This window comes from Pseudomonas alkylphenolica (assembly GCF_004025535.1).
Taxonomy (GTDB): domain Bacteria; phylum Pseudomonadota; class Gammaproteobacteria; order Pseudomonadales; family Pseudomonadaceae; genus Aquipseudomonas; species Aquipseudomonas alkylphenolica_A.
Map to the genome: position 1 here is coordinate 1 of NZ_QJRG01000036.1, position 53,793 is coordinate 53,793.

Annotated in this window: 50 protein-coding genes, 1 tRNA gene and 2 rRNA genes; 37 read left to right on the forward strand and 16 right to left on the reverse strand. The window is 60.6% G+C overall.

The features are described from left to right. Positions 1–1,228: retention module-containing protein (locus DM813_RS08165; RefSeq protein ID WP_128322921.1), on the reverse strand; the 1,228-nt coding region annotated here is incomplete at its 3' end. 349 nt (positions 1,229–1,577) lie between these two features. On the opposite strand from DM813_RS08165, the gene DM813_RS08170 reads away from it, so the two are divergent. From DM813_RS08170 to DM813_RS08200, 7 genes are all read left to right on the forward strand, one after another. Then, on the forward strand, positions 1,578–2,915 hold the full coding sequence (locus DM813_RS08170) for a TolC family outer membrane protein (RefSeq protein WP_128322922.1): 1,338 nt from the start codon (positions 1,578–1,580) through the stop codon (positions 2,913–2,915). A 42-nt stretch (positions 2,916–2,957) separates the two neighbouring features. After that, positions 2,958–5,114, forward strand: a complete 2,157-nt coding sequence (locus DM813_RS08175) for a type I secretion system permease/ATPase (RefSeq protein WP_128322923.1) — start codon at positions 2,958–2,960, stop codon at positions 5,112–5,114. A gap of 7 nt (positions 5,115–5,121) precedes the next feature. Continuing rightward, positions 5,122–6,477 (forward strand): HlyD family type I secretion periplasmic adaptor subunit, encoded by a 1,356-nt coding sequence (locus tag DM813_RS08180; protein ID WP_206617368.1) that lies wholly within the window; start codon positions 5,122–5,124, stop codon positions 6,475–6,477. Positions 6,478–6,721: 244 nt separating this feature from the next. After that, on the forward strand, positions 6,722–7,621 hold the full coding sequence (locus DM813_RS08185) for a TauD/TfdA dioxygenase family protein (RefSeq protein WP_128322925.1): 900 nt from the start codon (positions 6,722–6,724) through the stop codon (positions 7,619–7,621). A 20-nt stretch (positions 7,622–7,641) separates the two neighbouring features. Continuing rightward, positions 7,642–8,661 (forward strand): ABC transporter substrate-binding protein, encoded by a 1,020-nt coding sequence (locus DM813_RS08190; protein ID WP_128322926.1) that lies wholly within the window; start codon positions 7,642–7,644, stop codon positions 8,659–8,661. 5 nt (positions 8,662–8,666) lie between these two features. Then, positions 8,667–9,530, forward strand: a complete 864-nt coding sequence (locus DM813_RS08195; RefSeq protein ID WP_128322927.1) for an ABC transporter ATP-binding protein — start codon at positions 8,667–8,669, stop codon at positions 9,528–9,530. Between the two features lie 14 nt (positions 9,531–9,544). Beyond that, positions 9,545–10,411, forward strand: a complete 867-nt coding sequence (locus DM813_RS08200) for an ABC transporter permease (RefSeq protein ID WP_128322928.1) — start codon at positions 9,545–9,547, stop codon at positions 10,409–10,411. Here the strand turns inward: DM813_RS08200 and DM813_RS08205 are convergent. Then, positions 10,408–11,001 carry a WYL domain-containing protein gene (locus DM813_RS08205; RefSeq protein WP_128322929.1) on the reverse strand — a complete coding sequence of 198 codons (594 nt, stop codon included), beginning with the start codon at positions 10,999–11,001 and terminating at the stop codon, positions 10,408–10,410. The two genes, DM813_RS08200 and DM813_RS08205, sit on opposite strands and share 4 nt — an antisense overlap. Before the next feature lie 206 nt (positions 11,002–11,207). Between DM813_RS08205 and DM813_RS08210 the strand changes: the two genes are divergently transcribed. From DM813_RS08210 to DM813_RS08235, 6 genes are all read left to right on the forward strand, one after another. Beyond that, the gene (locus tag DM813_RS08210; protein WP_128322930.1) at positions 11,208–12,026 is read left to right on the forward strand and encodes a tetratricopeptide repeat protein; all 819 of its coding nucleotides are present in this window, start codon (positions 11,208–11,210) and stop codon (positions 12,024–12,026) included. Positions 12,027–12,120: 94 nt separating this feature from the next. Then, positions 12,121–12,573: a MarR family winged helix-turn-helix transcriptional regulator gene (locus DM813_RS08215; RefSeq protein ID WP_128322931.1), complete on the forward strand. Its 453-nt coding sequence runs from the start codon at positions 12,121–12,123 to the stop codon at positions 12,571–12,573. Beyond that, positions 12,570–14,660, forward strand: coding sequence for an FUSC family protein (locus tag DM813_RS08220; RefSeq protein ID WP_128322932.1), 2,091 nt, complete (start codon positions 12,570–12,572; stop codon positions 14,658–14,660). Before DM813_RS08215 ends, DM813_RS08220 begins: the two co-directional genes overlap by 4 nt. Next, positions 14,657–14,869 (forward strand): DUF1656 domain-containing protein, encoded by a 213-nt coding sequence (locus tag DM813_RS08225; protein WP_128322933.1) that lies wholly within the window; start codon positions 14,657–14,659, stop codon positions 14,867–14,869. Before DM813_RS08220 ends, DM813_RS08225 begins: the two co-directional genes overlap by 4 nt. Next, the gene (locus tag DM813_RS08230) at positions 14,866–15,741 is read left to right on the forward strand and encodes an efflux RND transporter periplasmic adaptor subunit (RefSeq protein WP_128322934.1); all 876 of its coding nucleotides are present in this window, start codon (positions 14,866–14,868) and stop codon (positions 15,739–15,741) included. Before DM813_RS08225 ends, DM813_RS08230 begins: the two co-directional genes overlap by 4 nt. Further along, a complete protein-coding gene (locus DM813_RS08235) occupies positions 15,738–17,138 on the forward strand; it encodes an efflux transporter outer membrane subunit (protein ID WP_128322935.1) in 1,401 nt (466 codons plus the stop codon). The genes DM813_RS08230 and DM813_RS08235 overlap by 4 nt, the downstream gene beginning before the upstream one ends. A 9-nt stretch (positions 17,139–17,147) precedes the next feature. Here DM813_RS08235 and DM813_RS08240 read toward each other — a convergent pair whose 3' ends face one another. Both DM813_RS08240 and DM813_RS08245 read right to left on the reverse strand, forming a co-directional pair. After that, entirely contained in the window at positions 17,148–17,894 is a 747-nt protein-coding gene (locus tag DM813_RS08240) for a slipin family protein (RefSeq protein WP_128322936.1), read from the reverse strand. Positions 17,895–17,896: 2 nt separating this feature from the next. Continuing rightward, a complete protein-coding gene (locus DM813_RS08245) occupies positions 17,897–19,282 on the reverse strand; it encodes an NfeD family protein (protein WP_128322937.1) in 1,386 nt (461 codons plus the stop codon). A gap of 98 nt (positions 19,283–19,380) precedes the next feature. On the opposite strand from DM813_RS08245, the gene DM813_RS08250 reads away from it, so the two are divergent. The 3 genes from DM813_RS08250 (at position 19,381) to DM813_RS08260 (ending at position 20,853) form a co-directional block, all read left to right on the forward strand. Next, positions 19,381–19,839 carry an aminoacyl-tRNA deacylase gene (locus tag DM813_RS08250; RefSeq protein ID WP_128322938.1) on the forward strand — a complete coding sequence of 153 codons (459 nt, stop codon included), beginning with the start codon at positions 19,381–19,383 and terminating at the stop codon, positions 19,837–19,839. Positions 19,840–19,899: 60 nt separating this feature from the next. Then, positions 19,900–20,148: a DUF2789 domain-containing protein gene (locus DM813_RS08255; RefSeq protein WP_128322939.1), complete on the forward strand. Its 249-nt coding sequence runs from the start codon at positions 19,900–19,902 to the stop codon at positions 20,146–20,148. Between the two features lie 63 nt (positions 20,149–20,211). After that, positions 20,212–20,853, forward strand: a complete 642-nt coding sequence (locus tag DM813_RS08260; RefSeq protein WP_128322940.1) for an NADH:ubiquinone oxidoreductase subunit N — start codon at positions 20,212–20,214, stop codon at positions 20,851–20,853. A gap of 18 nt (positions 20,854–20,871) precedes the next feature. Here the strand turns inward: DM813_RS08260 and DM813_RS08265 are convergent, their stop codons facing one another. Then, entirely contained in the window at positions 20,872–21,312 is a 441-nt protein-coding gene (locus DM813_RS08265) for a CBS domain-containing protein (protein ID WP_128322941.1), read from the reverse strand. Between the two features lie 378 nt (positions 21,313–21,690). Here DM813_RS08265 and DM813_RS08270 point away from each other — a divergent pair, with 378 nt between their 5' ends. From DM813_RS08270 to DM813_RS08280, 3 genes are read left to right on the forward strand one after another with little or no spacing between them, the layout of a single operon-like run. Beyond that, positions 21,691–23,271, forward strand: coding sequence for a CHASE2 domain-containing protein (locus tag DM813_RS08270; RefSeq protein ID WP_128322942.1), 1,581 nt, complete (start codon positions 21,691–21,693; stop codon positions 23,269–23,271). Next, positions 23,243–23,611, forward strand: a complete 369-nt coding sequence (locus tag DM813_RS08275; protein WP_128322943.1) for a hypothetical protein — start codon at positions 23,243–23,245, stop codon at positions 23,609–23,611. The genes DM813_RS08270 and DM813_RS08275 overlap by 29 nt, the downstream gene beginning before the upstream one ends. A gap of 53 nt (positions 23,612–23,664) precedes the next feature. Beyond that, entirely contained in the window at positions 23,665–25,077 is a 1,413-nt protein-coding gene (locus DM813_RS08280; RefSeq protein ID WP_277750102.1) for a M48 family metallopeptidase, read from the forward strand. Positions 25,078–25,148: 71 nt separating this feature from the next. Here DM813_RS08280 and DM813_RS08285 read toward each other — a convergent pair whose 3' ends face one another. The 5 genes from DM813_RS08285 to DM813_RS08305 form a co-directional block, all read right to left on the reverse strand. Next, positions 25,149–25,649 (reverse strand): DUF5384 family protein, encoded by a 501-nt coding sequence (locus DM813_RS08285; protein ID WP_241653153.1) that lies wholly within the window; start codon positions 25,647–25,649, stop codon positions 25,149–25,151. 41 nt (positions 25,650–25,690) lie between these two features. Further along, positions 25,691–26,200, reverse strand: a complete 510-nt coding sequence (locus DM813_RS08290; RefSeq protein ID WP_128322946.1) for a hypothetical protein — start codon at positions 26,198–26,200, stop codon at positions 25,691–25,693. A gap of 216 nt (positions 26,201–26,416) precedes the next feature. Further along, complete coding sequence (locus tag DM813_RS08295; protein ID WP_128322947.1) at positions 26,417–26,740, reverse strand: hypothetical protein; 324 nt, start codon at positions 26,738–26,740, stop codon at positions 26,417–26,419. A 56-nt stretch (positions 26,741–26,796) separates the two neighbouring features. Then, positions 26,797–27,327: a DUF5384 family protein gene (locus tag DM813_RS08300; protein WP_128322948.1), complete on the reverse strand. Its 531-nt coding sequence runs from the start codon at positions 27,325–27,327 to the stop codon at positions 26,797–26,799. A gap of 11 nt (positions 27,328–27,338) precedes the next feature. Further along, complete coding sequence (locus DM813_RS08305) at positions 27,339–27,842, reverse strand: hypothetical protein (RefSeq protein ID WP_241653154.1); 504 nt, start codon at positions 27,840–27,842, stop codon at positions 27,339–27,341. Positions 27,843–28,066: 224 nt separating this feature from the next. Between DM813_RS08305 and DM813_RS08310 the strand changes: the two genes are divergently transcribed. Continuing rightward, positions 28,067–28,600 carry an AAA family ATPase gene (locus DM813_RS08310; RefSeq protein WP_128322950.1) on the forward strand — a complete coding sequence of 178 codons (534 nt, stop codon included), beginning with the start codon at positions 28,067–28,069 and terminating at the stop codon, positions 28,598–28,600. 85 nt (positions 28,601–28,685) lie between these two features. Then, positions 28,686–30,188 carry a lytic transglycosylase F gene (locus tag DM813_RS08315; RefSeq protein ID WP_128322951.1) on the forward strand — a complete coding sequence of 501 codons (1,503 nt, stop codon included), beginning with the start codon at positions 28,686–28,688 and terminating at the stop codon, positions 30,186–30,188. Positions 30,189–30,295: 107 nt separating this feature from the next. Here the strand turns inward: DM813_RS08315 and DM813_RS08320 are convergent. Further along, positions 30,296–30,372: transfer RNA gene (locus DM813_RS08320), tRNA-Arg, on the reverse strand. Positions 30,373–30,633: 261 nt separating this feature from the next. On the opposite strand from DM813_RS08320, the gene gabD reads away from it, so the two are divergent. From gabD to DM813_RS08335, 3 genes are all read left to right on the forward strand, one after another. Then, complete coding sequence (gene gabD / locus DM813_RS08325; protein WP_128322952.1) at positions 30,634–32,076, forward strand: NADP-dependent succinate-semialdehyde dehydrogenase; 1,443 nt, start codon at positions 30,634–30,636, stop codon at positions 32,074–32,076. A gap of 182 nt (positions 32,077–32,258) precedes the next feature. After that, complete coding sequence (gene gabT, locus DM813_RS08330; RefSeq protein WP_128322953.1) at positions 32,259–33,539, forward strand: 4-aminobutyrate--2-oxoglutarate transaminase; 1,281 nt, start codon at positions 32,259–32,261, stop codon at positions 33,537–33,539. Positions 33,540–33,678: 139 nt separating this feature from the next. Continuing rightward, on the forward strand, positions 33,679–34,887 hold the full coding sequence (locus tag DM813_RS08335) for a response regulator (RefSeq protein WP_128322954.1): 1,209 nt from the start codon (positions 33,679–33,681) through the stop codon (positions 34,885–34,887). A gap of 83 nt (positions 34,888–34,970) precedes the next feature. Here DM813_RS08335 and DM813_RS08340 read toward each other — a convergent pair whose 3' ends face one another. Both DM813_RS08340 and desA read right to left on the reverse strand, forming a co-directional pair. Beyond that, positions 34,971–35,960 carry a GGDEF domain-containing protein gene (locus tag DM813_RS08340; RefSeq protein WP_128322955.1) on the reverse strand — a complete coding sequence of 330 codons (990 nt, stop codon included), beginning with the start codon at positions 35,958–35,960 and terminating at the stop codon, positions 34,971–34,973. A gap of 135 nt (positions 35,961–36,095) precedes the next feature. Further along, a complete protein-coding gene (gene desA, locus DM813_RS08345; RefSeq protein ID WP_128322956.1) occupies positions 36,096–37,280 on the reverse strand; it encodes a delta-9 fatty acid desaturase DesA in 1,185 nt (394 codons plus the stop codon). A gap of 149 nt (positions 37,281–37,429) precedes the next feature. Here desA and dibA point away from each other — a divergent pair, with 149 nt between their 5' ends. From dibA to DM813_RS08375, 6 genes are all read left to right on the forward strand, one after another. Then, positions 37,430–39,325 (forward strand): phosphodiesterase DibA, encoded by a 1,896-nt coding sequence (gene dibA / locus DM813_RS08350; RefSeq protein ID WP_128322957.1) that lies wholly within the window; start codon positions 37,430–37,432, stop codon positions 39,323–39,325. A 218-nt stretch (positions 39,326–39,543) separates the two neighbouring features. After that, positions 39,544–39,726: a sulfur starvation response protein OscA gene (gene oscA, locus DM813_RS08355; protein ID WP_128322958.1), complete on the forward strand. Its 183-nt coding sequence runs from the start codon at positions 39,544–39,546 to the stop codon at positions 39,724–39,726. Between the two features lie 72 nt (positions 39,727–39,798). After that, a complete protein-coding gene (locus tag DM813_RS08360; protein ID WP_128322959.1) occupies positions 39,799–40,806 on the forward strand; it encodes a sulfate ABC transporter substrate-binding protein in 1,008 nt (335 codons plus the stop codon). Between the two features lie 87 nt (positions 40,807–40,893). Then, positions 40,894–41,712, forward strand: a complete 819-nt coding sequence (gene cysT / locus DM813_RS08365; RefSeq protein WP_128322960.1) for a sulfate ABC transporter permease subunit CysT — start codon at positions 40,894–40,896, stop codon at positions 41,710–41,712. Between the two features lie 14 nt (positions 41,713–41,726). Further along, entirely contained in the window at positions 41,727–42,599 is an 873-nt protein-coding gene (gene cysW, locus DM813_RS08370; RefSeq protein ID WP_128322961.1) for a sulfate ABC transporter permease subunit CysW, read from the forward strand. A gap of 3 nt (positions 42,600–42,602) precedes the next feature. Then, positions 42,603–43,592 (forward strand): sulfate/molybdate ABC transporter ATP-binding protein, encoded by a 990-nt coding sequence (locus DM813_RS08375; protein ID WP_128322962.1) that lies wholly within the window; start codon positions 42,603–42,605, stop codon positions 43,590–43,592. Positions 43,593–43,638: 46 nt separating this feature from the next. Here the strand turns inward: DM813_RS08375 and DM813_RS08380 are convergent, their stop codons facing one another. Further along, on the reverse strand, positions 43,639–44,589 hold the full coding sequence (locus DM813_RS08380) for a LysR family transcriptional regulator (protein ID WP_128322963.1): 951 nt from the start codon (positions 44,587–44,589) through the stop codon (positions 43,639–43,641). A 143-nt stretch (positions 44,590–44,732) separates the two neighbouring features. Between DM813_RS08380 and DM813_RS08385 the strand changes: the two genes are divergently transcribed. The 7 genes from DM813_RS08385 (at position 44,733) to DM813_RS08415 (ending at position 53,357) form a co-directional block, all read left to right on the forward strand. Then, positions 44,733–47,075 (forward strand): TonB-dependent receptor, encoded by a 2,343-nt coding sequence (locus DM813_RS08385; RefSeq protein ID WP_128322964.1) that lies wholly within the window; start codon positions 44,733–44,735, stop codon positions 47,073–47,075. Between the two features lie 58 nt (positions 47,076–47,133). Next, the gene (locus tag DM813_RS08390; protein WP_128322965.1) at positions 47,134–47,940 is read left to right on the forward strand and encodes an energy transducer TonB; all 807 of its coding nucleotides are present in this window, start codon (positions 47,134–47,136) and stop codon (positions 47,938–47,940) included. A 27-nt stretch (positions 47,941–47,967) separates the two neighbouring features. Beyond that, a complete protein-coding gene (locus DM813_RS08395) occupies positions 47,968–48,690 on the forward strand; it encodes a MotA/TolQ/ExbB proton channel family protein (protein ID WP_128322966.1) in 723 nt (240 codons plus the stop codon). 1 nt (position 48,691) lies between these two features. Next, positions 48,692–49,093: an ExbD/TolR family protein gene (locus DM813_RS08400; RefSeq protein ID WP_128322967.1), complete on the forward strand. Its 402-nt coding sequence runs from the start codon at positions 48,692–48,694 to the stop codon at positions 49,091–49,093. 176 nt (positions 49,094–49,269) lie between these two features. Further along, the gene (locus tag DM813_RS08405; protein ID WP_128322968.1) at positions 49,270–49,773 is read left to right on the forward strand and encodes a sigma-70 family RNA polymerase sigma factor; all 504 of its coding nucleotides are present in this window, start codon (positions 49,270–49,272) and stop codon (positions 49,771–49,773) included. A gap of 5 nt (positions 49,774–49,778) precedes the next feature. Next, positions 49,779–50,747, forward strand: a complete 969-nt coding sequence (locus DM813_RS08410) for a FecR domain-containing protein (RefSeq protein WP_128322969.1) — start codon at positions 49,779–49,781, stop codon at positions 50,745–50,747. A 171-nt stretch (positions 50,748–50,918) separates the two neighbouring features. Beyond that, the gene (locus DM813_RS08415) at positions 50,919–53,357 is read left to right on the forward strand and encodes a TonB-dependent siderophore receptor (protein ID WP_128322970.1); all 2,439 of its coding nucleotides are present in this window, start codon (positions 50,919–50,921) and stop codon (positions 53,355–53,357) included. Positions 53,358–53,489: 132 nt separating this feature from the next. Here the strand turns inward: DM813_RS08415 and rrf (DM813_RS08420) are convergent. Together rrf (DM813_RS08420) and rrf (DM813_RS28980) are read right to left on the reverse strand one after the other, a co-directional pair. Then, positions 53,490–53,605: ribosomal RNA gene (gene rrf, locus DM813_RS08420) — 5S ribosomal RNA — on the reverse strand. A gap of 110 nt (positions 53,606–53,715) precedes the next feature. After that, positions 53,716–53,793: ribosomal RNA gene (rrf, locus tag DM813_RS28980) — 5S ribosomal RNA — on the reverse strand; the annotation flags it as partial.

Sequence of the window (53,793 nt, forward strand, 5' to 3'; positions counted from 1 at the left end):
TCGTGCCTTGTGGCGGGTTGCTCAGCTGGAAGTTGAAGGTGACGTTTGCATCGCCTTCTTTAGCTGGATTAGCGGTCACCGCCACGGTGGTTGTGTCGATGGTGTCTTCAACATCGGCAGTTGCAGTCGCGCCGGTCAGGTTGGTGGCTTCGTAGTTGCCGCCATTCACCCCAGTGACAGTTGCAGTCAGGGTGCTGCCATCTTTATAGGCGTCTTCACCGTTGGTGTTCGGAACAACCAAAGTGCCTTTACCGCTGGCATCAACGTTCACGGTGTAAGTAGTTTCACCGACTTTAACGGTGAGGGTGGTCGTGCCTTGTGGCGGGTTGCTCAGCTGGAAGTTGAAGGTGACGTTTGCATCGCCTTCTTTAGCTGGGTTTGCCGTCACTGACACGGTAGTGATGTCGATGGTGTCAGTGATTTGTGTCACGGCCGGAGTTGGGTCTGGATTGACGACCAAACCACCACCACCGCTGGTACCGGTGATGGTTACAGAAATTTCGCCCGGATCGAGATACACCGTGTCATTCGGCGGGATGGTCACGCTGACGCTACCGGTGGTCTGCCCGGCACTGATGACAATGACCTGCCCGTTGGACAGCGTCACCGTCAGGTCAGTCAGAGGAGGTTGACCGAGTGTTGCGGTATAGGTGATCACGCCACCGGTTTCGGTAATCGAAGGCGTAGCCGTCAGGGCAAGCCCTGTTTCAGCGTCGGGAGCCGTGGTCAAGGCCGTGTTGGTGGTAACGTCGCCCAGCTCTTCACGGTTGTCGGCGATGGCGAAGTCGATCGGGGCCGTCGGAAAACCAATGGTCGGGTCCACCGACCCTGCGGTGGCATCGAGCATCACGAAACTGTGGCCACCACCGACGGCGCCACCCGATCCACCCGCAGACGGGCCGGCAGCCGTGGCTTCCAGTTCAGTCGTCGGGTCAGCACCAGCGGCGATAGCCTGCTGCAGTTCTTCGACCGAGGGCGCGGCCTGGGCGGTGGCTGCCGCCAGGTCGGTACTGCTGTCGGGCGTATCGGCGCTCCATTGCGTATCGCGGCCCAGATCCAGGGTGCGGCCATCAGCCAGCTCCAGGGTAACGGCACCTGCCAGACCCGTCAGGACCTGCTCGCCTGCAAACAGACGGTCACCCTCGATGAGAACCCGGCGGGCCCCTTCCGGGGATACGGCGATAACTTGACCAACAATGCTTTTGACGATGGCAACAACACTGCTCATTGGACGCTCCGATCTACCCGATCTGTTTGGCTTCCATGCCCTGGCGGCGCTCAATTGCCGCTATTGATGGAATTTGAATGTTGGTTATGCAGACGCTTTTGGCGTCAATTTTATGTCAATAACAATTGGCTATTTAGTTTATGCCAAAGTATTGACCTTCTTCTTGCCATCCTAAACAATCAGCCCTGTAATGTCACATTGATATTTAAGCGGCTGCCAAGCTTCCTGCGTACGTCCTTGTACCTCTTCGCAAGTTCCCGACTTTACGTCTTCCCGGTTGCCATTTTCGGATGCAGCAACGGTCTTTTGCTGTGATTTGGGACATGGTGTCCCCAGGAAAAAAGTAAAAATGCGCGCTTCATTGTTCACTGTTCTTCCTTTCGCCCTTGCAGCCAGTTTCGTACAAGCACAAAGCCTGCCCGAAGCGATGCAAAAAGCCCTCGATGTACACCCGGAGATCCAGGCCGGGGTCAACAGCCGCATCGCTGCCGACTATCAGCTGCGAGCCGCCAAGGGTGGCTACCTGCCGAAGGTCGATGTGCTGGCCGGCTATGGCCGTGAAGGAACCGACAGCCCGAGCACTGGCAACCGCTGGGAAACCCTCAACCGTGGCGAGTCCAGCCTGCGCCTGCGGCAGATGGTGTTTGACGGCTTTGCGACCTCCAGTGAGGTCGGCCGCCAACAAGCCACCGTCAACGCCCGCGCCTATTCCTTGCTGGGCACTTCCGAGCGCACTGCCCTGACCGTTGCCCAGGTTTACCTGGATGTCCTGACCCGCCGTGAAATGGTGCGTCTGGCAGAAGACAACCTGCGCAGCCACGAACGCATTTACGACCAGATCAAGCTGCGCACGTCCCGTGGCGTGGGCCGCCTGGCCGACCTTGACCAGGCCGAAGCACGCCTGGCCCAGGCCCGTAACAACCTGATCACCGAGCAAACCAACCTGGCGGACGCCAAGACCAACTACCTGAGCGTGGTCGGGCAAATGCCCGACGAGCTGAGCGCGCCTGCACCGTTTGTCGACCTGCTGCCGGCCAACCTCGACGAGGCCCGCCAGCAAATGGTCGAAAGCAGCCCGATCTTGCGCTCGGCAGAATCCGATATCGCAGCGGCCGAGAAGCAATATGACGCGGCGAAGTCTACTTTCTATCCAAGATTCGATGCAGAACTCGGACGGACGGCAGATAACGATATCGACGGCCTGAACGGCCACAACAACGAATGGCAGGCTATGCTGCGTATGAGCTTCAACTTGTACTCCGGCGGCAGCAACAAGGCTGACCTGGAATCCAAGTCGTATCTGACCAATCAGGCGCTGGACATTCGTAACAATGCCTTGCGCCAGCTCAATGAAGAATTAGGCCTGGCATGGAATGCTCTGGAAAACGCCAACGCGCAATTGCCTATTGCCCAGCAATATGTCGACCACAGCAATAACGTACGTACCGCCTACCAGAAGCAGTTCAGCCTGGGCGAACGCACGTTGCTCGACTTGCTCGACAGCGAAAACGAACTCTTCACTGCACAGCGTCGTCTGACTGAAGTGAAGAACATTCAGCTGTTTACTCAGTACCGAATCAAGGCGACCATTGGCCAGCTGCTCAAGAGCCAGGGTGTTGTCGCACCGATGGCCACTGTTGTGCAGAACGATATGAAGCCCCGTGTGAGCCTGCCAGGCATGAACTGAGGCTCGCCTTAAACGCCAACCGCAAACATCAAGAGAAGCCGCGTGGAATCAGAAGTCAGTCGAGTCCAACTCAGCCATGATCCACGCAGCCAGCACGATGATCCGTTGCTGGACAGCCTGCTGTCACTCTGTGTGCTGCACCAGAAGCCGGCCAGCCGGGCGATGTTGACCACCGGCCTGCCGTTGCCGGAACAGCGCCTGACCCCCGAGTTGCTGCCACGCGCCGCTGCCCGCGCAGGCCTGCAGGGGCGCTTGTTGCAGCGCAAGCTTGAACAGATCCCGGCCATCGCCATGCCGGCCATGTTGCTGCTCAAAGATGGCCGTAGCACGGTTCTGCTCGGCTGGGAGAACGACGACACCGCGCGACTGCTGCTCAGCGAGAGCGATGGCGGCGAAGTGCATGTCAGCCGCGAAGCCCTGCAAAGCGATTACAGCGGGCGCGTATTCTTTGCGCAACCGCAGCACAAGTTCGACGTCAATCACGGCAACCTCATCCCGCGCGCCCGCTCCTGGTTCCGCGACACGCTCAAGCGCAGCCGCTGGCTGTATATCGACGCCATCGCCGCCAGCCTGGTGATCAACCTGATCGCCCTGGCCGCGCCGCTGTTCGTGATGAACGTGTACGACCGCGTGGTGCCCAACCAGGCCACCTCCACCCTGTGGGTGCTGGCTGTCGGGATTACCGGCGCCTATCTGTTCGACCTGATCCTCAAGGGCCTGCGCAGTCTGTGCCTGGACCTTGCCGGGAAGAAAACCGACCTGATCATTTCGGCCACGCTGTTCGAACGCATCGTTGGCATGTCGATGAAGTACCGGCCGGCGCGGGTCGGCAGCTTTGCCCAGAACATCCACGAGTTCCAGGGGCTGCGCGACTTTCTCGCCTCGCTGACCCTGACCAGCTTGATCGACCTGCCATTCACCCTGTTGATTCTGCTAGTGATCGCCATCATCGGCGGCCACCTGGTGTGGATTCCGATCATTGCCTTCCCGCTGGCACTGGGCATTGGCTATGCCTTGCAAAAACCGCTGGTCGCCACCCTGGAGCGGACCATGGCCCTGGCCTCCGAGCGCCAGTCGAGCCTGATCGAAACCCTCGCCGGGCTCGATGCGGTCAAGGTCAACAACGCCGAGAGCGAACGCCAGTACATGTGGGAGCAGACCATCGGCACCCTCAGCCGACTGGAACTGCGGGTCAAGGTGCTGTCGGGCCTGGCCATGAACATCACCCTGCTGATCCAGCAACTGGCCGGTGTCGCGCTGATTTGTGCCGGTGTGTACCAGATCATGGCTGGCAACCTCAGCATGGGCGGCCTGATTGCCTGCTACATGCTCAGTGGCCGCGCACTGGGCCCGCTGGCCCAACTGTCCGGGTTGCTGACCCGCTACCAGCAGGCGAAAGTCACCATGGTCTCCACCGACCAGATGATGGAGCTGCCACAAGAGCGCAACTTTGAAGAACGGCCGCTGAGCCGTCAGGTGCTGCAGGGTGCCATCGAGTTCCGCGGCGTTGACTTCACCTACCCGAACCAGCAGAACCCTGCCCTCAAGGGCATTTCCCTGACCATTCGCCCTGGCGAGAAAATCGGCATCATCGGCCGCAGCGGCTCAGGCAAAAGCTCGCTGGCCAAGCTGATTGTCGGCCTGTACGAAGCCGACAACGGCTCTTTGCTGGTCGATGGCGTGGACATCCGCCAGATCGACGTCAGCGAGCTGCGCCACAACATCGGTTACGTGCCGCAGGATATCCAGCTGCTGGCAGGTACGCTGCGCGACAACCTGGTCAGCGGCGCGCGCTATGTCGACGACGAAATGGTCCTGCAGGCCGCCGAGCTCAGCGGTGTGCACGAGTTCGCCCGTTTGCACCCGCAAGGCTACGAGCTGCAGGTGGGTGAGCGCGGCCAGAACCTTTCCGGCGGCCAGCGCCAGAACGTCGCCCTGGGCCGGGCACTGTTGCTAAACCCGCAGATCCTGTTGCTCGACGAACCCACCAGTTCCATGGACAACACCGGCGAAGAACGCCTCAAGCAACGCTTGCAAGCGGTCATCGAAAGCAAGACCGTGGTGCTGGTTACCCACCGGGCTTCGTTGTTGTCACTGGTCGATCGCCTGATCGTCGTTGACCGCGGGCAGATTGTTGCGGATGGCCCGAAAGCCGCCGTTATGGACGCGCTGAAAAAGGGGCAGATCAGTGTTGCTTAAGGTGGATATGGGCCAGATCAAAGACAGCCTGCGCAAGTACTTCAAAGGTTCGGAGTCGCTCAGCGGCCAGCCGCTGCCCGAGGTCAACAAGGCCCTGATCGAGGATGCTCCGCGCATCGTGCGCCTGACCATCTGGGGCGTGATCGCCTTCTTCCTGTTCCTGGGGCTGTGGGCCAATTTCGCGATTATCGACGAAGTCACCCGTGGTGAAGGCAAGGCAATTCCATCGTCCAAACTGCAGAAGATCCAGAACCTGGAAGGCGGAATCGTTGCGCAGATCTACGCCAAAGAAGGCGAGATTGTCGAAGTGGGCGCGCCGCTACTGCGCCTGGACGACACCCGTTTTGTGTCCAACGTCGGCGAAACCGAAGCCGACCGCCTGGCCATGGCCCTGCGTGTTGAGCGCCTGAGCGCTGAAGTCGAAGACCGGCCGCTGAAGATCGACGAAGAGATCCGCAAGGCCGCGCCAAGCCAGGCCACCAACGAAGAGTCCCTGTACCAGAGCCGTCGCCAACAGTTGCAGGATGAAATTGGCGGCCTGCAGGAGCAACTGGTGCAGCGCCAGCAGGAGCTGCGCGAATTCAGCTCCAAACAGGCCCAGTACCGCAACAGCCTGCAGTTGCTGCGTCAGGAAATTCAGATGTCTGAGCCGTTGGTGGCCCAGGGCGCCATTTCTCAGGTTGAGGTGCTGCGCCTCAAGCGTGCCGAAGTCGAGAACCGTGGCCAGCTGGATGCCACCTCGCTGGCAATTCCTCGCGCGGAATCGGCGATCAAGGAAGTGGAACGCAAGATCGACGAAACACGCGGTAAATTCCGCAGTGAAGCCCTCACTCAGCTCAACGAAGCCCGCACCGACCTGAGCAAGGCGCAAGCCACCGGCAAGGCCTTGGACGACCGGGTCAGCCGGACCCTGGTTACCTCGCCGGTGCGCGGTATCGTCAAGCAGCTGCTGGTCAACACTGTCGGCGGGGTGATCCAGCCGGGCAGCGACCTTGTTGAAATCGTCCCGCTGGATGACACCCTGCTGGTCGAAGCGCGTGTCCGCCCACAGGATATTGCCTTCCTGCACCCGGGCCAGGAAGCCATGGTCAAGTTCACCGCCTATGACTTCACCATTTATGGCGGCCTGAAAGCCAAGCTGGAACAGATCGGCGCCGACACCATCACCGACGAAGACAAGAACACCTTCTACGTGATCAAGCTGCGCACCGAGCGCAGCCATCTGGGCAGTGACGACAAGCCGCTGCTGATCATCCCGGGCATGGTCGCCTCGGTGGACATCATCACCGGCAAGAAAAGCGTGCTGAGCTACCTGCTCAAGCCGATCATCCGCGCCCGCGCCGAGGCATTGCGCGAGCGTTGAGCCGCCCCGGTGAATCCGTCCCTACAGGATTACCCTGCCCCTGTAGGAGTGGATTTATCTGCGATGATTGCGACGATATGCTTATGCATTAAAGATATTTAAAATATATCTCTTATGACTTTATAGTCACTCCCCTGCGTACCTGCCGACCAATCGGCGCGCCGCACGACCGAACCAACACGGAACCCCGTGAGTTTCTGATCGATGCGCGCACCCTTGGGCGCGCTCTGCGTGGGAGTGAATCATGTCAGTGGCCTCTATCGCCTTGTCGTCCAACGACAGCGCACAGCAGCAAGCCTTCGAAATCCTGCCGTTCAGCGGTGCCGTCGGCGCCGAGATCATCGGCCTGGACCTGTCCTTACCCGTCAGCACCGACGATTTTTCCCGAATTCATCGGGCACACCTCGACCACCATGTCCTGGTTTTTCGCGACCAGCGCATCACTCCAGAGCAACAGATCGCCTTCAGCCGCCGCTTCGGCGTGCTACAGATCCACGTGCTCAAGCAGTTTTTGTTAACGGGCCACCCGGAAATCCTCATCGTCTCCAACATCGTCGAAAACGGGCAGAACATTGGCCTGGGCGATGCCGGCAAGTTCTGGCACTCGGACCTCTCCTATAAAGAACTGCCGAGCCTGGGGTCGATGCTGCATGCCCAGGAGCTCCCCAGCGAAGGCGGCGACACCCTGTTCGCCGACATGCACAAAGCCTGGGACGGTTTGCCTGACGCCCTGCGCAAGGCCGTAGAAGGCCGCGACGCGGCGCACTCCTATACCGCCCGTTATAGCGAAACCAAATTCGAAGGCAACTGGCGCCCTACCCTGACAGCCGAGCAACTGGCCCAGGTTCAGGAAGTGGTCCACCCGATCGTGCGTACTCACCCTGAAAACGGGCGCAAAGCCTTGTTCGTCAGCGAGGGGTTCACTACCCGCATCGTAGGCCTGCCGGACGACGAAAGCCGGCAGATCCTAGCCGAACTGTATGCCCACAGCGTGCTGGAGCAGAACATCTACCGCCATCAATGGCAGCCCCACGACCTGGTGTTCTGGGACAACCGTTCGCTCATTCACCTGGCCGCAGGCTGCCCCGCACACCTGCGCCGCAAGCTGTACCGCACCACCATCCAGGGCGACGCCCCGTTCTGATACGACTCAAGGAGTACAGCATGCACAAGTCAATCAGCCGCCTGGCGGCCAGTATCGGTCTGGGTGTCAGCCTGCTTGCCGGCAGCCTCGTCGCCCCGGCTACGGCTCAGGCCGAAGGTGAAATCCGCATCGCCGAACAGTTCGGCATTGTCTATTTATTGCTCAACGTGGTGCGTGACCAGAACCTGATCGAGAAACACGGCAAGGAACAGGGCATCGACATCAAGGTTGACTGGACCCAGCTTTCCGGCGGAGCCGCGATCAACGACGCGCTGCTGTCCGGCTCGATCGACATTGCCGGTGCCGGCGTCGGCCCCTTGCTGACCATCTGGGATCGCACCCAGGGCAGGCAGAACGTCAAGGCCGTCGCCTCGTTGGGCAACTTCCCCTACTACCTGGTCAGCAATAACCCCAAGGTCAAGAGCATTGCCGACTTCACCGAGAAAGACCGCATCGCCCTGCCCGCCGTGGGCGTCTCGGTGCAATCGCGCTTTCTGCAGTACGCGGCGGCCAAGCAATGGGGCGACAAGGAATACGCCCGTCTGGACAAGTACACCCTCGCAGTACCGCACCCTGACGCCACCGCCGCCCTGCTGGCTGGCGGCACCGAGCTGAACGCGCACTTCTCCAACCCGCCGTTCCAGGACCAGGTGCTGGCCAACAAGGACGTGCACGTGGTGCTCAACACCTACGACCTGCTCGGGCCCAACTCACCGACGGTGCTGTTCGCCACCGAAAAATTCCGCAACGACAACCCCAAGACTTACAAAGCCTTCGTTGATGCCCTGGCCGAAGCTGCCGACTTTGCCCAGAACAACAAGGCCGCTGCCGCCGACACCTACATTCGCGTGACCAAGGCCAAGATCGATCGCGACGCCCTGCTCAAGATCATCGACAACCCTCAGTACGAGTTCAGCGTGACGCCGAAAAACACCTACCCGCTGGCCGAGTTCCTGTACCGCGTAGGCGCGATAAAGCACAAACCCGAATCCTGGAAAGACTACTTCTTCCAGGATGAAAAACCGCTGCAAGGGAGCTGAACCGGATGAACACCCCATTGCAAGGCCACACGGTCAGCAAGTTGAGCAGCGTCGCCACGCCGCCGCTGCTGCAGGTGGATAACGTCAGCCTGGAATACCGCACCGCGCAACGCGTGGTGCGTGCCACGCACCAGGTCAGCTTCGAAGTGGACAAGGCCGACCGCTTTGTTCTACTCGGCCCCTCCGGCTGCGGAAAGTCGACCCTGCTCAAGGCGGTCGCAGGCTTCATCGAACCGCAGGAAGGCCAGATACGCCTGCAGGGCCAGGCGGTACGCGGCCCGGGGCCAGATCGCATCGTGGTGTTCCAGGAATTCGACCAGCTGCCACCGTGGAAAACCGTCAAACAGAATGTAATGTTCCCGTTGCTGGCCTCCGGCACGCTCAAGCGCAAAGAGGCTGAGGCACGGGCGCTGCACTACCTGGAAAAAGTCGGCCTGGGCGGTTTTGCCGACGCTTATCCCCATACCTTGTCAGGCGGCATGAAAGCCCGGGTAGCCATTGCCCGCGCCCTGGCCATGCAGCCGAAAATCCTGTTGATGGACGAGCCCTTCGCCGCCCTCGACGCCCTGACTCGACGCAAGATGCAGGAAGAATTACTCCTGCTGTGGGAAGAGGTGCGCTTCACCCTGTTGTTCGTGACGCACTCCATTGAAGAAGCCCTGGTGGTGGGCAATCGCATCCTCCTGCTGTCGCCGCATCCGGGGCGGGTGCGCGCCGAAGTCCACAGCCACCAGTACGACCTGCAGAGCCTTGGCGCCAGCGACTTCCAGGCCTCGGCACGACGCATCCATCGCCTGCTGTTCGACGATGCCGCCCAGGTCGAGCATGACCCGACGCTGGGTTTCGCCGACATTCGTATTGCCTACTGACCGGGAGTTTTGCCATGACCACCTCCACGACACCGCGTCAGGAGTACGAAATTGTTCTCGAGCCGCTGCTCAGCGTGCCCATCGAGCGCGATCTACCGCTTGGCCAGCGCTTGTGGCAACAAGGCTGGCTGCGCAAAGGGTTGATACTGGTGTTGCTGGCACTCGCCTGGGAAGCCGTCGCCCGTTACCAGGGCAACGACCTGCTGCTGCCCAGCTTCCTGCAGACGGCGGCAGCGCTGTATGACGGCTTGCTCAGCGGTGAGTTGCCGGCCAAGGTCGGTGTCTCGCTGGTGGTGCTGCTCAAAGGCTACCTGCTGGGTATCGTCCTGGCCTTCGGCCTGACCAGCCTGGCCGTATCGACCCAGTTCGGCCGCGACCTGCTGAGCACGCTTACCTCAATGTTCAACCCCTTGCCGGCCATCGCCCTGCTGCCGCTGGCCCTGCTGTGGTTCGGACTGGGCGACAACAGCCTGATATTTGTCCTGGTGCATTCGGTGCTCTGGGCCTTGGCGCTGAACACCTATGCCGGCTTTCTAGGGGTCTCGGAAACCTTGCGCATGGCCGGGCGTAACTACGGCCTGCGGGGCCTGCGCCTGGTGTTGCACATTCTGATCCCGGCCGCACTGCCGTCGATTCTCTCCGGCCTGAAAATCGGCTGGGCGTTTGCCTGGCGTACGCTCATCGCCGCCGAACTGGTGTTCGGCGCTACCAGCGGCAAGGGCGGCCTGGGCTGGTACATTTTCCAGAACCGCAACGAGCTTTATACCGATAAGGTTTTCGCCGGTTTGGCGGTGGTGATTTTGATCGGCCTGCTGGTAGAAAGCCTGGTGTTCAACAGCCTGGAACGCATCACCGTGCGCCGCTGGGGCATGCAGCGCTAGTCGCTGTACTGCGCTGCCGCAGTGCTCAGGGTGTCGGCGATCTGCTGACGCAGGGTCAAGGGCTGCTCGACGATCAGGCTGTCGCCCTGGCTCAGCAGCCACCAGCGCAACTGCCAGCTATTGCTGACCATCGCCCGCAGCCGCTGGCCACGCTCCAGCTGAGTGAGCTGCATGTCTGCCGAAAGCGGCGCATCGCGCACCTGGCGCGCCAGGCTGTCGCTTATCCACAGCTGCAACTCGATCCTGTCGGTCTCACCCGGGTGCAGGGCATCACTGAGTAAACACGCCTGCAGATCAACGTCACGCACCCCGTCATGGCGAAAGCGATGTACCGCCAGCTGACGCATGTCGCTATTGGCAGATGCCGCCCAGTGCCAGCCGAACGGGATGCTCTTGTCATTACGCTCCAGCGGAAAAATCAGCGACAGCTCGTTCAGGTCGCGCTCGATACTGCGCTTGCTGATGGGAAAGCCTGCATCTCGTAAGCGAGCAACCATTTCAGCACTGGTAATGCCGGGTGAACGACTGGGCAACTGGCGCAGCAGCTCCCATTGACGGCTGAGGGTGGCGCGGGTGGTAGCAGAGGGCAAAAGGCGGCGTCCTTGTCTAGGCTTGCGGTTGTAGCATGGTCCTAGTGGAAAGATATGGCAATTGGCCATTTATCTATCAGCTCAAGGATGAAGCAATTGATTTGCCTCAACCCAATCGTTCGCGACAGGTTTTGTCGTGACGCTGCGCAGAATCACGCCTCATCAAATCCGCCATCTGTTCGGCGGACGGTTCAATGAGGATGAACATGTCAGCTGCCAGCAACATCTACCCCCTGCTCGAGCGTCTTCTGCCCGAGCGTGTCATTCCTGTGCCCGGTCGCGCGGGCCAGCTTGAGCGGTTGTATGCCGGGGTAGGTATGCCCAGTCAGCGTGCGGCGCTGGGTGAAAGCTTCGTGCTGATCAGTCGCCTGGAAGAAACCACCGACCTGCAAGCGCTGTACGCCGACCTGCGCGCCCAGGCCCTCGACGGCAGCGTCACGGCACTCAACGATCTGGGCTGGATCTGGCTCAACGGCAAGTACTGGCGGGCCGATCCGACTCTGGCCAGCCACCTGTTGCGCATGGCCGCGCTGCAAGGCAGTGCCGCCGCCTGGTTCAACCTGGGCCAGCAGTATTATTTCGGCAAAGGTGTGGACGTCTGTTACGCCAGCGCGAGCGAAAACTACCAGCAAGCCTTCGAACGCGGCCTGGACCAGGCGGCTGCGGCACTGGGCGACCTGTATGAAGAAGAAATCTGCGACAGCGACGTGCAGGAATGGAGCGTTGACCTGCAACTGGCTTATCGCTGGTTCCTGCGCGGCGCACAACGCGGCGAAGCACGTTGCCGGTTTGAAGTGGGCTACCGGCTGCTGTACGGGCAAAACGTTGCTGCCGACGAGAAGGCCGGCGTGTACTGGCTCGAGTTGGCCGCCGTGGCAGGTGTGGTGCAGGCCGCCGAAGAGCTGACGGTGCATTTCAGCGCCTGTCAGAACGCATTGCGCTACCTGTTCTGGCGCGATCAGGCTATCGCCATGGGCAGCACGCTGGCGTTGACCATGAAGCTGGACGATCAACTACAGTCCTGAGGGTACCTCCTGTCCTGCCTGCTTGACGGCGGAGGCGCGGATCGAAGAAAATTGATAGTTAGCAAACTATGAATATAGCGATGATTCTCCCCTCATGACTCTCGACGCCCTGCAAATGAACGTCAGCAGCGCAATGGTGGTGGCCGGCCGGCACTGGCGGCGCATCTGCCAGGCGGCCGTGGCCGGTTACGGTATTTCCGAAGCCTGCGCCATGCCGCTGCTGATGATCGAACGCCTGGGCGACGGTGTGCATCAGGTGGCCGTTGCCCAGGCTGCGGGCCTGGAAAGCCCCTCGCTGGTACGTCTGCTCGATCAACTGTGCCACGCAGGCTTCGTGTGCCGCACCGAAGACCCTGTGGATCGTCGCGCCAAAGCCTTGAGCCTGACCCCCAGTGGCCGCGCGCTGGCCGAAGCGATTGAGGCTGAACTGGTGCGTTTGCGCCGCGAGGTGCTGCACAACATCGACGAAGCCGACCTGCTGGCCACCCTGCGTGTGCTACGTGCCTTCGAGGCTGCCACGCAAGGCACGGCGAGCGTGCCATCGTGAAGGGCTTTTTCAGCACCCTGCCCCCGGCACGCGACTGGTTTTACGGCGTACGTACGTTCGCGGCCTCGATGATTGCCCTGTACATCGCCCTGCAACTGCAACTGCCACGCCCCTACTGGGCGATGGCCACGGTCTACATCGTCTCCAGCCCGTTTGTCGGCCCCACCAGTTCCAAGGCTCTGTATCGCGCCCTGGGCACACTGCTCGGCGCGGCCGGCGCGGTGTTCATGGTGCCGCTGCTGGTGCAGGCGCCGGTGTTGCTGACGGTGGCAATAGCCTTGTGGACAGGCACCTTGCTTTACCTTTCGCTACACCTGCGCACTGCCAATAGCTACGCCCTGATGCTGGCCGGCTACACCTTGCCGATGATTGCCCTGCCGGTGGTCGACAACCCGCTGATGGTGTTCGACGTGGCCTCCTCCCGGGCCCAGGAAATCTGCCTGGGTATCGTCTGTGCCGCAGTAGTCGGGGCCATTTTCTGGCCGCGCCGCCTGACCCCGGTGCTGGTCGGCGCCACCGGCAACTGGTTCACCGAAGCCATGCGCTACAGCGACAACTTTCTCGCCCGCCAGGCGACGGCGGAAAATGTCGGCCCGTCGCGGGCGGCGATGGTCGCCACGTTCAACTCGCTGGAAACCATGATTGGTCAGCTGTCCCACGAAGGCGCGCGCCCGCAGACGGTAAAGAATGCCCGCGAACTGCGTGGCCGCATGATCCACCTGCTACCGGTGGTCGACGGACTGGATGATGCCTTGCTCGCGCTCGAAGCCCGCGCACCGGCACAGGCCGAACAGCTGCAACCCTTGCTCGAACATGCCCGTGACTGGTTGAAAGGCACCGCCACCGATGCCTCGCCAAGCCGCTGGTCAACCCTGCGCGCCGAGCTTGAGCACCTGCAACCCAGCGCCGCGGCCCTGGACGAGCGCGCCTCGCTGCTGCTGTCCAATGCCTTGTACCGTCTGGCCGAATGGGTCGACCTGTGGCAAGACTGCTGCAGCCTGCAGCACGCCATCAAAAACGAAGACCTGTCGCCCTGGCGTGCGGTGTACCGGCACTGGCGCCTGGGCCGGCTGACGCCGTTCTTCGACCGCGGGCTGATGCTGTATTCGGTGTTCTCCACCGTCACTGCCATCATCGCCGCGACAACCTTGTGGATCCTACTGGGCTGGAATGATGGCGCCAGTGCGGTGATTCTCGCCGCCGTGGCCTGCAGCTTCTTCGCCGCCATGGACGACCCGGCACCGCAGATCTATCGGTTCTTCTTCTGGACCGCGGTGTCGGTGGTGTTTGCCAGCCTCTACCTGTTCCTGGTGCTGCCCAACCTGCACGACTTCCCGATGCTGGTGCTGGCCTTCGCTGTGCCGTTCATTTGCGTCGGCACGCTAACCGTGCAGCCGCAGTTTTACCTCGGCACCTTGCTGACCATCGTCAACACCGCCTCGTTCATCAGCATCCAGGGTGCCTACGACGCCAACTTCTTCACCTTCATCAACGCCAACCTTGCCGGGCCTGTAGGGCTGCTGTTCGCCTTTATCTGGACCCTGGTGATGCGCCCCTTCGGCGTCGAGCTGGCAGCCAAACGCCTGACCCGCTTCAGCTGGCGCGACATTGTCGGCATGACCCAACCGGCAACCCTGGCCGAGCACCGCCGCCTCGGCGTGCAGATGCTGGACCGGCTGATGCAGCACCTGCCACGCCTGACCCAGACCGGTCAGGACACCGGCACCGCCCTGCGCGATCTGCGCGTCGGCCTGTGCCTGCTCGATCTGCTGGCCTACATGCCGAGGGTCGGCGCCGAGCCGCGGCAGTTGCTCGAACGTGTGGTGGCGGAAGTCGGGGAGCATTTTCAGGCCTGCCTGGATGCCCACCAGCGCCTGCACGCGCCACAGGCGTTGTTGCAAAACATGGAGCGCGCGCGTCGCGCCTTGAACCTTGAAGACCTGGCCGGCAATGCCGAAGCCCGTGTCCAGCTGCTGCACGCCTTGAGCGGATTGCGCCTGGCGCTGTTGCCGGGTGTGGAAGTGGTGCTCGACCCCTCCCATGACCAGCCGCAACTGCCCTATGGCATCGATGGAGCCCCCTTGTGATTGGTGAACTGGATATCAGCGGGGTATTTCTGCCGACGCTGCTGGTGATGATGGTCCTCACCTACCTGCTGTTTCTCGGGGTGCATGCCGTGCTCACCCGACTTCATTTCTACCGCCTGGTCTGGCACCGGGCGCTGTTCAACGTTGCGCTCTACGCCGTGCTGCTTGGCACCGTCGACCACTTTTGCCGAAGCCTGATGCTGCCATGAAAAAACCTTTATTGACCTTGGGCCGTGTGGTCCTGACCCTGCTGGTAGTGACGCTGGCGACCGTACTGGTCTGGCAGATGGTCCTCTACTACATGTATGCACCCTGGACCCGTGACGGCCACATCCGCGCCGACGTGATCCAGATCGCCCCGGACGTGTCCGGCCTGGTGCAGGAGGTATCGGTACGCGACAACCAGGTGGTCAAGCGCGGCGACGTACTGTTCACTATCGACCAGGACCGCTACCGCCTGGCCTTGCGCCACGCCCAGGCCACCCAGGCGGAACGCAAGGAAACCCTGGCCCAGGCCCAACGTGAATCACGACGCAATCGCGGGCTGGGCAACCTGGTCGCCCAGGAACAACTGGAAGAAAGCCAGTCGCGCGAAGCACGGGCCCAGTCGGCGCTGGCCGAAGCCCAGGTGGCTGTGGATGCCGCCCAGCTCAACCTGGACCGTTCGGTAGTACGCAGCCCGGTCGATGGCTACCTCAACGACCGCGCCCCCCGCGCCCACGAATTCGTCAGCGCCGGCAAACCGGTGCTCTCGGTAGTCGACAGCAACTCCTACCATGTCGATGGCTACTTCGAAGAAACCAAGCTGGGCGGTATCCATATCGGCCAGGCCGTGGATATTCGTGTGCTCGGCGACAACACCCGCCTGCGCGGTCGCGTGCAGAGCATTGCTGCGGGCATTGAAGACCGCGATCGGGTCAGTGGCGCCAACCTGCTGCCCAACGTCAACCCGGCCTTCAGCTGGGTGCGCCTGGCCCAACGTATTCCGGTGCGTATCGCCTTCGATGAAGTGCCGCAGGACTTTCGCATGATCGCCGGGCGCACCGCGACCGTGTCGATCATCGAGGACAGCAAGCCATGAAACGCCTGATGTTGTTCGGTGTGAGCCTGCTGCTCTCGGCATGCCAGATGGTCGGGCCGGATTACCAACTGCCCAAGGACGCGGCCGTCCAGCGCAGCGACCTGCAGGGTGAGCTGCGTCAGGACGCCGATAGCGTGGTCTCGGCGCCCGTTCCGCAAAACTGGTGGCACCTGTATCACGATCAACGCCTCAACAGCCTGATCAGCCAGGCCCTGGACGCCAACACCGAGCTGCGCATAGCGGCCGCGAATATCGCCCGAGCCCGTGCCCAGGTCGAAGAAGCCGAGGCTCGCGGTGGTTTCAATGGTGGGGTTAAACTGGGCGCCCAGCGCTTGCAGGAGTCTGGCGAGGCGTTCCTGTTGCCAGAGAAGGTGCCGGTGGCAAACATTGGTGAAGCGATCATCAGCGCGTCTTACCAGTTCGACCTGTGGGGCACCCTCAAGCGCGGGGTGGAGGCGGCCAAGGCCAATGCCGATGCCACTCAGGCCGCTGCCGATACCGCGCGCATAACCGTGGTGGCCGATGTTGTGCGGGCCTACACACAGGTGTGCGCGGCCAACGAGGAATACCACATCGCCCGTGAGTCACTCGACCTGCAAGAGCAGAGCGTTACCCTGACCCAACGCCTGCGGGACGCGGGCCGTGGCGACGAAACCCAGGTGACCCGCTCGCAAACCCAGTTCAAATCGCTGCGTGCAGAACTGCCGCGTTATCAGGCTGCGCGTGAGGCAGGCCTGTACACCTTGTCGATGCTGCTGGCCAAGCCGGTGGCGCAGTTGCCTGCCGGCACCGCCGAGTGTGCCGAGTTGCCGCATATCGCCCAGGTGCTACCTGTGGGTGATGGCGCCGCGCTGCTTAAACGCCGCCCGGATATCCGCCAGGCCGAACGTAGCCTGGCAGCAGCCACAGCCACCATTGGTGTGGCGACCGGTCAGCTCTACCCGGACATCAGCATTGGCGCCCAGGTAGGCACCATCGGCATCATCGACAACCTCGGCGAACCGTCGACCAACCGTTGGGGCTTTGGCCCGGCGCTGACCTGGACCGTGCCGACCAACGGCACACGCGCACGCATTCGTGAGGCCGAGGCTTCGACCCAGGCGGCGCTGGCGCACTTTGACGGTGTGGTGCTCAACGCCATCCGCGAAACCCAGACCAGTCTGGCGCAATACAGCGCCTTGCTCGACCGCCGCGATGCCCTGGCAGACGCCGAGCGCTCGGCAAAAGAGGCAGCAGACCAGACCCACCGTTTCTACCAGGCCGGACGCGAGTCGTTCCTGGCAGACCTGCAGGCGACACGCACCTACACCGATATGCGCGCGCAACTGGCGATGGCCAATACCCAGGTGGCGATGGGGCAGATCGGTTTGTTTCTGGCGTTGGGTGGCGGTTGGTAGATCCCGTAGCTACTTATCCACAAACCCTTTAAGCATCTCGATCGGCAACGGAAAGACAATCGTCGACGACTTGTCGCCGGCGATTGAGCCCAAGGTCTGCATGTAGCGCAGTTGCATGGCCCCCGGCTGACGCCCGAGCATCTCCGCCGCCTGCATCAGTTTCTCTGAAGCCTGCAGCTCGCCTTCGGCATGGATCACCTTGGCCCGCCGTTCGCGCTCGGCTTCGGCCTGCCGGGCAATGGCACGGATCATCGACTCGTTGAGGTCGACATGCTTGATCTCGACGTTGGCCACCTTGATACCCCAGGCATCGGTCTGCGCATCCAGCACCTGACGGATATCCAGGTTCAGGCGTTCGCGTTCGGCCAGCAATTCGTCCAGCTCATGCTTGCCCAACACCGCGCGCAACGTGGTCTGCGCCAGCTGGCTGGTAGCCATGAGAAAGTCCTCGACCTGAATGATCGCCTTTTGCGGGTCCAGCACACGAAAATACAGCACGGCGTTGACCTTCACCGAGACGTTGTCGCGGGTGATGACGTCCTGTGGCGGTACATCGAGGACCACGGTGCGCAGGTCGACCCGAACCATCTGCTGCACACCCGGAATCAGCAACACCAGCCCCGGCCCTTTGACCCGCCAGAAGCGCCCGAGCTGGAACACCACGCCCCGCTCGTATTCGCGCAAGATGCGAAACGCCGACAGCAACAGCAGTGCGGCAAACGCCAGCAACGCACCGATACCCAGTTCGAAGAACATGTTCAGTCTCCTTGCGCCGCGGCGTCGGCAGCGGCACTAACGTCCAGAAGTACGCCCTTGCGTGAGATCACCCGGACGTGTTGCCCCACCTGCAGCGGTGTCTGGCTTTGCGCCTGCCACTGCTCGCCCTGAGCCTGCACAGAGCCCAGGTACGGATCGCTGTCGTTGACCGCCATGACCACCGCCAGGCTGCCGACCAGGCCAGCGTCGCCACTGACCAGCGCGCGCTTGCGGGCCTTCATGGCCATGCCCAGCACACCGCCGAGGAGCAGTGCCGAGAACAGCGCCAGAAACAGGATCAGTGGCAGCGGGATACCGAAGCCCGGCACATCGGTGTCCATCAGGATCACCGCCCCCACCACAAACGCGACGATGCCGCCAAAGCCGACCACGCCGAAACTGGGCATGAACGCCTCGGCGATCATGAACGCCACACCAAGCAGGATCAGCCCCGCGCCGGCATAACTCACCGGCAACAACTGCAGGGCGTACAGCGCCAGCAACAGGCAGATACCGCCAATCACCCCGCCCACCCCGGAGCCGGGGCTCATGAACTCGAACATCAAGCCGTAAACACCAATCATGATCAGGATCAGCGCCACGCTGGGGTTGGTGATCACCGCCAGCAGGCGCGTGCGCCAGTCGGGCTGGCGCTCGATCACCGGGGCGGCGTCGGTGTGCAATTGCACGGTTTTGCCACTGACTTCAAGGGACTTGCCATCGAGCTGGCGTAGCAAGTCGGGCAGATCGTTGGCTACCAGGTCGACCACCTTCAGACGCTGGGCTTCGCTGGCGGGCAGGCTGACCGCTTCGCGCACGGCCTGCTCTGCCCACTCGGCATTGCGTCCGCGCATTTGCGCCAGGCTACGGATATAGGCGGCAGCGTCATTGACCTGTTTACGGGTCAAGGTGTCCTGTTCGCTCGGTGCCAGTTGCTTGTCACCCGTGGGTGCGGCCGGGGGCGCACCGGGGTCATTCGGTGTACCCGGCAGGCCGCCGATCTGCACCGGCGTGGCGGCGCCGAGGTTGGTGCCCGGGGCCATCGCCGCGACGTGGCTGGCATACAGGATATAGGTGCCGGCGCTGGCCGCTCGCGCACCACCGGGGGCAACGAAACTGGCTACGGGCACCGGGCTGGCCAGAATCGCCTTGATGATCTCGCGCATCGAACTGTCCAGCCCGCCGGGAGTGTCGAGGCGAATCACCACCAGTTGGGCCTGCTCGGTTTCAGCCTGGTGCAGGCCACGAATCAGATAGTCGGCACTGGCCGGACCGATCGCGTCGTTGATACTCAACACCAGCACCGATTGACCGGGCGCCGCCTGGCCGCCAGACAGCGTGCCAAGCAGGATCAGCAGTAGCAGGTGCCGACACCAACGAGCGATCACCTGAATTCACCCGGTTTGTGCGTGTCCAATAAGTTTAGCTGCCCATGGCAGCACGGCCTAAACTTCAGAAATGGGGGCGCTGTATCCGGAGGTGCATCATGCGTATGGCAAAAACCCTGCAGCAATGCCTGGACAAGGCCGGCTGCGACTACGACATCGTTCCTCACGCGCACTCGGCAACCAGCCTTGAGTCGGCACGCATGGCTGGCGTGCCTGCCGAGCGCGTGGCCAAGTCGGTCATGCTCGATGACCGTCACGGCAACTACCTGATGGCCGTGCTACCGGCCAACCGTCACCTGGATCTGAGCAAGGTACAAGCCACCGGTCAGTGGCACATGACCTCGGAAAGTAACCTGCCACACTTGTTTGGCGATTGTGAGCGAGGTGCCATCCCGGCGTTGGGCGATGCCTACTCGATCAAGATGCTGGTCGACCCGACGCTCACCCGCCAGGGCGATATCTATGTCGAGGCCGGCGATCACGATCACCTGATCCACATGAACATGACGCAGTACCTGAAACTGGTGCCGAACGCCGAAGTGCGCGAGGTTTGCTAATGATCAACCCACTGCCAGGCTGGCGTCGTGGACGACCGGCCCGGCCCCGAGGAGTGACCCATGGAAGCAACCAATCACAAGTTTTCCGAACTGTTCAAACAACTGGGGCTGCCTGACGATCCTGTCGGGATAGAACAGTTCATCACCAGTCACTCGCCGCTCAAGGACGATGTAAAGCTGGTTGAGGCCTCGTTCTGGACGCCTGCCCAACGTAAGTTTCTGGAAGACAGTATCAACGAAGATAGCGATTGGGCGGTGATGTTCGACCAACTCAACGAGGCCTTGCACCCGCGAAAAAATAATCGCTGAGCGGCACCAATACCGGCGTTTTACGTTGCTATGCTCAGAAAAAAACAACAGGGGGATAGCGCAATGAAAGATCCCTATGCCGTCGGTTTCTGGTGTGCCGTGACTGCCTTGGGTTTGCTGACCGTCGGTTATTTTTATGGTGTCAAAGAAGCCTATCAACTGAACCAGGCCCTGGTATTTCTCTACGCCGCCGGTGGGGTGATCGGGGCGCTGGCATTGACCGCGCTGGCGTGGATTGCCTGGCAACAGTTACGGGTGAGCAAACGCCAGCTGGCGCAAGGCCGTACGCTGGTCGCCATCTGGAATACCAAGGTTGCCCTGCGCCGGGTCGAGACCGTGTTCGACCGCTACTTCTGGGGCAGCTACTGGCAACCGGGGCGCACCTTCCAGGAAGTCATGGGCGAGCTTGAAGGCACGCCACTGGAACAAAGCCTTGAGGCCCTCAAGCGCCAGTGCAAGGAACTCGACCGCGAAACCCACGACCACCGCCGCCATTGGCTGGACAACGCTCGCGAGCTTTCCACCGTTGCCACTGCCATGGCCCGCGAGCGCTACCAACTCGATCTGTGCGATTCCCAGCAAAGCAGCAAACGCGGCGGCGCTGCGGTGCTCAACCGTGACCTGGAAGTGCTGGTGTATACCTGGTCGGCGCGACTGCGCAGCTTCGACCACCAGCTCGATGAGCTGGAGACCGAATACCGCTGATAGAGGTGTCGCGGCGACTCAATCGCCGCGAATGTACTGCTCCAGCTGCGCAATCATATTGGCTTGCTCGGCGATGGCCTCTTTGACCAGGTCACCGATCGACAGCAGGCCCAACAACTCGCCGTTCTCCACCACCGGCAGGTGGCGCAAATGGCTGTTGGTCATCATGTTCATGCAGTAGTCGATGTTCTGGTGCGGGTCTACGGTGATCACCGGTGCGCTCATGATCGCACTGACCGGCGTGCCCACCGATGAGCGGCCCTTGAGCACCATCTTGCGCGCATAGTCGCGCTCGCTGACGATCCCCACCACCTGCCCGCCCTCGACCACGGGCAACGCACCCACGTTCTTCTCGGCCATCAACTTGAGGGCATCGAGCACCATCTGCCCGGGGGCAATGGTATGAACCTGGTGGTGCTGCTGCGCTTTTGTTTTAAGAAGCTGTGCCACAGTTTTCATAGAGGCCTCTGCGATGCTGGGAGTTGTTGACGGCAGATACCTACAGAATCGTGTACAGATGGTCGCAGGGCAAGGGAGAAAGCGTCATCGAGGCGATTGAAAAACGTCATGGCCCGAACTTGTTGCGACCGCGGCGATGGGCAGGAGCCTAGAGGCACACATTCCCAAGGACCATCAGACGAACATCGACAGACGCGCCAGCAGCTTCAGGTCCATCGAAACAGATCCTGAAATAACCACCGCTTAAACGAATAAGCGAGCACGCCGCCAATAATTTGATTGCAATAGATGGTGGCGTTTTGACATGTTCTGACATATTTTGATGCATCACTGCCCTGACAACTCAAGGATACGGGCTGCATTACCGACAGGGATCGTATGTCAGATAGCCAGAACAACACCGACAGTGAGCCCCTCAAAGGGCTTGAAGATTATGTCGCCATCCTTAAAGGCTATTGGCATAAGCCGCATTCTATCCCTGAGCACGCCAAGCACGCCTGGTGCAGTCGCCAACAGCGAGTACAGCATTACTTTGCCGGCTTCAAGAACACCAGCCCCAAGGCTATTGGCCGCAAACTCTTCGAACGCAAAACCCTGACCAGGTTTCCGATTATCTTCATCGCCTGGTTCCTCACGGTATTCATGCTGGACAAGCTCGACCCCTTTGGCTTCTCCCATCAAGTGCAGGCGTACTCCGAAGGGCTGTTCCAGAAGGTTACCTCGTCCTTCTACGAGCCCAGCGCTCAGGACAGGATTGCCGTCGTCCTGATCGATGAGCAGACCCTTGCCAGCCGCAGCGAGTCCTGGCCCCCGCGGTACAACTACTACAGCGAAGTGATTCGCCGTATTGCCCGACAAGAACCCGCAGCGATCTTTCTCGATTTCCTGGTCGAAGACCGCCGCAGCTATGACGATTCGCTGGAGGCGGCCCGCGAATCCATTGGGGCAACACTGACCAAGACGGGCATACCGCTCTATCTGGCGACACTGGATGACAAGCGAAACAGCGTATTCATCGATGTACCGGGCACCCAGACCACAGTGACCGGCTGGCGGGCCTATGGCGACGACTACCCGCTGTTGATCGGCCCCGGGCACTTCTACGGCGACAGTGAACAGAATCTTGAAGAGGGCGAGCAGTGCAACAGTTCGCTCAAGCCTTCTGCCGCGTTTCAAATCTATCGCCAACTGTGTGAAAAAGGCCTGCAGACAGGCTGCCCCACCGAGCTTATGCAGGGCAATGTCGAGGGGTTTTGCAGTGCGATGGTGGTGCAGTGGGGGCGCAATGTCTCAAAGGTCGTGCCAGAGCGTCAGCTGATATCCGACAGCCAGTGCTCGGCCAAGGACAACACCTTATGGGAGCGCATTACCGACGCGCTGACCTCCGGGGTCGCGGCCTTGACCTCCGGCCTCGACGACTCGTCGATGAAGCGCATACGCCAACGCTGCCCGTATGCCGTTACGGTGCGTGAAGAAGACCTCACCGCCGAGAAAGCCCGCGGGGTATTGAAAGGGCGTGTGGTCATGATCGGCGTCAGCCTCAATGGTATCCATGACATCGTCGAGAGCCCGGTCCACGGGCAGATACCCGGCGTGTACCTGCACGCGATGGCGTTGGACAACCTGCTGAAATGGAACGGCGACTACTTCAAGCGTGCCGAGGGCGGCATTGACTGGACATTGTTCATCACCGCGTTGCTGTTGTCCTGGATCTGCGCAGCACTCATGCGCGCCCAGCCAACGCGTCTCGAATTTTTGATGCGCACAGTGGCCCTGACCTTCGTGCTGCTGGTCAGTGTGCTCAACCTGTATCTGCATAAACCACCACTCGACTGGCTCGGCATTCTGCTGGTCTACGAACTGGTGAATCGGCTTATCGAGAAACAACAAGAAACCGAGCTGCCGGCACCTACCCAAGGAGGACACCACCGTGAACTGGATCAAGCCCATCAGCCGTAGTGCGACAGTGGCGACACTGCTGTTTTGCGCAACTGCATCTGCTGCTGTACAGAACGTGACGGCTCTTATGGATGACTCGGTGAGCACCTTTGCGCTAAAGAGCGATTACTTCGTCAAGCAACAAAGTATCGCCAGCAAAGCCTTTACGCTGCCGGCACCAGTACTTGAGAAAAGCGCCAAGGGTTATGTGAAGGTTTCCCAGCAAGGACAGGAAGTGTGGCTGGACATCATGGATGTCACCCTGTTTCCACCTGAAAGTGCCGGCGATACAGGCTGCATTCCCACCAGTACCGGCGCCACCGCAAAAACCGGTCGCGGCGCAGGGAATCCTTGCCCATGATGCGCAAGAGCCTGCTGATAATCGCCATCGCGCTTGCCAGTGGTTGCGCACAAATGCAGGTCCCTGGCATACCCTCGTTAGGCAAGGCCAAGGTCGACCCCAACCTCACGCAGATAGCCGCAAACTTCAAGGGCCCTGCCGCAGGGCGCAACGCTGTCGCCACGCAAACCCTGCAGAGCATTCAGCTGCAGAACAAAGCACTGGGCGTTGCCCAGGATGGGAAAATCGACGCGTACCTCAACGCCATCCTGGCGCGGCTGCAGGCAGGCCTGCCGGGTACGCCTCCTCCAGCACGGGTGTACGCCACACCCAACACCGAATTCAATGCGCGAAGCTTTGAGGACGGCGGCATCTTCATCCCTTATAAAGTGCTCGATGCCCTGGAAAGTGAAGATGAACTGGCGTCACTCATCGCGCACGAATATGCCCATGTGGCCCTGCAGCACTACCATTCGGACTGGATCGATACCGCGGCCAACCTCGCCTACTCAGCGGGAAATATCTATATCAATCGCCAGTTGAAAACCAGCACGGACAAAGACCTGCTGGGCATGGTCTTGACCAATGACGCCGTGCTGGGCGCGTCCCAGATCGGTTTGGTGCCGGCGCTGACCCGGGACCAGGAAAACGAAGCTGACCAGCTCGGTGTCGACTTGTTGATTCGTGCCAGATATTCGATCGTTGGTGCAATAACCTTCCTGTCACGCATGGAAGAGTGGGAGGCGCGCAACCAGGCCATTCTCGATCAACGCAAAACCAACTATTTCGACCTGTTTTCCAAAAGCGAACAAAGCGTCATTGCCAAGGCCATAGACGCGCAGATCGACGTACTGGAAAACAAACTGGCCAAGCAGATTCACAGCACATCGCAAAAACACGATAAGGGTGAAGATCGTTCAAAAACGCTGCGAAGCTATATCAAGCAGCATTATGCGGGCGTCGACCGCCCGCCGCTGTCGGTTGCACCTTACACCGCAGCCCTGAAGTCCAGCCACGCCAAGGCGTTCTTCACAGGCCTTGACCAGGCTCATGCCTCTACCGCTGCGCTGGCTCAAAAGAACCTGCCGCAAGCGTTGTCGAATGCCACCGGTGCAACCAAAAGCCCCGCCGCTCTCGTTCCTTTCGCACGGCACGTGATGATCAATGCGATGGCGGTGAACGGCAAATCCGCCGATGCCCTGGCCATGCTGGAAAGTGATGTGGGGACAAACAGCGCGCTGTTTGTGGATAACGTGTTTTTGATCAACATCCTGAAAAAGTCATCGCCTGAAAAGGCTTTGACCCTCGCCCAGCACAGCTACGAGCGCTACGCCGACTCCCCGGAGCTGCTGCCTGATCTGATCCTGTTGAGCAAGCAGCAGAAGAACCCGTTTGCCGTCATGAAGTACTACGGAGTCTGCGCTGGCAAGGCAATGGCTTCGTCCAACAATGCGTTGCTGGAGAGCTGCAACAAGGCCAAAGGATAAGCGACTATGCGATGTGTCTCGAAGAGCAACCACAAAGGCCCTGGTAAATACTTGGGCCATGCCGTGGATGGCTAATTTCCGAACAGGCTGCCAGCGCGTTTGACCTCAGCCTTGCCGACATCTTCGAGCAGCGATTTGGTGCCCGAAGTGACGTTGCGTGCGGAGTCGGCGTTGGACTGGATCACATCGGTGCGCGCGGCACTGTCGCGCAGTTCGGCATCGATGTATTCGTCGGTCCGGATAACTTTGGCCTTCTTCGCTTGCAAATCCAGGCGGCGCTCTTCCAACTCCAGCGCGCGTAGCTCGTCTTCATAGCCTTCTTCACGAGTGCGTTTACGTTTGTTCTCCGCCGCTTGCACCTGCTGCTTTTGTGCTGCGCGTTGTGCAGTTGCACGTTGAGCAGCTGCTCGTTGCTCTCGAGCAGACGCCTCGCTGACTTCAGCCCGTTGCCGGGCTTCTTCAAGCTGGCGCAAGCGTTCTGCTTCCTGCACTGCTTCTTTCTGCCTGGTTTGCTGTTCAATTTGATGAAGCTCATCGAATGGGCCAGCAATGGCAGTCACAGCGGCCAGCATCAGGGTGGCCCCCACAAGCAAATGTTTCATGACTGGCGGCCTCAGCTCTTTTTCGGTTCTGGGCAGATTGCATTCGGCTGAATGCGCGTCTCGTTGGACTTGGTCATCACCATCAAGGAAATGTCACCAACCTTGAAATTACATGGTCGGCCCACTTGAGCGGACGTGAAAATCTTGCCGTCCTCCGAATAACCGATCAGTACACCAGGTACCAACGAGGTGCCATCAACCAGCGAACCCGCCATAGCACCAGTGGCTCCGCCGGCAACTCCGCCGATTATCGCGGTGTCCGAGTTTTTGCCAGCCCCCAGGGCTACGCCAGCCAAGGCGCCCAGCACGCCGCCCACCATCATTGCGGCATTTTTGTTCTTTGCATTGCTGACTTTAATTCGAGTTGGCGAGACCGTGATGATCTTGACGGTCCTGGCTTCCTGCTGCGTGTTCACCTGGCTGGCATCAAACACATCGGCTTGATACTGCTCGCCCGTCGTTTGGCATCCCAGCAGGGTAGCGGCGCCGATAAGCGCCAGGCCGTACTTCAGCTTCTTCATTCCTAGGCTTCCCTGAAAACATGGGTGGTCGAGCCTAGAGCGATGGGTTGTTGAGAACAATCAGACGAGAACCGACAGATTAAGTAGGGGTTATCTTAGGACGCCGAATAGCCAGCAATTTCGACAGATGAAAGCAAAATCTGACAAAGCGGTGCATCAATACCCCCAAAAAAAGGCCCAGGTATTCACCTGGGCCTTTGAGCACTGCAGCGCCGATCAGAGCCCGTTGGGCAAGAATCGGGTAGCGCCACTGACATCGTCGATCTTCTTGATACGGAAGGCCTTGATGCAGATTTCGTTGCGGGTGTTGGTGTCTGGGCAGTACTGTTTGACGAAGGCGTTAAAGTCCATGTCCTGGCCATTAACGCTAAGCACGCGCTTGAAGTACTCGCCCTGGATACCCTGGGCCTGGCGCGAGGTGGTCATTTCCTGATCAACCACCAGGCGACCGTGCAGGTCGACGGCAGGAAACTCGGCTTCTTTTTCAAAGCAGCCGCTCAGCAACAGGCCGGCGGCAGCCAGCGAGATCAGACGTAGCATGATGGTGTCTCTGCAGAAGATGGCCCGGCGCATGCACCAGGGCCATGCCGTGATGGTTAATTGCCGAACAGGCTGCCAGCGCGTTTGACTTCAGCCTTGCCGGCATCTTCAAGCAGCGACTTGGTGCCCGAGGTGACGTTGCGTGCGGAGTCGGCGTTGGACTGGATCACGTCGGTGCGCGCGGCGCTGTCGCGCAGCTCGGCATCGATGTAGTCATTAGCCCGTGCAACCTGAGCCTTTTTCGCTTGCAGTTGCAGGCGACGCTCTTCCAGCTCCAGCGCGCGCAGCTCGTCTTCGTAGCCCTCTTCGCGGGTTTGCACACGCTTGTGCTCGGCGGCTTGCGCCTGCTGCCGTGCGGCGGCAGCTTGCGCGGCGGCGCGCTGCGAGGCGGCGCGCTGCTGGCGGGCAGCAGCTTCGCGAGACTCAGCACGCTGCTGGGCGGCGGCGGCCTGGCGCAGGCGTTCGGTTTCCAGGGCGGCTTCAGTTTGTTTGGTCTGCTGTTCGATCTGGTAAAGCTGATCGAACTGGCCTGCCACAGCGGTGGCGGCACACAGCGCGAGGGCGGTGCCCAGAACAATATGCTTCATGTCGACCGGCCTCAGCTGTTCTTCGGATCTGGGCAGGAAGCATTCGGCTGAATGCGGGTTTCGTTGGACATGGTCATGACCATCAGGGAGATTTCACCGACCTTGTAGTCGCATGGGCGGCCAACCTGAGCGGAGGTGAAAATCTTGCCGTTTTCCGAGTAACCGATCAGCACGCCAGGTACCAGCGAAGTGTCGCTAACCATCGAGCCTGCCAGCGCGCCAGCACCGCCGCCGGCAACACCGCCGATGATCGCGGTGTCAGTGTTCTTGCCCGCACCCAGTGCTGCGCCGCCCAGAGCGCCCAGTACACCACCGACCATCATTGCGGCTTTCTGGTTCTTTTCGTTGCTGACTTTGATCTTGGTCGGGGAGACCGTGATGATCTTGACGGTCTTGGCTTCTTGCTGGGTGTTCACCTGGCTGGCATCAAACACATCGGATTGATACTGCTCGCCGGTTGCTTGGCAACCAACGAGAGAGGCAACAACGGTCAAGGCCAGACAGTGTTTCAGCATTTTCATTCCTAAATTCCCTGGAGGGTGTGGGTAACCGGGCGGCAGTCCATTTATTGGCGGCGGCATAATGCCACTATTCTAAGCGGATAGTTAATCCTGGGTAAAGCCAACAGGACTTAAGGGGGCATTTGTTAGTGCAAATAGTAATAAATCTGCCGGCGCGGCCTTCCACTGAAAGTGCGGAAACGGCAAACTTTCCGGCTTTTTCCCGACAGGACGTCCCCATGCAACGGATTGTGATTCTGGGTAATGCCGGTAGCGGCAAATCCACCCTGGCCCGTGCCCTCGGCACGCATCTCGGGCTGCCCGTGGTGCATCTGGACACCTTGTTCTGGGAGCCTGGCTGGGTCGAGCCGGATGCCGAGCAATTTCGTGCGCGGGTCCGGGCTGCGGTCGCCAGCGATGCCTGGGTCTGCGAAGGCAACTATGCCCGGCGTACCTTCGACCTGCGCCTGCCTCGCGCCGATCTGGTCATCTGGCTGGACACCCCCGGGCTCACCTGCTTCACCCGGGTGATCCGGCGTAGCGTGATGAACCGCCCTCGCCCTGACCTAGCAGCTGGCTGCTCAGAGAAACTCGACCGCGCGTTTCTGACCTTTCTGAAATTTGTGTGGCAGTTTGATCGAGGCTACCGCCCTGGCATCGAGGCCGTTCGCCTGGCCACAGCCCCGCACGTGCCTGTCGTACACCTGCGTGGCACCCGGCAGATTGCCGCCTTTATCGACAGCTTTCCTGCTCGTGCGGTGAGCGCGTACTGAGTTTGCGGTCGTGGCGATCAACTATGCTTAGAGATGGTTGTGCCTTAGGGAGATGGCACCCTCGCAACCTTGTGAGTGAGTGAACATGAACATTCGCCGCAGTGCCTTAGCGTACTTTTGCTTCTGTTTATTGCTGACCCTTTTCAACACCTCATTTGCCGCCGCCCCACCCGATCTGCCTGCCGTCGAACTGACCCCCGCCGAAGAAGCCGAAGTGCAAAGCCTGGTGCTGCCGGTGCCCGAGGACTGGGTCGGTGACTTCGAAGGCATGCGCAAGCGCCGCCTGGTGCGGATCCTGGTGCCTTACAGCAAAACCTTCTTTGAGCTGGACCGCGGCCATCAGCGCGGCCTGAGCTATGAGCTGGGCAAGGGGCTGGAGGCCTGGCTCAACAAAACCCAGCCGTACGCAAAAAAATCGATGCAATGGCGGGTGATGTTTATCCCTACAAGCCGTAACGAACTGATGCCCAAGTTGATCAAAGGCGTCGGCGACATTGCCGTCGGCGGGCTGACCGTGACAGAGGGCCGACTGAAAACCGTGGATTTTTCCGATCCGTTTGCGGTGAACATTCCGGAGGTACTGGTGACTGGGCCGGGCAGCAAAGCCTTCAACAACAGTGAGGAACTATCTGGCGAGGAGGTGACTGTCCGCTCGTCGAGCAGCTATTACGAGCACCTCCAGGCGCTCAACGACTCATTCAAGGCAAAAGGGCTGGCCCCCATCAACATCAAGGCCGCCGACGAAAACCTGGAGTCCGAAGACTTGCTGCAAATGGTCAATGCCGGCTTACTCAAGGCCACGGTGGTGGACCGCTACATTGCGAAGATCTGGTCACCGCTCTACACCGACATGAAAATTCACGAGGCGTTCTACCTGCATGAAAACTCCGAATTTGCCTGGGCGATTCGTAAAGACAGCCCGCAGCTAAAGGCCCAATTGGCGGCGTTCGTCAAAACCCACAAAATCGGTACTGCATTCGGCAACAGCCTGCGGACCAAATACGTCACCAACAGCAGTAAACGCGTGCTTAACGCCACCTCGGAAGCGGAAATGAAGAAATTCCAGACGATGGTGGAGATCTTCAAGCGCCATGGCAGCACCTACGGGTTTGATCCTCTGATGCTGATGGCCCAGGGCTTTCAGGAGTCGCAACTCAATCAGCTGGCCCGCAGCCCCCGAGGGGCAGTTGGCGTGATGCAGCTGCTACCCACAACGGCGAAGGACCCTACCGTCGCCATCAGCGAAATCGACAAGAGCGCCGATAGAAACATCGAGGCCGGCTCCAAGTACATGCACCTGCTTGCCAACAAGTACCTGAGCGACCCACAACTGACGCCCATGAATAAAACCCTGATGACCTTCGCCGCCTACAACGCGGGACCCGGCAATCTGCGCAAATTCCGGGCCTTGGCGGAAAAGTCCGGGCTGGATAAGAACGTCTGGTTCGGCAATGTTGAACAAGGCGCTGCCCAGGTGGTGGGCCGGGAGACGGTGGATTACGTCGGCAACATCTACAAGTACTACGTCGCCTACAAGCTGGTGCAGGAAAAGCAGGCGGCTACCGCTGCAGCTGCGCCACCGCAATAGCAGGCTCGCCAATGAAATCGGCAGGGTGCGCTGGCTACAGGGATGTAAAGGAGGGGAAACGCGTCTGGCGGATCGCCAGCCCTTTGGGACCAAAGGGAGAAAGAAGATGGCGCACTCGGCGGGATTCGAACCCACGACCCCTGCCTTCGGAGGGCAGTACTCTATCCAGCTGAGCTACGAGTGCAACGCGGGCGCCATGATACCCATCTAGACTGGCGGCGTCCATCGCCACAATTGGCTGTGTTCGATTTTGCACACGCGAGGGCCTAACGGTGACGTTGATCTGAAAAAGGTCGCCGCATAGCGCTTTTTGTTCTTTTTTTCGAACACCCTATTGTCCTTTTTCCTCGTTGCTCCTAGGATTCGTTTGAGATTTCAAACGCTCTCCTTTTTCTACAATCAATAATTCGCGCCGTGTCTGTACGGTGCCGTTAAGGAAGCCGACATGCAGCTTAAAGACGCCCAGTTGTTCCGCCAGCAAGCCTTCATCGATGGTGCGTGGTTGGACGCGGACAACGGTCAGACCATCAAGGTCAACAACCCGGCTACCGGCGAGATCATCGGCACTGTGCCGAAGATGGGCGCTGCCGAAACCCGTCGCGCCATCGAGGCCGCTGACAAGGCGCTGCCAGCCTGGCGTGCACTGACCGCCAAAGAGCGTGCTGGCAAGCTGCGTCGCTGGTTCGAATTGATGATCGAGCATCAGGACGACCTGGCTCGTCTGATGACCACCGAGCAAGGCAAGCCACTGGCCGAAGCCAAAGGCGAAATCGCCTATGCTGCCTCCTTTATCGAGTGGTTCGCTGAAGAAGCCAAGCGCGTTTATGGCGACACCATTCCTGGCCACCAGCCAGACAAGCGCCTGATCGTTATCAAACAGCCAATCGGTGTTACCGCGGCCATCACCCCGTGGAACTTCCCGGCGGCGATGATCACCCGTAAAGCCGGCCCGGCCCTGGCCGCTGGTTGCACCATGGTCCTCAAGCCTGCTTCGCAAACCCCGTACTCGGCCCTGGCCCTGGTTGAGCTGGCCACCCGCGCCGGTATCCCGGCTGGCGTGCTGAGCGTGGTTACCGGCAGCGCCGGCGACATCGGCAGCGAGCTGACCGGCAACCCGATCGTACGCAAGCTGTCGTTCACCGGCTCGACCGAAATCGGTCGCCAGCTGATGGCCGAATGCGCCAAGGACATCAAGAAGGTTTCCCTGGAGCTGGGCGGCAACGCGCCGTTCATCGTGTTCGACGACGCCGACCTGGATAAGGCCGTTGAAGGCGCGATCATCTCCAAGTACCGCAACAACGGTCAGACCTGTGTCTGCGCCAACCGTATCTACGTTCAGGACGGCGTCTACGATGCCTTCGCCGAGAAGCTCAAGGCCGCTGTGGCCAAGCTGAAAATCGGTAACGGCCTGGAAGACGGCACCACCACCGGCCCGCTGATCGATGGCAAGGCCGTAGCCAAGGTTCAGGAGCACATTGCCGACGCCGTTGGCAAAGGCGCCCAGGTACTGACCGGCGGCAAGCTGATCGAAGGCAACTTCTTCGAGCCGACCGTACTGGTCAACGTGCCTAACAACGCTGCAGTGGCCAAGGAAGAAACCTTCGGCCCGCTGGCTCCACTGTTCCGCTTCAAGGACGAGGCAGAAGTCATTGCCATGTCCAACGATACCGAGTTTGGTCTGGCCTCGTACTTCTACGCCCGCGACATGAGCCGTGTGTTCCGTGTTGCTGAAGCGCTGGAATACGGCATGGTCGGTATCAACACCGGTCTGATCTCCAACGAAGTCTCGCCGTTCGGCGGTATCAAGGCCTCGGGCCTCGGCCGCGAAGGTTCCAAGTACGGCATCGAGGACTACCTGGAAATCAAATACCTGTGCATCAGCATCTGATCACAGCGTAAGGCTTTACCTCTGCCAGCGGGGCGCGAGAGCGACGTCTCGCTGGCCTTTTTACACCGTACATCCAGTGGCCTGGGCCCCTGCAGCAGTCGATCAACGCATGCTGCCTGCAGTTGAATACCGGCCACTCTGACGTGAATCGCGCCACCTTGTGTGTGCGAATTGAGGACACTATGAGCAAGACCAACGAATCTTTGATGCAGCGCCGTGTAGCCGCCGTTCCACGCGGTGTTGGCCAGATCCACCCGATCTTCGCCGACTCGGCCAAGAACGCTACCGTTACCGACGTTGAAGGCCGTGAGTTCATCGACTTCGCCGGCGGTATCGCGGTACTGAACACCGGTCACGTGCATCCAAAAGTCATCGCTGCCGTTGAAGCCCAACTGCACAAACTGACCCACACCTGCTTCCAGGTGCTGGCGTACGAACCGTACGTAGAAGTCTGCGAGAAGATCAACGCTCGCGTTCCAGGCGACTTCGCCAAGAAAACCCTGCTGGTTACCACCGGTTCCGAAGCCGTTGAAAACGCCATCAAGATCGCGCGTGCCGCTACCGGCCGTGCTGGCGTAATCGCCTTCACCGGCGCTTACCACGGCCGTACCATGATGACCTTGGGTCTGACCGGTAAAGTCGTTCCTTACTCGGCCGGCATGGGCCTGATGCCAGGCGGCATCTTCCGCGCGCTGTACCCGAACGAACTGCACGGCGTGAGCATCGATGACTCGATCGCTTCGATCGAGCGCATCTTCAAGAACGACGCCGAAGCCCGTGACATCGCTGCAATCATCCTCGAGCCAGTTCAGGGCGAAGGTGGTTTCTACGTTGCGCCTAAAGAGTTCATGAAGCGCCTGCGCACGCTGTGCGACCAGCACGGCATCCTGCTGATCGCTGACGAAGTACAGACCGGCGCTGGCCGTACTGGCACCTTCTTCGCCATGGAGCAGATGGGCGTTGCTCCAGACCTGACCACCTTCGCCAAATCCATCGCTGGCGGCTTCCCGCTGGCCGGTGTGTGCGGCAAGGCCGAGTACATGGACGCTATCGCTCCAGGCGGCCTGGGCGGCACCTACGCCGGTAGCCCGATCGCTTGCGCCGCGGCCCTGGCCGTGATGGAAGTGTTCGAAGAAGAAAAACTGCTGGAGCGCAGCCAGGCTGTTGGCGAGCGTCTGGTCACCGGCCTGCGCAAGATCCAGGACAAGCACCCGATCATCGGTGAAGTGCGTGCTCTGGGCTCGATGATCGCTATCGAAGTTGTCGAAAAAGCCGGTTCCCTGGCGCCGAACGCTGCTGCAGTGGCCTCGGTTGTGGCCAAGGCTCGCGACAAGGGCCTGATCCTGCTGTCTTGCGGCACCTACGGCAACGTCCTGCGTATCCTGGTTCCGCTGACCTCGCCTGATGAGCAACTGGACAAAGGTCTGGCAATCATCGAAGAGTGCTTCGCAGAACTCGCGTAAACTGTGACGCATTAGAAGAAAACCCGCTTCGGCGGGTTTTTTTTCGACCAAAGGAAGGTAAGAAGGCTAAGGTTGCCTCTTAGGAGAGCACTTGGAAGGTACGCGGGATTGCGTGTCGTGAACTGTCGGAGATTTGAGTATGAGCAGTGCCAACCCGCCCACAGCGCCCTGCGTGCTGATTGCCGAAGGCGATCCCTGGGTACGGGAGATGCTCAGCCAGATGTTGCTCAGCGTGCGTTGCGACGCCCGCGTACAGGTCTGCGCTGATGGCTCCCAGGCGCTCGCCGCACTGTCCTGCCAGCCTGACCTGATCATTGCCGCGCGTGAGTTGCCAGGGGGTGATGGCCTGGACCTGCTGCGCAACGTACGGGCCAAGGGGCGCCAGCCGATACTGCCGTTCATTCTCATGAGCAACCGCAGTGATGTTGCCAGCGTGCGCGAAGCACTGCCGTATGCGCCCACGGCTTACCTGAGCAAACCCTTGAACATGGACAGCTTGCGTCATCGCCTGGAAGAGCTGCTGCTCAAGGTGGGCGAAGAGATCGCCTGCCCGGTGGTGCCGTTGCAACCGGGCATGACTCTGCAGCGTTTTCTCGAAGGACGCCGGGCGACGGCCGATGGCGGGCCGTTGCTGGCCGACGTGCAGCAAGCGATCAAGCGCAGCCTCAATCCGCAAGGCCTCAACCTCAAGACCCTGGAAGAAGAAATCCGCAACGACCCGCAAATTACCGCGGTGCTGATCGCCGCCGCCAACAGTGCCGCATTGCACCGCGACGGCGCGGTGCAAACCTTATTGCAGGCGTTGAACAAACTGGGGACCACCCAGAGCATGAACCTGATCCTGGGCCTGGCACTCAAGCGCAGCGCCAGGCTCAGTGATCCGTTGCTGTCCGGGCATGCCGAGCATTACTGGGCGCTGTCGTTGCACACCGCCGAGTACGCGCGGACCCTGGCGCGAATGCTCGAACTGGATCAGGAGCGCTGTTACTGCGCCGGCTTGCTGCATTGCCTGGGTGACCTGGCGCTGCTGCGCTGTTTGCAGGAATGGCGCTTGTCCGGGGGTGAGCTGGATGAAGACAACATTGCGCTGTCGCTCAACGAGTTTGCCGCCGCCTTTGGTTCCGCACTGCGCACGCGCTGGCGCTTGCCGCTGGAGCTGCGCGAGTTGATTGCGGCGATCTACCAGCTGGGCGGGGGCGTGTACTCACGTGAAGCGCTAGTGATGAACCTGGCCGGGCAACTGGCACGCTTGCCTGCCGATCAGGGCCTGGAGACGCTAGCCGAAAGCAGGACGGCGCGCTTGCTCAAGGTGGGGATGCCGGAGCTCGGGCGGTTGCGCAAGACCTGACGGCCAATCGCCGACTTCGCCAACCTCACAATTAACGGGTGAACCGCATACCTGTGGGAGCCGGCAACGCCGGCGACGGGTGTTTAGCCAATCACGATCTGGTTTTTGCCCTGGCGCTTGGCCTGGTACATCGCGGCGTCAGCCCGGGCAAACAAGCTGTCCAGGGTTTTGTCGTCGTCAGTCATGCCCGTCAGCCCCTGACTTACTGACACACCAAACGTCTGCTGCTCATGGCTGAAACTCAAGCGCTGGATTTCCCGTTGCAAGCGCTCGGCAATTTGTTGCGCGATCTGTGGCGTACAACCGGGGAACACCGCAGCAAACTCCTCGCCGCCAATACGCCCGAACAGGTCGCCACGACGTAACACGGCCTTGCCGGTATCGGCGATACGCTGCAGAACAGAGTCGCCCATCTGATGGCCGTAGGTGTCGTTGATCTGCTTGAAGTCATCGATATCCAGCAGCAGAAAAGCCAACGGCGTCTGATCCCGCCTGGCGCTTTCAAACGCCTGCTCGGCACTGTCGAAGAAGTGCCAGCGATTGCTGCTCTGGGTCAGGACGTCGGTGGTAGCCAGGCGCTGCAGTTCACCTTCAAGCAGCTTTTTTTCGGTGATGTCTTCGGCCATTCCGACCACAATCACCCGGTGGCTGTTGTCCGTCTGCTGATTGATGAAGCACTTGTCGCTGAGCCAGCGCACCTTGCCGTTGGCGTCGATGATGCGGTATTCGCGGTCTTCCACAGCGCCTTTGACCAACACTTCGGCGAGGCTACGCTCGGCGTACTCCAGATCGTCGGGGTAGATGCTGTCACGCCACTGGTTGTAGTCGGCAAGCAGCAGGCCGGCGGGGCGACCGAAGATTCGCTCATAGGCGGGGCTTACATACAGGACCTGCCGCGACTCCCAGTCAAACGCCCAGAGTACGGCGTTAACGCTGTCGAGCAGCGAGCTGAACAGTTGTTCGCGCTCGCTCAAGCGCGCCACTTCGCCTTGGGCGTGCATCAGCGCCAACAGTGTCTGGGCCGCTTCTGGCGGCTCGCTGTGGCAGTGGGACGTCGGTTTCTTATTGACCATTTGCGCGGAACTTCTCACACAGAGGCGGGCGGCCACGACCCGGCCCGCCACGCAGGCGTTAAGCCAGTCAGAGTGAGAATAGGCGGTGAAGTTCCTGATCGCGCGCGCCCCAAGGGGGCGCGCCGATCAACGGCATCAGCTCAGGGCCGGCCGCAGGGAGTAGGTTTTCAGCTGGGCTGCAAAATCACGCAGCGACTGGATACCACTGGCTTCGGCTTCGTGTACCCAGTCTTTGATAGCGGCCAGCATATCGTGGCCATTGGCACTGGTGCGTGCCCAGATCTGCTGCAAGGCCAGGCGCTTTTCGTAGATAGTCTTGAGCGACTGGCTGTGCTCGAGCATGGTCTGGATACGTACGTGGTGACGGTCTTCCAGCAGGCTGGTTTCCCGCGACAACAGGCGTTTGGCGCGACGGAACTGATGGCGTACCGAGTCGTCGACCCGGGCCAGTTCCTGTTTGACCAGCGGCGCGATCACCAGTTTGCGGTACTGGGCCATGATCTGGAAGCGGTTGTTGAGGATCGCCATGGCGGTGTCCATGTCCAGCTGACCTTTGCCTTCTACGCGGTGGGCGATCGGTGCGATGCGCTGCACCTTGGCCAGGCGCAACCAGCAGAACAGCTTGATCCAGGCCCAGCCCATGTCGAACTCCCAGCGCTTGACCGACAGCTTGGCCGAGTTGGGGTAGGTGTGGTGGTTGTTATGCAGTTCTTCGCCGCCGACGATGATGCCCCACGGCATCAGGTTGGTGGCCGCGTCGCGGCATTCGAAGTTGCGATAACCCACGGCATGGCCAAGGCCATTGATGACGCCGGCGGCCCAGAACGGAATCCACATCATCTGCACCGCCCAGATGGTGATGCCCGCGGTGCCGAACAACAGAAGGTCGATGACCGCCATCAGGGCAATTCCGCCCATCTTGTAACGCGAATAGAGGTTACGCTCGATCCAGTCTTCAGGGCAGTTCTTGCCGTAGATACGCAGTGTTTCGGGGTTCTGCGCTTCTTCGCGGTACAGCTCGGCACCCTTGCGCAGCACGGTCGACAGGCCCTTGATCACCGGGCTGTGAGGATCGTCGACGGTTTCGCACTTGGCGTGGTGCTTGCGATGGATGGCCGTCCACTCGCGGGTGTTCTGCGCCGTGGTCAACCACAGCCAGAAACGGAAAAAATGCTTGAGCCCGGCGTTCAGCTCCAACGAGCGGTGAGCCGAATATCGGTGCAGGTAGACGGTGACACTGACGATGGTCACGTGGGTCATGACCAGCGTAACTGCCAGCAATTGCCAGGCCGACAAGTTGAGTAAACCTTGGTACCACATAGGCGTAAGGGCCCTCTAGAACATAGGGAACAGCGGCAAGCATTATCCCTGCACGAGCGAATAAAACCAGTCGGCCTTTTAGATAGGAGGTCACGGGATGTTTCTACCCTATAATCCCCCAATATTTTCTGTGGGCTTGTCAGGACCTTATGTCTGATCCTTTTCGAGACGCCTTGCGCATGGCTGCGCTTTATCTGGTGTTGTCTGTTCTGTGGCTGGCACTTTCTGATCAATTATTGAGCAGTCTTTTCGATAATCCTCAGCAACTCGCCCGCTGGCAACTGATCAGCGCCTATGCCTGGGTGCTGTGCAGCGCCCTGCTGATTTTCTCCTCCCGTGCCCGCCTGCTGAATTTCATCGGCGTCGGCGCTCGCCTGCGCCGCGAAGACCGTGAACGCCTGCGTATGGCGGCGGCGGTGTTCGACAGCACCCTTGAGGGTGTGCTGGTGACCGACAGCGAAGGGTTGATCGTGCACGTGAACCGCGCGTTCATGCGCATCACCGGGTATGACAAGGAGGAAGTCATCGGCCAGCGCCCGAACAAGTTCAAATCCGGCCGCCACGATGCCGCGTTCTACCAGGAGATCTTCGCGACCCTGGCGCAAAAGGGCGAATGGAGCGGCGAGATCTGGAACCGGCGCAAGAGCGGCGAGGTGTACCCGCAATGGCAGACGATCTGCTCGATCCATGATGACTGCGGCAAGCTCAGTCACTATGTGGCGGTGTTCAGCGATATCAGCGCAATCAAACACACCGAGCGTGAGCTGATCTACCTGGCCCACCATGACCCGCTGACGGACTTGCCTAACCGTTTGCTGTTCAACGACCGCGCCGAGCAGGCGCTGGCAACAGCCCAGAGCAACAAGCGCGGTTGTGCGCTGCTGTTGCTGGACCTGGACCACTTTCAGAGCATCAACGACGGCCTCGGCCACAATGTCGGCGACCAGTTGCTCAAGGTCGTCGGTGAGCGCCTCAAGGCCCTGCTGGGCAGCGGCGTTACCCTGGCTCGCCTGGGCGGCGACGAGTTTGCCGTACTGACCGAGCAATGCCCGCAGGTCGGCCCGGCTGCGGCGCTGGCGCAAAACATCATCGATGCGATGAAAGAGCCGTTCATCCTTGATAACCAGCGCCTGTTCGTCAGCGTCAGTATCGGTATCAGCCTGTTCCCCAGCGACGCCTTGAGCGCCGAACAACTGCTGCGCAATGCCGACTCGGCGCTGTTCAAGGCCAAGGCCAGTGGTCGTGCCGGTTATGCCTTGTATACCGAAGAGCTGACAGCCCATGCCCAACAGCGGGTCGAGACCACAGCCGAGCTGCGCCGGGCGCTGGAGCAGGAAGAGCTGAGGGTTTACTTCCAGCCGGTGCATGACCTGCGCAACGGCGCGATGATTGGCGTCGAAGCCCTGGTGCGCTGGCAACACCCGGAGCGCGGCCTAGTACCGCCAGGTGAGTTCATTCCGATTGCCGAGCGCTCCGGGCTGATTGCCGAGATCGATAACTGGGTGCTGCGCCAGGCCTGCTCACAGATGGTGCAGTGGCAAGCCGAGGGACGACAGCTGCTGTATGTGGCGGTGAACATTTCCAGTCGCCTGTTCAGCCAGCGCGACCTGTACCAGCAGGTAGCCAAGGTGCTGCATGACACCGGCCTGGATCCGGCATTGCTGGAGCTGGAAGTGACGGAAAGTGCGGTGATGGACAACCCCGAAGTCGCACTGGAACAGCTGCATCGCCTGCGTGAGCTCGGGCTGCGCCTGGCCATCGATGACTTCGGCACCGGGTACTCGTCACTGCTGCGCCTCAAACGCCTGCCGGTACAGAAGCTCAAGATCGACCAGGGTTTTGTCGCCGGGCTGCCGCACGACGAGGACGATGTGGCGATTGTCCGGGTGATCATCGCCTTGGGTAAGAGTATGGGCTTGCAGGTACTGGCCGAGGGCATCGAGCAGGTTGAACAAGCGCAGTTTCTGCTCGAATACGAATGTGAGCTGGGACAGGGTTACTGGTTCGGGCGGCCGGTTCCCGCGCAGCAATTGCGCTGGAACTGAGGGTCTGATCGCTGGCAGGTCAGCACCTGCGCAGGTGCTGGCGCTGTTGGCGATGGATTGTAGAGCAAGGCAAAACCTTGAAATATTTTTGGTTATATAAAAATTCTTAAATAGTATTTTTAAGAATATTCAACCCCCCCTAAGATTGCCCTCAAGCCAGGTGCAGTCGCCCTCAACTTCGCAACTGCACGGCATCCCTTATTCACAGGAGCACGAGCATGAGCGCATCTCTGCGTAGCGTTGACGGTCAGGACGAAACCACCATTCTGCGCGAAATCCAGAGCGCCTTGCGCGACCTGCGCTTTGGTGCCGTGGAAATCACCGTGCACAACGCTCAGGTCGTCCAGATCGAACGCAAGGAAAAGTTCCGTCTGCAAAACCCCGGCAACAAGCCCAGCTGACTGTTGGAGCGGGCCTGCCCCGCGATGAACGCGCCATCTAATTAGAAAAATACGCCAATCGGGAGCTTCACCATGTCCATCCGCCGTTATGCCCTGGCCGCACTTGCCAGCGCCGTTTTTGCCGGTTCCGCCATCGCCAAGGACTACGAGTTGTTGAACGTGTCCTATGATCCGACCCGTGAGCTGTATCAGCAGTACAACGCCGAATTCATCAAGCACTGGCAGCAGGCCAACCCGAGCGACAAGGTAAAGATCCAGCAATCCCACGGTGGTTCGGGCAAACAGGCCCGGGCAGTCATCGACGGCCTGCGCGCCGACGTGGTGACCCTGGCCCTGGCCGGTGACATCGACGAAGTGGCCAAGCTTGGCAAGACCCTGCCGGACAACTGGCAGACCCGCCTGCCGGATGCCAGCACTCCGTACACCTCGACCATCGTGTTCCTGGTGCGCAAGGGCAACCCCAAAGGCATCAAGGACTGGGGCGACCTGGTCAAGAACGACGTTTCGGTCATTACTCCGAACCCTAAAACCTCCGGTGGTGCACGCTGGAACTTCCTTGCCGCCTGGGCCTACGGCCTGAAAGCCGGTGGCAGCGAAGCCAAAGCCCAGGAATACGTGAAGGAGTTGTTCAAGCACGTACCCGTACTGGACACCGGCGCCCGTGGCTCGACCATCACCTTCGTCAACAACGGTCAGGGTGACGTGTTGCTGGCCTGGGAAAACGAAGCCTTCCTGGCGCTCAAGGAAGACGGTGGTGCCGACAAGTTCGACATCGTAGTGCCGTCGCTGTCGATTCTCGCCGAGCCACCTGTGGCAGTGGTCGACAAGAACGCCGAGAAAAAGGGCAACGAAGCGATCGCCAAGGCTTATCTGGAGTACCTGTACAGCCCGGCCGGACAGAAGATTGCCGCAGACAACTTCTACCGTCCACGTGACGCCAAAGTGGCCGCCGAATACGCCAAGCAGTTCCCGAAACTTGATCTGGTGACTATCGACAAAGACTTCGGTGGCTGGAAGACTGCCCAACCCAAGTTTTTCAATGATGGTGGTGTGTTCGACCAGATCTACACGGCCCAGTAATACATGGCCGCAAGGATAATCGCCGTTCAGTAGCCAGCATGGGCCCGGGACTCGTCCCGGGCTTCGTGCGTTCAACCAGGGACCTTTATGTCACGTCGTATCTCCCCCGTCATACCCGGCTTCGGGCTGACGCTGGGCTACACCTTGGTGTACCTCAGTCTGATTGTGCTGATACCGCTGGGAGCCATGTTCGTACATGCCGCCCAACTCACCTGGGAGCAGTTCTGGGCCATCGTCAGTGCGCCGCGCGTTCTCGCCGCACTCAAGCTGAGCTTTGGTACTGCCCTGTGCGCCGCCATCATCAATGGCATCATCGGCACGTTGCTGGCCTGGGTACTGGTGCGTTACACCTTCCCCGGGCGCAAGATCATCGAGGCGATGATCGACCTGCCCTTCGCTCTGCCCACCGCCGTCGCCGGTATCGCCCTGACGGCGCTGTATGCACCGGCAGGCCTGGTTGGCCAGTTCGCCACCGACCTCGGTTTCAAGATCGCCTACACCCCGTTGGGCATTACCCTGGCGCTGACCTTCGTCACCCTGCCGTTCGTGGTGCGTACGGTGCAGCCGGTATTGGCCGACATCCCGCGGGAAGTTGAAGAAGCCGCTGCCTGCCTCGGCGCCAAACCCTTGCAGGTGTTCCGCTACGTGCTGCTGCCAGCGCTGCTGCCTGCCTGGCTGACCGGTTTCGCATTGGCGTTCGCCCGCGGTGTCGGTGAGTACGGCTCGGTGATTTTCATCGCCGGCAACATGCCGATGAAAACCGAAATCCTGCCCTTGCTGATCATGGTCAAACTCGACCAATACGATTACACCGGCGCCACTGCCATCGGCGTCTTGATGCTGGTGGTTTCCTTCATCCTGTTGCTGCTGATCAACCTGCTGCAGCGGCGCATCGAAACCCCTTGAAGGAGGCCACGTCCATGTCTGCATCCACCCTTGGCGCGGCCGCTTCGGCCAACGCCGCCCGCCGTGGCAGTGCTACTTCACGGCGAATCCTGATCGGCCTCGGCTGGTTGATCTTCGCCCTGTTCCTGTTGCTGCCGCTGGTGATCGTGGTGTCTCAGGGCCTGAAAATGGGCCTGGGTACCTTCTTTGAGGCGATCTTCGAGCCTGATGCCCTGTCGGCCCTGAAGTTGACCCTGATTGCCGTGGCCATCTCGGTGCCGCTGAACCTGGTGTTCGGTGTCAGCGCGGCCTGGTGCGTCAGCAAGTACACCTTCCGTGGCAAGAGCATCCTGGTCACCCTGATCGACCTGCCGTTCTCGGTCTCGCCGGTGATTGCAGGTCTGGTCTATGTGCTGATGTTCGGTGCCCAGGGCCTTTTCGGGCCATGGTTGCAGGATCACGACATCCAGATCGTGTTCGCTTTGCCGGGCATTGTCCTGGCGACCATCTTCGTCACTGTGCCGTTCGTGGCCCGGGAGCTGATCCCGCTAATGCAGGAGCAGGGTACCCAGGAAGAAGAAGCCGCACGCCTGCTGGGCGCCAACGGCTGGCAGATGTTCTGGCATGTCACCCTGCCCAATATCAAATGGGGCCTGATCTATGGCGTGGTGCTGTGTACCGCACGGGCCATGGGCGAGTTCGGCGCGGTGTCGGTGGTCTCCGGGCACATTCGCGGGGTGACCAACACCTTGCCGTTGCATGTCGAGATCCTCTACAACGAATACAACCATGTCGCGGCCTTCAGCGTGGCCAGCCTGTTGCTGATCCTGGCGCTCTTTATCCTGCTGCTCAAGCAGTGGAGCGAGTCCCGCATTAACCGCCTGCGCCATAGCGCAGCGGAGGAATAATTCATGTCGATCGAAGTTCGTAACGTCAGCAAGCGCTTCAACGCTTTCCAGGCCCTGGACAGCATCAACCTGGATATCCACAGCGGTGAGCTGGTGGCATTGCTCGGCCCGTCCGGCTGCGGCAAGACCACCCTGCTGCGCATCATCGCCGGGCTGGAAACGCCCGACCAAGGCAACATCGTATTCCACGGTGAGGACGTTTCCGGCCACGACGTCCGTGACCGCAACGTCGGTTTCGTGTTCCAGCACTACGCCCTGTTCCGTCACATGAGCGTGTTCGACAACGTTGCCTTCGGCTTGCGCATGAAGCCCAAGGGCGAGCGCCCAAGCGAGAGCAAGATTGCCGAGAAGGTCCACGAGTTGCTGAACATGGTCCAGCTGGACTGGCTGAGCGACCGTTACCCCGAGCAACTGTCTGGTGGACAGCGCCAGCGTATCGCCCTGGCGCGTGCTCTGGCAGTAGAGCCCAAGGTACTGCTGCTGGACGAACCCTTCGGGGCACTGGACGCCAAGGTGCGCAAGGAGCTGCGCCGCTGGCTGGCGCGCCTGCACGAAGACATCAACCTGACCTCGGTGTTTGTGACCCACGACCAGGAAGAGGCCATGGAAGTCGCTGACCGTATCGTGGTGATGAACAAGGGCGTGATCGAGCAGATCGGCTCACCGGGCGAGGTGTACGAGAACCCGGCCAGCGATTTTGTCTATCACTTCCTCGGCGACTCCAACCGCCTGCACCTGAGCGAAGGTCATCATGTGCTGTTCCGGCCGCACGAAGTGTCGCTGTCACGCCATGAGATCGAAGGTCACCACGCCGCCGAGGTCCGCGATATCCGCCCACTGGGTGCGACGACCCGGGTAACGCTGAAGGTGGAAGGGCAAAGCGAGCTGATCGAAGCCGAAGTGGTCAAGGATCACGACAGCCTGAGCGGGCTGGCCCGTGGCGAGACGCTGTTCTTCAAGCCCAAGGTATGGCAGAAAGTCGCCAATATCTGATCGCTGTTGACACCCATCGCCGGCTTGCCGGCGATGGCACCCCAGCTCAAATCGCCAGGTGTTCCAGGCTGCGTGCATCCAGGGACTGGTCCGCCTGATCAGTACTCACAATCTGCTCGATCATCGCCTCGGCCAGCGGAGATAAACGCAAGCGTGCCCGGCTGACAATCCCGTAGCGGGTGTACAACTCCTCGCAGTCTTCCCCCAGCCCGTCGATAGTCAACCGCACCAATGCCCCTGCAGCGGAGTGCAGCGCATCGCTGTTGGCGGTACAGATACCGATGGCGTTCGAGCTGAGCACCACGCCCAACAGGCTGTAGCTGTTCTCGCACTCAACGTTGGCGACAAACTCCGGCTGGCCACTCAGGTCACCCAGCACCTTGCGCAAATTGGGCGGCCTCAGCGTCGCCGCAAGCGGGTACTGCAACAGCGCCTGCGCACTGACACTGGCCTGCCCCGCCAACGGATGCCCGGCACGGCAACAGAAATACCAGCGCCGTGGCCGCAGACGTCGCGTGTGGTAATCGGGGTCCGCTTCGAACTGGCGGGTGTCGGCTACAAAGAACTCGAACTCCTCGGCCAGCAACCGCTTGTTCAGGCTTTGCCAGTCATCGACCTGGAACAAGACACGCGCATTCGGGTAGCGGCCGATGAAGCCACCAATGGCCCGTGGTACCAACCCCGCCGCCGGCGCCGGGCCACAACCAAAGCGCAGCTCACCGGCCTCCAGGCCATTGAACTGACGAATCTCATTGCTCAACAGGCGCGCGCCACTGACCAGGCGCCGCGCATGTTCGAGCACCACCAGGCCCTGTTTGGTCCGCGGCAATTCCTTCTGCGAGCGATCCACCAGCAAGCACCCGGCACTGTGCTCCAGGGCCTGGATGCTGCGGCTGAACGCCGACTGCGAAAGGTTCACCGCGCTGGCCGCGGCAACAAAGCTGCGGTGTTCGGCGAGCGCGATCAGGTGGCGGAGCTGGCGTAAGTCGATATGCATTTTTCACATAAAAAGTATCGGGCAAATGCATTTGCCTTGCCTCTGTTGCACTCCTTATAAAGGCAATCACTTATTCAGTAAATGCATGTTGAATCATAAATAAATAACTTTCAGGAATATAGATTCCTGGCTAGGAGCCGCCCATGAGGCCGATCGATCGTCCCGCCCCCCTTTCTTCTCGACGGCTCCAGCGTTTGCCCATGGCTTTGTTGCTGGCGGGCAGTGCACATTGGTTACCGGTTCAGGCAGCCGAGCCGGCAAAGCCGGCGGTGCAGGCCAGCGACAGTCAGCTCAAGACCGTTACCGTGACGGCACGCCGGCGTGAGGAGAGTGCCCAGAGTGTGCCAACGCCGATCAGCGTGCTTGATGGCCAGGCCCTTGAAAGCCAGCGGGTCTACAGGATTCAGGACCTCCAGCAACTGGTACCAAGCGTCAACGTCGCGTACATGCATGCGCGCCAGTCCAGCGTGTCGATTCGTGGCCTGGGCAACAACCCGGCCAGCGATGGCCTGGAAGGCAGCGTCGGCTTCTATCTGGACAACGTCTACCTGGGCCGCCCGGGCATGGCGGTATTCGACCTGATGGACATCGAACAGCTTGAAGTCCTGCGTGGTCCGCAAGGTACCTTGTTCGGCAAGAACACCACGGCCGGGGTGATCAACATCAGTACCCGGGCACCGAGTTTCACCCCCGAGCGCAGCATCGAAACCTCGGTGGGCGAAGACGGCTACTTCCAGACCAAGGGCACCGTGTCCGGACCGTTGAGCGAAACCCTGGCCGGACGTTTTTCCGCCTATCGCACCCGCAACGACGGCGACATCAAGAACGAATTTGACGGCCATACCCTCAATGGCGGCTCGCGCCAGGGCTTTCGCGGCCAGTTGCTGTACAAGCCCAGCGAACAGTTCAACCTGCGCTGGATCGGTGACTACAACGAAGAAGACTCCAGTGCCGGTACCCGCCTGCTGTACAGCACCGGACCGACCATCAATGGCGTCAACCGCTACGAATCCCGTGCCGCTGCAGCCGGTGCCACGTTGATCGATGGCAGCAAGCGCAAGGTCAACCTGGACAGCGATCAACAGGTCACGGTGTTCCAGGGCGGCACCTCGCTGGAAGCCAACTGGACCCTGGACAACGACTTCACCCTGACCTCGGTCAGCTCTTACCGCTGGTGGGATTTCACCCCGCGCAACGACGAAGGTCTGAACGTGCCCGCAGCGTATAACTCCGGGGTATCGGTACGCGATAAACAGTACTCCCAGGAGTTCCGCCTGGCCTCGCCTACCGGCGGCTTCTTCGATTACGTCGTCGGCGCCTACTACTTTGGCTCCGATCTGGATAACGAGTCCTTTGTTTACTACGGCCCACAGGCGGATATCTGGAATGGCACCCCGGCCGGCGCCCTGGCCAATGTCACCACCCTGGGCAAGGGCCACATCAAGACCGACAGCTTCGCCCTGTTCGGCCAGGGCACCTGGCACCTGACCGAGCGCCTGGACTTCACCGCCGGCATACGCGGCACATATGAGGAAAAAAGCGCCTGGGTGGATCGTGCCGCGCCAGCCGGCGGCGCTGCCGTCACCGGTGCAGCCGCCGTGGCCCGGCAGGGGCGTGTCGGCGCCTATGACTCGGGAGACCTCAACCAGTACAGCGCCAGCCCCTCGGGCTTGCTCAACCTGAGCTACCGCTTCACCGATGACCTGCTGGGTTACGCCACCTTGTCCCATGGCGAGAAGTCCGGGGGGGTCAACCTGGCGGTGGCGACGGCGCCCGTGGCCGGTGCCGACTCGCTGCTGGTCGGCACCGAGCGCGCCAACAACGCCGAACTGGGTCTCAAAAGCACGCTCTGGGACCGCCGCTTGCAGCTCAATGCCAACCTGTTCTGGACCGAGGTGCATGGCTACCAGACCAACGCCTACGACGAAGCCAACCGCGTGCAGTACCTGACCAACGCAGGCTCGGTACGCTCACGCGGGGTTGAAGTGGAAAGCACCCTCGTGCCGGTGCGGGGCCTGACCCTGAACCTCAACGGCTCCTACAACGATGTGCGTTACCTCTCCTACAAAGACGCCCCGTGCGCCCCCGAAGTGGCCCTGCAGCCAGGCGCCCCGGCGGCCTGCGACCTGACGGGGCATCAAGTGGTCGGCGCCTCGAAGTGGATCGGCAACGCCAATGGCCAGTACCAATGGGACCTGGACAACGGCCTGCAGCCTTACGTCACCGCCAGCTATGCATTTCGCTCCAAGGCCGTGGGCACCGTCGAAGACTCCGACTTTGCGCAGATCCCCAGCTACGCCGTGGTCAACCTGTCCACCGGCTTGCGCGGTGATCTGGGCCAGGGGCAGTGGGATGTTTCGCTGTGGCTGAAAAACGCCTTCGACAAAACCTATTACACCACCCTCTGGAGCGCTGCCAACGGTGGCTATGAAGGCTTGGCAGGTACGCCAAGAACCCTGGGTGTGACCGGCCGGTATGACTTCTGAAGGCGCTGCGAAGTGCACGCCTCGAACACATTTGCAGCGAAACCCCAGGAGCTGATCTATGGGTAATGTCCACAACACCGCCACTGCGCTCGACGTACGCTGGCGCCAGACACCCGGTGGCGAGCTGATCGACCTCGGTCGGCCCCATCGCGAGCCACTGGCACAACAACGCTTGCAACGTTCCCCGAAAAGCGTGTTGGGCCGCCGGGAAAAAACCTTGCTGGTGTTCTTCGCCCTGACCCTGCACGGCGCCGTGGCCTATTGGCTTAGCCAGGCGCCAACACCGGTGTTGCCGGTGGTACCGCCGGAAATACCGCCGATGACGATCGAGTTTTCGCAACCGGCGCCACCGGTGGTCGAGCCGCCACCACCACCCCCGCCTCCGGTGGCGGTTGAGCCGCCACCGCCGGTCGTCGATGAGTTGGCGGCAAAGCCTGCACCCAAGCCCGTGCCCAAGCCCAAGCCAAAACCGGTGCCCAAGCCCGAACCCAAGCCAGTGCCCAAACCGGCCCCGAAAGCAGTCGAGCCACCTCCGGCACCACCACGCCCTGCTGCGCCGCCGGCACCACCCGCCCCTGCCCCGGTGACGCCGGCTTCAGCCAGCGCCGGGTACCTGAAGAACCCGGCGCCAGAGTATCCGGCGCTGGCGCATCGGCGGGGCTGGGAAGGCACGGTTTTATTACGGGTACATGTGTTGGCCAGCGGTAAACCCGGCGAAATCCAGCTGCAGAAAAGCAGTGGCCGCCAGCAACTCGATGACGCGGCGCTGGCAGCAGTCAAGCGCTGGAGTTTCGTCCCGGCCAAGCAGGGCGATGTGGCCCAGGACGGCTGGGTCAGCGTACCGATTGAATTCAAGATCCATTAATTCGCGCCAACAGAGAGAGTACTGATCATGACGTTATTGGCATCCCCCCTCGAATCCATCGAAAGCGCGGTGATCTGGCTGCTGGTGGGCTTCTCGGTCATCACCTGGGGCCTGGCCCTGGTAAAAGGCGTGCAGTTCGTGCGCTTGAAGAATCAGGATAAGCGTTTCCACCAGCAATTTTGGGCGGCTTCCAGCCTGGACACCGCTGCCGCGCTAAGTGAACACGAGCCTGGCGCAGCGGCGCGGGTCGCTCAGGCCGGTTCTGCTGCCATCGCAGTTGGCGAATCGGGCCAAGCCAACGACCTGAGCCAGGCGATCAACCATCAGGATCGCCTGGAGCGTGCCTTGCGCCAACAGATCGTACGCGAACGCCGGTCGCTGGAAATCGGCTTGGCGGTACTGGCGAGTATCGGTAGTACCTCGCCCTTCATCGGCCTGTTCGGCACGGTCTGGGGCATCATGGAAGCCCTGAAGGGGATTAGCGCCGCGGGTTCCGCCAGCCTGGAAACCGTTGCCGGGCCAATCGGGGCAGCACTGGTCGCCACCGGGGTGGGCATTGCCGTCGCCGTACCGGCCGTGCTGGTTTACAACTACTTCCTGCGCCGCCTGAAGCTGGCCGCCGCCGACCTTGATGACTTTGCCCATGACTTCTACAGCCTGGCGCAGAAGAGTGCCTTTCGTGTGCTGGTTCACCCGACGGCCTACAAGCCGGTCGGCAACAGTGCACAAAAAGTGAAGGAGGCTTCCTGACATGGCCTTCTCAACCCAGGACAGCGATGAAGTACTCAGCGAAATCAACGTAACGCCATTGGTCGACGTCATGCTGGTGCTGTTGGTGGTGTTCATTGTCACCGCGCCGCTGCTGACCAACGCAATTCCTATCAACCTGCCGAAAACCGAAGCCGTAGCGCCGGTTGAACAGAAGGATCCGCTGGTAGTGAGCATCGATGGCGGCGGCAAGCTGTTCATCAACAAGGATGAAATTCAACCCGACCTGCTGGAGTCCAGCCTGCAGACGGCCAAGGCCAAGGACCCTGAGCTGCGCGTGCAACTGCAAGCCGATGATGGCGTGAACTATGGAGAAGTGGCACGTGCCATGGCCTCGATCGAACGCGCGGGAATTACCAAGTTGTCGGTGATTACCGCCCGCTGAGCAATACCCCTCAGGCAAAACTTCAGGGGCCATTCCTCGGCAGGGGGTGGTCCCTTTTTTTATCCCCCTCTCAGCGCAGGCGAGCCTGTGCCCGATCCAACAACAGTTGCAAAATATTCTCGGCACGCCAACAATGAGACTAATTATCATTTATAACCTTTTCCGCAGCGCCCCTCATGCCCTCTCCCGAGTCCGTGCATTCGCTTTACAGTCACCACCACAGCTGGCTGAACGCCTGGCTGCGCAGCAAGCTGGGTAATGCCGCCGATGCTGCGGACCTGGCCCAAGACACGTTCGTGCGCCTGCTGCAGCGCCGCGAGCAGTATGAGCTGAACACCCCTCGGGCGTTTCTGCGTACCATTGCCCGGGGCCTGGTTATTGACCACTGGCGGCGAGAAGAGCTTCACCGGGCCTACCTCGAAGCCCTCGCTCACCTGCCCGAGGCAGAAGTGCCTTCAGTTGAAACCCGCGAGTTGCTGATGGAATTGCTCGAACGTATTGCACGGATGCTCGACGGCCTCAAACCGAAAGTGCGCCGGGCATTCTTACTGGCCCAATGCGAAGGGCTGACCCACAAGGATATCGCCGAACAGATGGGCATTTCCCTGCGCTCGGTTGAGCGTTATGTCGCAGATGCGCTCTATCACTGCTACCTGCTGCGCTACGAGTCGCAGGAGTAGCCGCAGTGGCCACACTGAATCCAGGCCCGCGGGTGGTGAAACAGGCCATTCACTGGCTGCTCAAGCTGCGTGAAAGCGGTAATAGCCCGCTGTTGCAGCACCAATGCGAGCAATGGCGCGCCGCTCATCAGGACCATGAGCTGGCCTGGCAACGGGTGCAATCGCTGCACCAGGAATTGAACCTGCGCGCTGTGCCCGGAGCTAATGTGGCTTTGCAGACCCTGGAGAGCGGTACGCAACGGCTGCAGCGGCGACAGGCACTGAAGCTGCTCGGGGGCGTGGTGATGCTCGGGTCTGCCGCCTGGTTGGGCAAGGACGTCGATGCGCTCAGCAACTGGACCTCGGATTACGCCAGCGCAACCGGAGAGCGACGACGCTTTGACCTGCCCGACGGCTCGGTGCTGCAACTCAATACCGACAGTGCCGCCGACCTGGCCTTTGATGCCAGGCAACGGCTTATCCGCCTCAAGCGCGGCGAGATGATGCTGACCTGCGCAAATGACGCGGCCAGCGCTGTCGGTCGACCACTGCTGGTGCAAACCCGTCATGCGCTGCTGGAAGGCTTTGATGGCCGCTTCGTAGTACGCCAGGACGAAACCTGTACACAGATCAGCGTCAGTCAGGGCAATGTCGCGTTTCACGCGCCTGGCGCCTTGCAATGGGTGACCGCTGGCCAGTCGCTGCGTGTGGATGCGCAAGGTGCCAGTCTGCTTCAGCAACCAGAAATGGACGCCAGCGCCTGGACTGAAGGCCTGGTTGTTACTCGTGATATGCGCCTGCGTGCGTTCCTTGCTGAAGTCGGGCGCTACCGGCATGGCTTTGTCAGTTGCAGCGATGAGATCGCCGACTTGCGTCTGTCCGGGGTGTTCCGCCTTGAGGATACCGACCAGCTGTTGCAACTGTTGCCACAGACCCTGCCTGTCAACGTCAGCTATCGCACGCGCTGGTGGGTCCGCCTGGAACGACAGGCCTGACGCGCCCGATGCTTCTGGCGGGTTTTTCTCTCGAGTCCGGCTAGGACAGTAAGCGACTCCTCCTGCCCTTACTGACTCAACGGATGCTTTCCAATGCGTAATGCTTTGCCCTTGCTGCGGCACAACAAGCTGAATGATTTTCAACAGGCCTTAGATAATCAACATCGCAGCATGCTGGGCAGGGCCATTCGTGCCGCCCTGCTCGGCACCGCGCTGGGTGTTGGCGTGCTTCCCACCCTGGTTCTGGCCGACCAATTCGGTAGTGTCAGCCAGCAGTACAACATCCCGGCCGGCTCGCTCAATGAAGTGCTCAATCAGTTTGCACGTCAGGCCGGCATCACCTTGTCGAGCACACCGCAACTAACCGAAGGGTTGCGCTCTCCCGGTCTCAGCGGAAGCTACAGTACCGATCAGGCCTTGCGCCAGTTGCTCAACGGCTCCGGGCTTGAAGCTGACAACCAGGACGGCGGCAACTACGTCCTGCGCGTCCAGCCACAAGACGCCGCCCTCGCCTTGCCGAGTACCGAAGTACGCGAGTTCGCGCTGGGCAATGCCCTGGGCAGCATGGAAGGCTACAACGCCACGCACAGCCAAGTCGCCACCAAGACCAGTGCCCCGATTCTGGAAACTTCGCAGTCGGTATCGGTGGTTACCCGACAGCAGATGGATGACCAGGGCGCGCAGACCGTTTCGCAGACCATGCGCTATACCCCAGGTGTGCTGACCAACCCGTATGGTGCAACGCACCGCTATGACTACGTGGCGATGCGCGGCTTCAATGACGGTTCTGTGGATAACATCTACCTGGACGGCCTCAAGTCCATGGGCGATAGCGGCACCTACAGCACCATGCAGGTAGACCCGTACTTTCTCGAGCGGGTCGACATTCTCAAGGGGCCGTCTTCGGTGCTTTATGGTCGCAGTTCACCCGGAGGGCTGGTCGCCCTGACCAGCAAGAAGCCACTGTATGAGGCCTACCACCAGGTTCAGGCCACGGTCGGTACCCAAGGTCAACGCGGCATGGGTTTCGACTTCAGCGGCCCGCTGGACGACGATCAACGCATCGCCTATCGCCTGGTCGGCCTCGCTGATCAGTCCGATACCCAGTTCGATCACAATGAAGAAAAGCGTTTTGCCCTGGCGCCGACGCTCAGCATCAATTTCAGTGAAGATACGTCGCTGACCCTGCAAGCTTATCTGCAACACGATCCGGATGGCGGCTATCACGGTGGCGTGCCAGCCGACGGTGCACTGCATCAACGTAACGGCCAACGCATTTCAGATCACTTCTTCGAAGGCGAGCCCGGCGTCGACAGCTATGAGCGCAACCAACAGTCATTCGGCTACCAGTTCGAACACCGCTTCAACGACGTGCTCACCGCTCGACAGAACTTCCGCTACCTGGATTCGACAGTGAAGATGGACCAGGTGTACGCCTGGGGCTGGACGACACCGACCAGCAACGAGTTGAACCGTTACTACACCGGCGGCGACGAGAAGCTGCACTCCTACATTATCGACAACATGCTGCAAGCCGAATACTTCATCGGCAGCGCCAAACACACCACACTGCTGGGACTGGACTATCAGCGTCGCAAGACGGTGGTGGACTGGAACAGTGGCTCACTGGCGCCGATCAATGCCTTTGAGCCGCAGTACGGCAACGACGCCATTACGTACTACAACCCCACCAGCTACCTGCGCCGCCTGCAGCAAACCGGCGTGTATCTGCAGGACCTGATTGAACTGGACCAGTGGCGCTTCTCGCTGGGCCTTCGCCAGGATTGGGTGAAAACCTCGGAAGAGAACCGCATCGAAGAAGCCAGCCGCCCAGTGGGTACCCGGATCAGTGACGATCGCACCAAGCTGACCGGGCGCGCTGGCGTGCTGTATCTGTTCGAGAACGGCATTGCGCCGTATATCAGCTATTCCGAGTCGTTCAACCCCAACTCCTATGCCGACCAGAATGGCAACCCGCTGGCGCCGACAGAGGGCACGCAGTGGGAGGCAGGTATCAAGTACCAGCCACCGGGTAGCGACAACCTGTTCACCGCCTCGGTGTTCCGCATCGAACAGGAGAACCTGGCGTCCAAACTGCCTCAGGAGGAGTTCTACCGGCCTGTTGGCCAGGTGCGCTCCCAGGGCCTGGAGCTCGAAGCCCATGTGCAGGTCACCGATAACCTGAAAGTACTCGGCAGCTATACCTTTACCGACATCGAGTACTCCAAGTCGATGCCCAGCACCCTGTATGGCAGCGACCTGAACAACAAAGGCAACTCGCCAACCCAGGCACCGCGCAACATGGCGTCGCTATGGGCCGACTACAACTTCCGCCAGGGCACCCTCGACGGCCTGCGCCTGGGTGGCGGTGTGCGTTATGTGGGCTACAGCTGGGTTGATGCAGAAAACACCATGAAGGTGCCCTCCTATACCTTGTTCGATGCCTCGGTCGGCTATGACCTGGGCAAGCTGGGCCTGAAGGGCGTGGATGTGCGCCTGAATGCCAACAACCTCACCAACGAAAGCTACATCGCCTCCTGTGCCAGCCTGAGCTATTGCTACATGGGTGAAGAGCGCAATGTCAGTGCCACGGTCAGCTATCAGTTCTGACCCTTACGGCTAAAACGACAAAGCCAGCGCCTGGGTTCAGGTGCTGGCTTTTTTGTGTCTGCCTGGTCCTTCGCGGCCAGCCAGAAAGACAAAACCCCTGTCTGCAGCGCAGACAGGGGTTCTGGAATTGAATCTTGACGATGACCTACTCTCACATGGGGAAACCCCACACTACCATCGGCGATGCATCGTTTCACTGCTGAGTTCGGGATGGGATCAGGTGGTTCCAATGCTCTATGGTCGTCAAGAAATTCTGTGTGCCGGTCCGTCGTGTTCGACGTGCCAGCGAATTCTTGATGCTTCTACCTTAAAGACAAAACCCCTACCTGCGTGTGCAGATAGGGGTTTCGGAATTTAATCTTGACGATGACCTACTCTCACATGGGGAAACCCCACACTACCATCGGCGATGCATCGTTTCACTGCTGAGTTCGGG

Bases quoted from the DNA above. Each gene is read 5' to 3' on its own strand.
- DM813_RS08170 (WP_128322922.1), top strand. From the start codon at position 1,578: ATGCGCGCTTCATTGTTCACTGTTCTTCCTTTCGCCCTTGCAGCCAGT.
- DM813_RS08305 (WP_241653154.1), bottom strand. From the start codon at position 27,842: ATGCTGAAACACTGTCTGGCCTTGACCGTTGTTGCCTCTCTCGTTGGT.
- DM813_RS08265 (WP_128322941.1), bottom strand. From the start codon at position 21,312: ATGAAAACTGTGGCACAGCTTCTTAAAACAAAAGCGCAGCAGCACCAC.
- DM813_RS08280 (WP_277750102.1), top strand. From the start codon at position 23,665: ATGCAGGTCCCTGGCATACCCTCGTTAGGCAAGGCCAAGGTCGACCCC.
- DM813_RS08290 (WP_128322946.1), bottom strand. From the start codon at position 26,200: ATGAAGAAGCTGAAGTACGGCCTGGCGCTTATCGGCGCCGCTACCCTG.
- DM813_RS08210 (WP_128322930.1), top strand. From the start codon at position 11,208: ATGTCAGCTGCCAGCAACATCTACCCCCTGCTCGAGCGTCTTCTGCCC.
- DM813_RS08340 (WP_128322955.1), bottom strand. From the start codon at position 35,960: ATGGTCAATAAGAAACCGACGTCCCACTGCCACAGCGAGCCGCCAGAA.
- DM813_RS08250 (WP_128322938.1), top strand. From the start codon at position 19,381: ATGCGTATGGCAAAAACCCTGCAGCAATGCCTGGACAAGGCCGGCTGC.
- DM813_RS08200 (WP_128322928.1), top strand. From the start codon at position 9,545: ATGACCACCTCCACGACACCGCGTCAGGAGTACGAAATTGTTCTCGAG.
- DM813_RS08255 (WP_128322939.1), top strand. From the start codon at position 19,900: ATGGAAGCAACCAATCACAAGTTTTCCGAACTGTTCAAACAACTGGGG.
- DM813_RS08360 (WP_128322959.1), top strand. From the start codon at position 39,799: ATGTCCATCCGCCGTTATGCCCTGGCCGCACTTGCCAGCGCCGTTTTT.
- gabD (WP_128322952.1), top strand. From the start codon at position 30,634: ATGCAGCTTAAAGACGCCCAGTTGTTCCGCCAGCAAGCCTTCATCGAT.
- DM813_RS08310 (WP_128322950.1), top strand. From the start codon at position 28,067: ATGCAACGGATTGTGATTCTGGGTAATGCCGGTAGCGGCAAATCCACC.
- DM813_RS08405 (WP_128322968.1), top strand. From the start codon at position 49,270: ATGCCCTCTCCCGAGTCCGTGCATTCGCTTTACAGTCACCACCACAGC.
- DM813_RS08195 (WP_128322927.1), top strand. From the start codon at position 8,667: ATGAACACCCCATTGCAAGGCCACACGGTCAGCAAGTTGAGCAGCGTC.
- DM813_RS08185 (WP_128322925.1), top strand. From the start codon at position 6,722: ATGTCAGTGGCCTCTATCGCCTTGTCGTCCAACGACAGCGCACAGCAG.
- DM813_RS08235 (WP_128322935.1), top strand. From the start codon at position 15,738: ATGAAACGCCTGATGTTGTTCGGTGTGAGCCTGCTGCTCTCGGCATGC.
- DM813_RS08215 (WP_128322931.1), top strand. From the start codon at position 12,121: ATGACTCTCGACGCCCTGCAAATGAACGTCAGCAGCGCAATGGTGGTG.
- DM813_RS08375 (WP_128322962.1), top strand. From the start codon at position 42,603: ATGTCGATCGAAGTTCGTAACGTCAGCAAGCGCTTCAACGCTTTCCAG.
- DM813_RS08385 (WP_128322964.1), top strand. From the start codon at position 44,733: ATGAGGCCGATCGATCGTCCCGCCCCCCTTTCTTCTCGACGGCTCCAG.
- cysT (WP_128322960.1), top strand. From the start codon at position 40,894: ATGTCACGTCGTATCTCCCCCGTCATACCCGGCTTCGGGCTGACGCTG.
- dibA (WP_128322957.1), top strand. From the start codon at position 37,430: ATGTCTGATCCTTTTCGAGACGCCTTGCGCATGGCTGCGCTTTATCTG.
- DM813_RS08270 (WP_128322942.1), top strand. From the start codon at position 21,691: ATGTCAGATAGCCAGAACAACACCGACAGTGAGCCCCTCAAAGGGCTT.
- DM813_RS08395 (WP_128322966.1), top strand. From the start codon at position 47,968: ATGACGTTATTGGCATCCCCCCTCGAATCCATCGAAAGCGCGGTGATC.
- DM813_RS08260 (WP_128322940.1), top strand. From the start codon at position 20,212: ATGAAAGATCCCTATGCCGTCGGTTTCTGGTGTGCCGTGACTGCCTTG.
- DM813_RS08180 (WP_206617368.1), top strand. From the start codon at position 5,122: ATGGGCCAGATCAAAGACAGCCTGCGCAAGTACTTCAAAGGTTCGGAG.
- DM813_RS08390 (WP_128322965.1), top strand. From the start codon at position 47,134: ATGGGTAATGTCCACAACACCGCCACTGCGCTCGACGTACGCTGGCGC.
- DM813_RS08335 (WP_128322954.1), top strand. From the start codon at position 33,679: ATGAGCAGTGCCAACCCGCCCACAGCGCCCTGCGTGCTGATTGCCGAA.
- oscA (WP_128322958.1), top strand. From the start codon at position 39,544: ATGAGCGCATCTCTGCGTAGCGTTGACGGTCAGGACGAAACCACCATT.
- DM813_RS08415 (WP_128322970.1), top strand. From the start codon at position 50,919: ATGCTGGGCAGGGCCATTCGTGCCGCCCTGCTCGGCACCGCGCTGGGT.
- cysW (WP_128322961.1), top strand. From the start codon at position 41,727: ATGTCTGCATCCACCCTTGGCGCGGCCGCTTCGGCCAACGCCGCCCGC.
- gabT (WP_128322953.1), top strand. From the start codon at position 32,259: ATGAGCAAGACCAACGAATCTTTGATGCAGCGCCGTGTAGCCGCCGTT.
- DM813_RS08285 (WP_241653153.1), bottom strand. From the start codon at position 25,649: ATGCTGGCCGCTGTGACTGCCATTGCTGGCCCATTCGATGAGCTTCAT.
- DM813_RS08315 (WP_128322951.1), top strand. From the start codon at position 28,686: ATGAACATTCGCCGCAGTGCCTTAGCGTACTTTTGCTTCTGTTTATTG.
- DM813_RS08380 (WP_128322963.1), bottom strand. From the start codon at position 44,589: ATGCATATCGACTTACGCCAGCTCCGCCACCTGATCGCGCTCGCCGAA.
- DM813_RS08295 (WP_128322947.1), bottom strand. From the start codon at position 26,740: ATGCTACGTCTGATCTCGCTGGCTGCCGCCGGCCTGTTGCTGAGCGGC.
- desA (WP_128322956.1), bottom strand. From the start codon at position 37,280: ATGTGGTACCAAGGTTTACTCAACTTGTCGGCCTGGCAATTGCTGGCA.
- DM813_RS08400 (WP_128322967.1), top strand. From the start codon at position 48,692: ATGGCCTTCTCAACCCAGGACAGCGATGAAGTACTCAGCGAAATCAAC.
- DM813_RS08190 (WP_128322926.1), top strand. From the start codon at position 7,642: ATGCACAAGTCAATCAGCCGCCTGGCGGCCAGTATCGGTCTGGGTGTC.
- DM813_RS08230 (WP_128322934.1), top strand. From the start codon at position 14,866: ATGAAAAAACCTTTATTGACCTTGGGCCGTGTGGTCCTGACCCTGCTG.
- DM813_RS08240 (WP_128322936.1), bottom strand. From the start codon at position 17,894: ATGTTCTTCGAACTGGGTATCGGTGCGTTGCTGGCGTTTGCCGCACTG.
- DM813_RS08300 (WP_128322948.1), bottom strand. From the start codon at position 27,327: ATGAAGCATATTGTTCTGGGCACCGCCCTCGCGCTGTGTGCCGCCACC.